The 48,345-nt window shown below is 39.4% G+C and carries 41 protein-coding genes, 1 tRNA gene and 3 pseudogenes (1 of these 45 running past the window's edge); 26 read left to right on the top strand and 19 right to left on the bottom strand.

The annotated features are described in order from the left end of the window. Nucleotides 1-210: 210 nt before the first annotated feature. Nucleotides 211-1,389 carry a hypothetical protein gene (locus AB5Z01_RS00735; RefSeq protein WP_195221166.1) on the top strand — a complete coding sequence of 393 codons (1,179 nt, stop codon included), beginning with the start codon at nt 211-213 and terminating at the stop codon, nt 1,387-1,389. Nucleotides 1,390-1,560: 171 nt separating this feature from the next. Here the strand turns inward: AB5Z01_RS00735 and AB5Z01_RS00730 are convergent, their stop codons facing one another. The 6 genes from AB5Z01_RS00730 to AB5Z01_RS00705 form a co-directional block, all read right to left on the bottom strand. Beyond that, nucleotides 1,561-2,328 (bottom strand): glycoside hydrolase family 16 protein, encoded by a 768-nt coding sequence (locus tag AB5Z01_RS00730; RefSeq protein ID WP_022288047.1) that lies wholly within the window; start codon nt 2,326-2,328, stop codon nt 1,561-1,563. A gap of 114 nt (nt 2,329-2,442) precedes the next feature. Next, nucleotides 2,443-3,204, bottom strand: a complete 762-nt coding sequence (locus AB5Z01_RS00725) for a helix-turn-helix domain-containing protein (RefSeq protein ID WP_332009038.1) — start codon at nt 3,202-3,204, stop codon at nt 2,443-2,445. 120 nt (nt 3,205-3,324) lie between these two features. Further along, nucleotides 3,325-4,749: an ABC transporter substrate-binding protein gene (locus tag AB5Z01_RS00720; protein ID WP_022288049.1), complete on the bottom strand. Its 1,425-nt coding sequence runs from the start codon at nt 4,747-4,749 to the stop codon at nt 3,325-3,327. Between the two features lie 17 nt (nt 4,750-4,766). Beyond that, a complete protein-coding gene (locus AB5Z01_RS00715; RefSeq protein ID WP_368365201.1) occupies nt 4,767-5,624 on the bottom strand; it encodes a hypothetical protein in 858 nt (285 codons plus the stop codon). A 422-nt stretch (nt 5,625-6,046) separates the two neighbouring features. After that, complete coding sequence (locus tag AB5Z01_RS00710; RefSeq protein ID WP_368365200.1) at nt 6,047-7,069, bottom strand: glycoside hydrolase family 5 protein; 1,023 nt, start codon at nt 7,067-7,069, stop codon at nt 6,047-6,049. A gap of 308 nt (nt 7,070-7,377) precedes the next feature. Continuing rightward, on the bottom strand, nt 7,378-8,847 hold the full coding sequence (locus AB5Z01_RS00705; RefSeq protein WP_368365199.1) for a M81 family metallopeptidase: 1,470 nt from the start codon (nt 8,845-8,847) through the stop codon (nt 7,378-7,380). 296 nt (nt 8,848-9,143) lie between these two features. Here AB5Z01_RS00705 and AB5Z01_RS00700 point away from each other — a divergent pair, with 296 nt between their 5' ends. The 18 genes and pseudogenes from AB5Z01_RS00700 to AB5Z01_RS00615 all read left to right on the top strand — a co-directional run bounded on the left by AB5Z01_RS00700 (nt 9,144) and on the right by AB5Z01_RS00615 (nt 25,471). Continuing rightward, nucleotides 9,144-9,482 carry a P-II family nitrogen regulator gene (locus AB5Z01_RS00700; RefSeq protein ID WP_022288052.1) on the top strand — a complete coding sequence of 113 codons (339 nt, stop codon included), beginning with the start codon at nt 9,144-9,146 and terminating at the stop codon, nt 9,480-9,482. An 18-nt stretch (nt 9,483-9,500) separates the two neighbouring features. Next, nucleotides 9,501-10,622 (top strand): ABC transporter ATP-binding protein, encoded by a 1,122-nt coding sequence (locus tag AB5Z01_RS00695; RefSeq protein ID WP_287216250.1) that lies wholly within the window; start codon nt 9,501-9,503, stop codon nt 10,620-10,622. Then, nucleotides 10,623-11,486, top strand: coding sequence for an ABC transporter permease (locus AB5Z01_RS00690; RefSeq protein ID WP_256322367.1), 864 nt, complete (start codon nt 10,623-10,625; stop codon nt 11,484-11,486). Further along, nucleotides 11,487-12,269 carry an ABC transporter permease gene (locus tag AB5Z01_RS00685; protein WP_287216251.1) on the top strand — a complete coding sequence of 261 codons (783 nt, stop codon included), beginning with the start codon at nt 11,487-11,489 and terminating at the stop codon, nt 12,267-12,269. Between the two features lies 1 nt (nt 12,270). Further along, the gene (locus AB5Z01_RS00680) at nt 12,271-13,344 is read left to right on the top strand and encodes a PotD/PotF family extracellular solute-binding protein (protein ID WP_138338266.1); all 1,074 of its coding nucleotides are present in this window, start codon (nt 12,271-12,273) and stop codon (nt 13,342-13,344) included. Between the two features lie 101 nt (nt 13,345-13,445). Further along, on the top strand, nt 13,446-14,681 hold the full coding sequence (locus AB5Z01_RS00675; protein WP_287216252.1) for a M28 family metallopeptidase: 1,236 nt from the start codon (nt 13,446-13,448) through the stop codon (nt 14,679-14,681). 15 nt (nt 14,682-14,696) lie between these two features. Continuing rightward, complete coding sequence (locus tag AB5Z01_RS00670) at nt 14,697-15,359, top strand: cyclase family protein (protein ID WP_287216253.1); 663 nt, start codon at nt 14,697-14,699, stop codon at nt 15,357-15,359. Between the two features lie 19 nt (nt 15,360-15,378). Continuing rightward, complete coding sequence (gene speB / locus AB5Z01_RS00665; protein ID WP_195221175.1) at nt 15,379-16,281, top strand: agmatinase; 903 nt, start codon at nt 15,379-15,381, stop codon at nt 16,279-16,281. Nucleotides 16,282-16,344: 63 nt separating this feature from the next. Then, on the top strand, nt 16,345-17,541 hold the full coding sequence (locus AB5Z01_RS00660; protein WP_332009028.1) for a PucR family transcriptional regulator ligand-binding domain-containing protein: 1,197 nt from the start codon (nt 16,345-16,347) through the stop codon (nt 17,539-17,541). A gap of 125 nt (nt 17,542-17,666) precedes the next feature. Further along, on the top strand, nt 17,667-19,031 hold the full coding sequence (locus AB5Z01_RS00655) for an aspartate aminotransferase family protein (RefSeq protein ID WP_138338275.1): 1,365 nt from the start codon (nt 17,667-17,669) through the stop codon (nt 19,029-19,031). A 28-nt stretch (nt 19,032-19,059) separates the two neighbouring features. Then, the gene (locus tag AB5Z01_RS00650; protein WP_118160273.1) at nt 19,060-20,190 is read left to right on the top strand and encodes an iron-containing alcohol dehydrogenase; all 1,131 of its coding nucleotides are present in this window, start codon (nt 19,060-19,062) and stop codon (nt 20,188-20,190) included. Nucleotides 20,191-20,213: 23 nt separating this feature from the next. Then, nucleotides 20,214-21,695, top strand: coding sequence for an aldehyde dehydrogenase family protein (locus AB5Z01_RS00645; RefSeq protein WP_195221177.1), 1,482 nt, complete (start codon nt 20,214-20,216; stop codon nt 21,693-21,695). A gap of 289 nt (nt 21,696-21,984) precedes the next feature. After that, nucleotides 21,985-22,572, top strand: a complete 588-nt coding sequence (locus AB5Z01_RS00640; protein WP_117878860.1) for a zinc ribbon domain-containing protein — start codon at nt 21,985-21,987, stop codon at nt 22,570-22,572. 16 nt (nt 22,573-22,588) lie between these two features. Beyond that, nucleotides 22,589-22,888: a zinc ribbon domain-containing protein gene (locus AB5Z01_RS00635; protein ID WP_287216254.1), complete on the top strand. Its 300-nt coding sequence runs from the start codon at nt 22,589-22,591 to the stop codon at nt 22,886-22,888. 101 nt (nt 22,889-22,989) lie between these two features. Further along, a complete protein-coding gene (locus AB5Z01_RS00630; protein ID WP_138338296.1) occupies nt 22,990-23,349 on the top strand; it encodes a zinc-ribbon domain-containing protein in 360 nt (119 codons plus the stop codon). A gap of 156 nt (nt 23,350-23,505) precedes the next feature. Beyond that, a pseudogene (locus AB5Z01_RS00625) lies at nt 23,506-23,610 on the top strand (AbrB/MazE/SpoVT family DNA-binding domain-containing protein); the annotation flags it as partial. Nucleotides 23,611-23,780: 170 nt separating this feature from the next. Continuing rightward, nucleotides 23,781-24,731, top strand: a complete 951-nt coding sequence (locus AB5Z01_RS00620; protein ID WP_117893587.1) for a MarR family transcriptional regulator — start codon at nt 23,781-23,783, stop codon at nt 24,729-24,731. Beyond that, nucleotides 24,725-25,471 (top strand): hypothetical protein, encoded by a 747-nt coding sequence (locus tag AB5Z01_RS00615; protein ID WP_332009027.1) that lies wholly within the window; start codon nt 24,725-24,727, stop codon nt 25,469-25,471. Before AB5Z01_RS00620 ends, AB5Z01_RS00615 begins: the two co-directional genes overlap by 7 nt. Nucleotides 25,472-25,867: 396 nt before the next feature. On the opposite strand, the pseudogene AB5Z01_RS00610 reads toward AB5Z01_RS00615, so the two are convergent. The 10 genes and pseudogenes from AB5Z01_RS00610 to AB5Z01_RS00565 form a co-directional block, all read right to left on the bottom strand. Beyond that, nucleotides 25,868-26,768, bottom strand: a pseudogene (locus AB5Z01_RS00610) (IS256 family transposase). A gap of 323 nt (nt 26,769-27,091) precedes the next feature. Continuing rightward, the gene (locus tag AB5Z01_RS00605; protein WP_147337891.1) at nt 27,092-27,553 is read right to left on the bottom strand and encodes a CFI-box-CTERM domain-containing protein; all 462 of its coding nucleotides are present in this window, start codon (nt 27,551-27,553) and stop codon (nt 27,092-27,094) included. Nucleotides 27,554-27,566: 13 nt separating this feature from the next. After that, nucleotides 27,567-28,739, bottom strand: a complete 1,173-nt coding sequence (locus AB5Z01_RS00600; RefSeq protein WP_332009025.1) for a hypothetical protein — start codon at nt 28,737-28,739, stop codon at nt 27,567-27,569. A gap of 39 nt (nt 28,740-28,778) precedes the next feature. After that, nucleotides 28,779-31,511 (bottom strand): hypothetical protein, encoded by a 2,733-nt coding sequence (locus AB5Z01_RS00595; RefSeq protein ID WP_368365198.1) that lies wholly within the window; start codon nt 31,509-31,511, stop codon nt 28,779-28,781. Nucleotides 31,512-31,854: 343 nt separating this feature from the next. Continuing rightward, nucleotides 31,855-33,753: a hypothetical protein gene (locus AB5Z01_RS00590; RefSeq protein ID WP_117864417.1), complete on the bottom strand. Its 1,899-nt coding sequence runs from the start codon at nt 33,751-33,753 to the stop codon at nt 31,855-31,857. Beyond that, on the bottom strand, nt 33,743-35,140 hold the full coding sequence (locus AB5Z01_RS00585; RefSeq protein ID WP_117858697.1) for a protein phosphatase 2C domain-containing protein: 1,398 nt from the start codon (nt 35,138-35,140) through the stop codon (nt 33,743-33,745). Before AB5Z01_RS00585 ends, AB5Z01_RS00590 begins: the two co-directional genes overlap by 11 nt. Before the next feature lie 74 nt (nt 35,141-35,214). Then, nucleotides 35,215-35,907, bottom strand: coding sequence for a VWA domain-containing protein (locus AB5Z01_RS00580; protein WP_041337448.1), 693 nt, complete (start codon nt 35,905-35,907; stop codon nt 35,215-35,217). 39 nt (nt 35,908-35,946) lie between these two features. Continuing rightward, a complete protein-coding gene (locus AB5Z01_RS00575) occupies nt 35,947-36,912 on the bottom strand; it encodes a zinc ribbon domain-containing protein (protein ID WP_041337447.1) in 966 nt (321 codons plus the stop codon). A gap of 2 nt (nt 36,913-36,914) precedes the next feature. Beyond that, on the bottom strand, nt 36,915-37,538 hold the full coding sequence (locus AB5Z01_RS00570) for a zinc-ribbon domain-containing protein (protein ID WP_117928300.1): 624 nt from the start codon (nt 37,536-37,538) through the stop codon (nt 36,915-36,917). Nucleotides 37,539-37,551: 13 nt separating this feature from the next. Continuing rightward, nucleotides 37,552-37,944: a hypothetical protein gene (locus AB5Z01_RS00565; RefSeq protein ID WP_242994584.1), complete on the bottom strand. Its 393-nt coding sequence runs from the start codon at nt 37,942-37,944 to the stop codon at nt 37,552-37,554. 44 nt (nt 37,945-37,988) lie between these two features. On the opposite strand from AB5Z01_RS00565, the gene AB5Z01_RS00560 reads away from it, so the two are divergent. Beyond that, on the top strand, nt 37,989-38,159 hold the full coding sequence (locus tag AB5Z01_RS00560; protein WP_242993199.1) for a hypothetical protein: 171 nt from the start codon (nt 37,989-37,991) through the stop codon (nt 38,157-38,159). 82 nt (nt 38,160-38,241) lie between these two features. Here AB5Z01_RS00560 and AB5Z01_RS00555 read toward each other — a convergent pair. Then, nucleotides 38,242-38,304, bottom strand: a pseudogene (locus AB5Z01_RS00555) (zinc-ribbon domain-containing protein); the annotation flags it as partial. A gap of 148 nt (nt 38,305-38,452) precedes the next feature. Continuing rightward, nucleotides 38,453-39,562, bottom strand: a complete 1,110-nt coding sequence (locus AB5Z01_RS00550; protein ID WP_041337443.1) for a site-specific integrase — start codon at nt 39,560-39,562, stop codon at nt 38,453-38,455. Between the two features lie 894 nt (nt 39,563-40,456). Here AB5Z01_RS00550 and AB5Z01_RS00545 point away from each other — a divergent pair. The 3 genes from AB5Z01_RS00545 to AB5Z01_RS00535 all read left to right on the top strand — a co-directional run bounded on the left by AB5Z01_RS00545 (nt 40,457) and on the right by AB5Z01_RS00535 (nt 44,198). Continuing rightward, complete coding sequence (locus AB5Z01_RS00545; protein ID WP_051706933.1) at nt 40,457-41,086, top strand: Bro-N domain-containing protein; 630 nt, start codon at nt 40,457-40,459, stop codon at nt 41,084-41,086. A 479-nt stretch (nt 41,087-41,565) separates the two neighbouring features. Beyond that, on the top strand, nt 41,566-41,772 hold the full coding sequence (locus tag AB5Z01_RS00540; protein WP_041337442.1) for a hypothetical protein: 207 nt from the start codon (nt 41,566-41,568) through the stop codon (nt 41,770-41,772). A gap of 230 nt (nt 41,773-42,002) precedes the next feature. After that, a complete protein-coding gene (locus tag AB5Z01_RS00535; RefSeq protein WP_368365197.1) occupies nt 42,003-44,198 on the top strand; it encodes a stage V sporulation T C-terminal domain-containing protein in 2,196 nt (731 codons plus the stop codon). 148 nt (nt 44,199-44,346) lie between these two features. Here the strand turns inward: AB5Z01_RS00535 and AB5Z01_RS00530 are convergent. Further along, nucleotides 44,347-44,422 (bottom strand) — tRNA-Thr (locus tag AB5Z01_RS00530). A gap of 728 nt (nt 44,423-45,150) precedes the next feature. Between AB5Z01_RS00530 and AB5Z01_RS00525 the strand changes: the two genes are divergently transcribed. From AB5Z01_RS00525 to AB5Z01_RS00515, 3 genes are all read left to right on the top strand, one after another. Then, a complete protein-coding gene (locus AB5Z01_RS00525) occupies nt 45,151-46,161 on the top strand; it encodes a LacI family DNA-binding transcriptional regulator (protein ID WP_022287525.1) in 1,011 nt (336 codons plus the stop codon). 78 nt (nt 46,162-46,239) lie between these two features. After that, nucleotides 46,240-47,754, top strand: a complete 1,515-nt coding sequence (locus tag AB5Z01_RS00520; protein WP_215649947.1) for a carbohydrate ABC transporter substrate-binding protein — start codon at nt 46,240-46,242, stop codon at nt 47,752-47,754. Nucleotides 47,755-47,848: 94 nt separating this feature from the next. Next, a protein-coding gene (locus AB5Z01_RS00515) for a carbohydrate ABC transporter permease (protein ID WP_368365196.1) crosses the window boundary here: on the top strand, nt 47,849-48,345 show its 5' portion. Its footprint extends 433 nt past the window's final position; 497 of the gene's 930 nt are visible here — the first part of the coding sequence; it begins with the start codon at nt 47,849-47,851; its stop codon lies off the right edge, out of view.

Below are 48,345 nucleotides of genomic sequence, written 5' to 3'. Positions count from 1 at the left end.
CATTTTTATCACCTCCTGTCCTTTGTTCTGTATACATTATACCACCTTATCATCGTCAACAAAAGTGTAATTTTCAAAAACTTTTTTGTCTATGTTTTTGCACATTTATCACGTCTTTACGGCATTTATATCACAATTTCAGCAAAATAATTTTCTATGATATTGACAAAAAGTACATTTGTGATATAATGGATACAAGAGGTGATAAAAATGAGCATGACCCCAAGCACATTTCTGCCCAAGCGTGAGGACGGCGTACCATATATCGCAGAGGTGCAATCCATACCCCTCTCACCCTCTGCATATTCCGTCATTATCAAGGACAAGTCCATATTTGAAACAAGCCTTTCCCCTAACGGCAGCGTATCAATGTCCTCATTTCTCACAAGTATATTTGATTCAGCATATATCGCATCATTAAAATACAAAAGTGACGATAACTATAAATATATTGGTATCCCACTTCTGAACGCATTCGTAGAATGGCAGATCGAGGAGATCGATGACGGCCTTGATGATAAAAGCAAGGAGATAATAAAAAGCTATCTTATCTCAAAACTCTCTGCAAAATACGAAAAGACCAAGACCGAAAATGCAGTGCGAGTAAGGCTCAGCATATGCCGTGACCTTTACGATACACTGAGCAGTGATGACCTTTATTATGAAAACAAAGTGTACAGCTCGACCCTAAGAAGATTTCTGAAAGCCGTGTATGAGGACTATGCCCTGCTGTCAGATTGCGAACGTGAAAGGCTCCTTTTCGCCGACAATATCATAAAAATAAATGAAGTCATCAAACAAAACGGCAGCAGATATTACAGCTTCATTTACGCATATTCTAATATGTACAGCCGTGAAAAGCGCCGCATAAGGCTTATCCCCTACCGTATCGTCAGCGACGAATATAAGATGTATAATTATCTTGTCTGCCTGTCCGACGAAAAAAGCACAGGCAAAGAGTTCAAAGCCGACAGCTATCGCATAAGCAGATTGAGCGGACTAAGCATTGCAGAAAAGCTCAGCCAAAAGGAATACTCCTCCGTCACCGAATACGAACGGCTGAAAGAGGGTCACGTCAAGTCCGTGAAGCACCTACTCAGCGACCCACGTTTTGGCAGTGATGAGAGCGATATCTCCAAAGTATACCTCACCGAAAAAGGCGTTGAAATGTTCGGCAAAATACTCTATCAGCGCCCCATACTGAAAGGCAATGAAAAGCCCAAGCCCAACGCTGTCAACGAGTTCATCTCCCCGCCTATCCAAGTCAAATACTATTTCAATAAGTTCGGCAAAGACGGCGTTATCCTATCCCCAAACGACTCGTTTGAAGAAATGAGAACACTGTATGTCGAGGGTGCTGAGGCGTATAACCGAGAAGTTGAGATGTGAGAATATAAATTGTCAAGCTCTGAGAAGAGTGAATATATGAAGTTTGTCTTTGTAAAATAAACCGACCCCATTCGCTAGACTTTTTGACCTAGCAAATGGGGTCGGTTCAAATATCAATATCATTAACTAAAAAAATCAAGACATAAACGCAAGCGTAATATGCGGATCACTTTACTTTTCTGCCGTAAACCTTGCCCACTCATATTCCGCTGTAAGCGGAACTGTGCCATCAAAGGCTTTCAGCCAGCTGTCAACGCCAATGCCGTTCCACGCATTCATCATTATTTTACCAGGCGTAACAGGCAGATTTTCAGTAGCCTTGTATGCCTCTTTTCCGTCAACATACCAAGTTATGCCGTCCTCTTTCCACTCAAATGCGTAAGTGTGAAAATCCTCAGAAGCGTCAAAACCAAGATCATACATGTATTCGTGCTTGCCAACACCATTGGTGTAGTAATTGAACTGCACCTTTGTTGTGTCCTTGCCAAGGACTTCAACGTCAATTTCGTCCCAAGGATTATCCTCCGACGGACCTGTGTATGTAAAGAACGATGATACAACGCCGTCATTCTTTATGGCTTTCATCGAAACCTCATAAAGTCCATAGCCATAGTTCTCCTTTGAACGATACTCGCCGCCTCTGTACGCTTCGGAATCGCCCATACTGTCAATGGTAAGCTGCATTTTTCCGTCATTGAAAGTCACGTTATCTTCGCTCCACGAACAGTTGAACGGATCACCATTTGACCAGCCTGCTGAAATGGAAAAATCATTTGACGCACCCTTGCTGAAATCTGCCTCAACCGTGTATGGAGAATTGCTTTCCGTTTCCGCCTTGCTGCTGACATCTTGCGAAGAACTGCTGTCAGATGAAGCACCGCAGCCACCCATAGACATAACTATCATTGTGAGAATCGACATAGCCAAAACTTTTTTCATTTTTCATTACCTCCGAATAAATATCAGAATTTTATCTTCTATAAGTATTATAAATCAACAAATGTGATATTTATATCAGAAAAGTAATGCAAATATCAGATTATTAACATCAACTTATATTTTCGATCTGCTTGTGCTATGCTTGTTCCAGTTTGCACGGAAAAACTGATCTCTATACTGTTTCGGCGTAAGTCCTGTCTGTTTCTTAAAGCAGGCAATAAAATGGCTGTGCGAGCTGAAAGCAAGATAATTGGCTATATCAAGCGGACTATATTCAGAATATCTCAGCATATTTTCAGCCGCTTGTATCCTTTTTGACATAATGAAATCAGAGATCTTTACGCCAACTTCCTCTCGGAAAAGCTTTGAAAGATACTGAGGCGTTATGTTCAGTTCATCAGCTATCTGATTGACGGTCACGCCCTTGTAAATATTATCGAAAATGCAGTCAAAGCACATAAGGATATGCTTTGAGTAAACGTTCTGTGACGCAGCCTTTTTCATTTGCTTTGTATAATAAACGATGACTTCTTTGTGTACAGCCATAACGCTTTCTTCATTGCGGCACTCATCACACTTATTAATGTATATATCGCTTATGGTATACGCAGTTTCCGGGTCAAGTCCACCCTCGATGCAAAACCTGCACAGCATAGCTATGGTTATGACAAGATGATACTTGATGTTTCTAAGGTCGTCTTTGCTGAGTCTGCCCTTTCCGTTTGTATCCAGCGGCGTATACAAACGTTTGACCGTTTCAAGGTCGCCCGCCCGCACCGCAGAGTAAAATTCCAGTTCCGTTTCATATGGTGAATGATGATAGTCATTTTCCTTTTGCATAAACTGCCGCTTAGACAATTCTCTGTTTATTTCCATAGCTTTCACCCCCTGCTTTTTAGCTTATTATATCATATTTACAGACACAAGTAAAGCCTCATATTTATAGAAAAAGGACGGCAAATCACCCTGCCGCCCTTTTTTTCTGATAATTAGATATTATTTAGCCTCTTTCATTGAAGTCATAGCCTCGTCGATAAGATAATCTATAGCCTTTTCATTTTCCTGAACGACCTGTGACCAGCTCTTTGACTCCTGCGGATTCATTGTTCCTCTTATTGCAGTATCACAAATAGAGTTAAGGTCGGCAGATACGCCCTGTTCAAAGTCAAATACAGGATTCTGTGCAGACAGATCATAGATAGTTTCTCTCATTTCAAGCATCTCATCTGTCCAGCCGTAATCGTCCTTGTACTGATCGAGGGTTATCTGATGTGCAGCCTCGTCAAGCTCTGCGTAACGGCAGCATTCAAGGAAAGCTGCCACGCCCTCAGGATTTTGAGCGTTTTTAACAATGCTAAAGCCATGTACTCTTGAAGGGATATACTGTTTATCGCTATCAGCTGAGCAAGGAACAGGAACGAACATTACCTCTCCCTTTGATACATCACCATAGTTTACAGTTGTTGACGGAGCATTCTCAAGTGCCCAAAGTCCGATAGGATAGAAAAGCGTCAGACCTGTTGCCATTCCGCTTCCCTCTGCGTCGCCTCTGAGTTTCCAGTTATTCTCGTGCTTTGGATAAACAACATTGTTCTTCTGCAGCTCATACATCATATTCTGAGCCTTTGCTATCATAGGGTCAGAAATATTGTTTACAAGCTTGCCGTCTGTGATACCGATGAGCGGCACACCTGAAGACTGCTGCAAAGCCTTTTCATAATACCAGCCGTCGAGAGCGTATTTATCGCTTTCAGCGTCAGTAAAATCAAGACACATTTCTGTGAATGTATCCCAGTTCCACTTGCCTTCTTTGAAAAGCTCAGCAGGATCGTCATATCCGTTATCTTCCATTGTCTGCTTGTTGTATACAAAAACATATGCAGGGTCTGTTCTGATAACGCTCACATAATGCTTATCGCCAAGCATAAACTGATCTGTCGCACCCTTTATGTCTGTCCAAAGAGGCTTTGAAAGATCGATATAATCGTCGATAGGCTCTATCATTGACTTTATAGCACCCTTAGGGAAAACGTCCATATCATCAGCACCGATGAAATCAGGTGAATCATTTGACATTACAAGTGCCGCAAGATCGTCAAACTTAGTTTCCCAAGTGGTCTGCACCCAGTTTATCTTACCATTATACTTTGTCTTGAACAAAGCAAGGTCAGCGCCTATCTCCTTGTCCTCTGCCTCAGTAGGGTTGATATCCCAATGTGAAAACCACTTTATTTCGTTGCTCTTGAGATCTCTCACATCTTTCATATCATCAGCAAGTCTTTGAACTATCTGCTGCTGATCTTCCTTAAGTTTTTTGTCAACGACCTTGCTTGATGAATCACTTGAACTTCCGCAAGATGCAAATGCTGAAAGCGAGCAAACCGCAAGGGCAAATGTCAAAACTCTTTTTGCATTATTCATAGCCATACCTCCAAATATTACTTTCTTCTCTTTGCAACGATCACTGCTGTGCCTGCAAGAGCGATAACTGCAAGTGCTCCGCCAACAGCCGCACCTGTTTCTGCTGCCTTAGATGTATCGTCAGATGCTTTTGAAGATGTAGCCGCTGTTGCAGAAGTCTTGCCTGCATCCGCCTTAGATGAAGAAGCGTCTTTCTTTGACGTATCAGCCTTTGAGCTTGAAGCATCAGACTTTGAATCTGCCTTTGAAGCATCTGTTTTTGAATCTCCGCCCTCGGCAGATGCAACACCGAAATCAAGCGTCATTGAAAGTGTGCCGCCGTTGAAAGCGCCTTCCTTCTCCCAGCCTGCGACCTCAGGACAAGCCTTCTTTGTTACCTCGCCTGTTTCATCATCGACCTCTTCAGTTGGTCTGATATGTATTCTTATTCCACCCTCTGGGTCCTCGTCCAATGAAGTGATAGAATTAATCGAATCAAAAACCGTTGTTGTGCCGTCCTCGGCAACGAACTTTGCGTCAGATATCTTAACGTCCACAGGATAAATACCATCAGGCAGATTTGCCACCATAACGCCCATATCTCCAAGAGTTCCCTTGCCTGACATTGTCTTGTCGGTGATAACTTTGCTTATCTTATATTCAACAGTTATCTTGCCAGCATCATCAATGCCTACCCAGTCACCCTGATTCCAGGTCCAGTCCTGACCCATATAAAAGCCCATTGCTCCGATAGAGTAATATGAGTCATTCATTTTTGAGTCCTCCTCTGACGGGTGAACAACATCGCCAAGCTTTGCTGCCGAAACAGAAACTGACATCATTGTTGCTGCGAGAACCGCTGCTGAAAGACCTGCTACAAATTTTTTGATTTTCATAACCTTTTTCCTCCTATTTTTCAATAAAATTTTTCGCTAAAAGCAATTTATTTTGTTGTTTCTGTATATATTATAACCATGTAAACGTTTTGTTTATATCAAAAACGTAACATAAATATCATAAAAGTGTTTAATATCAAATTTATGAAAGATTATAAATATATGAAAACAGACCCACTTGATATTCAAGCAGGTCTGTTTATTCGGAAGTTATTATAAGAAAGTGACTATGAATTATTATGTTTATATTATACGCTTTGTTTTAAAACTATTATATCAATATTCAATTATTTATATCAAATAATTATCGTAAATAGAATTTTATGAGCAAACATCAATTTATGAAACTAAGCATAAAAAAACAAGCTCGGCAAACGTGACCGAGCTTGTCCAAAAATGGAGTTATATTAAGAAATGAACTATTAAAGATACTTTACCAGTTCATCAAGAACGCTGTCAAGATGTCCGTCAATAAAGCCATAGTCAACACCCTTATATGACCAAGCCGCTCTTCCGATAGAACATTTCTCAAAGGCACTGCTTATATCCTTGTACCAGTTAAGAGTATTTTCAGCAGATGCAAGATTTATAACACCGTATTCGCCACAATACATAGGAACATTTCTTTCCTCTGCGACCCTTACAGCCTCAGCAAATCTTCCCATAAAATAATCAGGCGTAAATTTCTCTGTCTTGACTTCCTCGTATGTCTGCATATATTCAAGACCAAGACGCTTTACCTCACTTCTGTATTTTGGGACGCTTCCCGGATAATCGATCCTGAAATCTCTCGGCATCTCATCTACCCAATAGGCAGCCTGATGAGTGAAAAGAAATGGGTCATAGCAATGGAAAGTATAAACTATATGCTCGTCATAAGGCTTATCAAGGTCTTTCATTGAATCAATAGAGTTGTTCCAGTAGCTGCCCACAATAATATTTATATCAGCACTATATCTTCTAATAAGCTTTATGGCATTTTCAACGATAGCATTCCACTTTTTGCTGAACTTAGGATCAGTTACCTCATTGAGAAGTTCAAAAGAAATTCTGTCAGAATATTTGCTGAAACGCTTTGCAAACTCTTCCCAAAGGTCATAGAATTTCTGCTGAAGCTCAGCGTTATCAAAGAATCCGCTTTCAGCCTGAGCCTTGTCAAAGAAAAAGCCCATTGTCTTATGGAGGTCAAGTATCATATTGATACCGTTATTTCCGCACCAATCGATACACTTCTGAACATAGTCGAAGCCACTCTCTATAAAGCCGTTTTCGTCCTGAAAGATATTATAATCCACAGGCACTCTAACGTGGTCGCAGCCCCAGCCCTTTATACGCTTGATGTCCTCCTCTGTAATAAAATTATCAAGATGTTCCTTACTGTAATCGCATTGTGACAGCCAGCCTCCGATATCGATGCCGTGCATATAGCCATTAAATTTTCTCATATTTTTAACCGTCCTTTCTGATTCTAGTTTTGTTTGCAACTATATCGTATCACTATATGGCTGAAAATTATGTCATAATTTTAATATTCGTGTAAAAATCGTAATGTTATTATGACGTTTTAAACATATTTCTCTAAACTATTGACATGCATTACGTTGCACATATAAAATTGCACTCCTCAGATTGGCGGATAGACTGTACATAAAATAATGCAAGACCGCCGCAGGTCACGAATTAATACGACCTGCGACGGTGACTTCTTTTATAGTTATCTGTGATCTAATTACCTTGAAACATAGCTAACATACTATTTCATATCCAGCGGATAAACAGGTCTTCTTATCTTCTTAAATTCACCGATTTTTGTAACGTCAGGATTATTGACACCTATACTCTCTGCTGTAAAATATACATATTCCTTGTCGCTAAAATTTGCCTTGTATGAATGGCCGAAGCCTTTGAGAACGAGAACTGAATATTTGTTGCTGTCAATGTCAAGATGTCTAAAAATATTTATCATCTCCGTTGGAACTTTATTTTCAGTTACAACAATATCTGCTTGTTCCGTGCTAATAACAGCTATGCGACCATAATCAGTATATGTTTCCCCATAATCTGCAAATTCTTCACCATTAGCTTCGCACATTGGTATTGGTTTGCAAATGAGTTTAGTGACCACCGCCATTATCGGTAAAGGTCGTCCGTGCTTATTATCAGTTTTTCCACCAAGAAGTCCCTTTATAACAGCACCCTCTCCTGCTGCAAAAGCCATTTTCGTGATCTCTCTATCACAGATAGTTGATACCCCTATTTTATTTATACCGCCCTCAATAAGTTTATCAAGAATATAAGTACCATCAGCAGGACCGCCGCCGAGCGGGTCATCACATTCATCGATAACGGCATATTTCTTTGAAGGTGCACTCTTTATTGTGCTTATTATTTTGTCAAGTGGATCAAGGTGCACAAAGAAACTATCTTTTTTGTCTATAAACATATTTGATATGTCATTACATATCGCCTGTGCATCGGATACATCTGTTGTCACCGTACAAATAATAGACGGACCTGCATTATATTTGTCAGAGCCATAAAAGCCTGCAAATGGTGATACATTGATAACGCCTGCCTGTTTCTCATATTCAAAAGCTTGGGCTATAAATGGCGTCATAGCACCACCATTTGTATCTGTATTGATCGCAGGCAAAAGGAGCGGTGGCTGAGCATATGCCGTTTTCATTACAAAGCCTTCTTCAAGCTGTCTATGATATATCTCCACACATTCCGATTCACGTTTCCTTATATCAACGTGAGGTTCTGTATTATAACCCAGAAGAGGAGATACATTTGCGTGCAGGTCAAGTACAGCATATATCGGCGTACCTTCTCCAACAAGTGCCTTGATTGAGCTGAGCAAGTCCCCCTCACAATCATCAAAGCCTTCAACTACTGCTGCACCATGGAGATTGAGAAACACAACATCAGGCTTAGTAAAAGCGATCCTTTCAAGCATTCTCTCTTTTATAGCGACATATACATCTTTTTCAATAAGTCCCGACGGCGTAGCAAACGCAGCTGGCAGAGGTAATACATCATCATTATACTTTGCCAATGTCCTCAAAAAGCCCGTTATCTCACGAGCGTCGTTGAAATACTCCGTAAACTCCTTAACATCATCAGTATCAATGTAATCACGAGCTTTAAAGCTGTCAAGGTCTGTGCGTATAGCACAGAATGTATTTGTTTCGTGAAAAAAGCCGCCTACCGCCGCTCTCATAAAAATCATCTCCAATAGTCATTATTAAGGGTTTAACATTACCTTATAAAAATTATATTAAATTATAAAAGAGATTTCAAGGTCATAACACCACAATTGTCTCTGTGTTCTTTGCACAATTACTGATTATTGTGCACTCGCAACAACATTATTTGTAACTTGCACAACTTGATTAATCTTGTTTATTGTGATATACTTAGGTCATAGAAAGACAAAACAGAATATTTCAAAGAACAAAGACGTTATTTCCTTTTCAAAGGCAAATGGCGTCTTTTTTATTCAGGAGGTTGGATTACATGAAAAAAATCGAAATTATCACAAGAACGGAAAAGCTAGAGATTATCAAGAAGATCCTTGTCAATCACAATTGCCTTGGTCTCACCGTTTATTCAGTAATGGGTTGTGGACGTCAGAAAGGTCATATCAGCAAAGCTGAAAATGATGATGTTGCAACTAATCTTCTCCCTAAGATATATGTTATGACAGTTGTAAAAGACAGTGAGCTAAAGCTCATTATGAACGACATCTACAATGAGATTGGTACAGGAACACACGGCGATGGCAAGGTATTTGTATCTAACATAGAAGATGCCATGAGAATCCGTACAGGAGAATGTGGAGAAAATGCTTTGTAAGCAGTAAGAGAGGTAACTATGAAAGAGAAAAAAGTAATAGTGTCCTTAAAAGGCATATCAAAAACATATGACAATGATGTCAAGGTCGTCAAGAATATTGATCTGGATATTTATGAGGGCGAGTTTTTGACTATTCTTGGAGCTTCTGGCTGCGGCAAAACCACCACGCTGCGTATGATAGCTGGCTTTGAGGACGTTTCCTCCGGCGATATTTGTATCGACGGCAGCTCAGTGATAGGTGTTCCGCCTTATAAAAGGCAAGTAAATACGGCTTTTCAAAGTTATGCTTTGTTTCCTCATCTTAGCGTTTATGACAACATTGCATATGGTCTGAAAGTAAAAAAAGTTTCCAAAGCAGAGATACACGAACGTGTTTCACATATGCTTTCGCTTATCAGGTTAGACGGATATGAAAAAAGGAAGCCTGCTCAGCTTTCAGGCGGACAAAAACAGCGTGTATCTATTGCAAGAGCACTCATCAATAATCCAAAGGTATTGTTGCTTGACGAACCATTGGGGGCTCTTGACCTTAACCTCAGAAAGCAGATGCAGCTGGAATTGAAAACAATGCAGAAAAAGCTTGGCATAACATTTATATACATCACTCACGATCAGGAAGAGGCTCTGACAATGAGTGACAGGATTGCTGTAATGCACAAGGGCATACTTGAACAGGTCTGTTCCCCAAAGGAACTTTATATGAAGCCAAAAACAAAATATGTTGCAGAATTTATCGGTGAGTCAAATATCTTCGAGGGCGTAGTAAAGGACAGAAATAGCGACAACTGTACAGTTGCAATCGAAAGTGGAAACATCCTGTGCAGCGATGATGGTTATGTTGCAGGACAAATGGTATATGTTTGCATTCGTCCAGAAAAAGTACGGATCACAAGAAAAGCAGGAAGCGGCAATTCACTGCCAGCCGAGATAAAGGAGCAGATATTTACTGGCAATATGATGAAACATATTGCCGTGCTTTCTAACGGACACGAGATAAAAGTTGCAGACATTGCTTCCTACAACGATATAAATATCGGTGACAAGGTATATCTTGAATGGGACGCAAAGGACGCTGTAATGATCAAAAATCCGACAGGCCCTATAGCCGAAAATTTTGACACATTGCGGGGGGTGCAGTAAATGACAACATCACGCAGCAGGTTCAATTTCACGGCACTTGTATATATTCTCCCACTAACTTTGGCACTTCTGCTGCTGGTGGTACTTCCACTTTTATATGTTGGAGCAATGAGTTTTATGGGACGTGGCGCATACGGCGGCACTATCAGAAGATTTACAGTTGACGCTTATAAGTCTCTTGCAGATTTTACTTATCTCAAAGCCGTAGGAAGATCAATATGTATGGCTCTTAAAAGCTCTGTATTATGCATATTGCTTGGATATCCATTTACCTTTATTGTGGCAAGAAAGTGGAAAAAATCAGGCAAGCTGCTTATGTTTCTGCTCATGATACCTGTTTACACCAGTAGCCTTGCAAGACTATATAGCCTTGTTATAATGTTTAATTCATCTGGCTTGATAAATACTGCTCTTATGAAGCTTCATATCATAAGCTCACCTTTGCAGATACTTTATACAAACGGCTCGATCACAATTGGGCTTGTACAATATCTTCTGCCGTTTGCAGTAATGCCGTTATATTCATCTATAGAAAAACTTGACGAAGCAACTATCGAGGCGTCTTATGACCTTGGAGCAGGCAAGATAAAGACCTTCATAAAGGTAATTCTCCCTATGACTTTTCCGGGAATAATCGCAGCATTTATCATTCTTTTTGTTCCTGCTATAGGCACATATTTTATTACAGATGTTATCGGCGGTGGAACAGTATATATGATAGGTAACATTATATGCAACCAATTTCTCAGTGCAAGGAACTGGCCTCTCGGTGCAGCACTCTCAGTGTGCGTTGTAATATTCATTCTGCTTATGCTTTATCTTTACAGTAGGATAGGAAACCTTGATGATTTGGGGGCGATGTAAATGAAAAACAGCAAACTTATAAATAAAATAACGAATGCTTATGTGATGCTAATATATGTGTTTGTATTTATCCCTGTAATAGTTATGGTCGCATTTTCATTCAACAGCCTGCCTTCAAATCAGCATTGGGAAAGCTTCACGTTTGATTATTACAGCAAACTGTTTTCTGATAGTGAAATGATCCAAGTACTTATAAACTCACTTACACTGGCAGTAGTAAGTACGCTTGCCGCTATCTTTATCGGCACCCTTGGTGCATATGCGCTTTGCAGGCTTAAATTCAAGGGCCATTCGTTTCTGAATTTTATGGTTTTTGTACCTATGGTGATCCCAGAAATAGTTATAGCGGTAGCATTTCTTGGGCTTACAGGTGCAGCTGGCATATCAAAAGGCTTTTGGGTTATGGTATGTGCGCATACTATATTCATTCTTCCGTATATTATTGTTACGCTCAAGTCAAGATTTGCAGACTATGATGTTTCTATAGAAGAAGCTTCACTTGATCTTGGTGCAAACCAGATATATACATTCATACACATCATCTGTCCTATGATACTTCCAGGTATTTTTACTGGCGGACTTATGGCATTCTCGCTGTCATTTGACGATCTTATCGTATCAAATTTTCTCAGCAACACGGGATATACCACACTTCCTGTAAAAATATACTCAAATCTGAAGGTAGGTATCTCACCTGAATATAACGCATTGTTCACCATAATACTTGCGGTAATGCTTATAGCTACCGCGGCTATTGCAATAAAAAAGAAAAGAGGAAAGTAAAATGAAAAGAAGAAAATTTCTGGCGTTGACAGCAGCGTTGGTATTGGCGGCAACAACCGGACTGGCTTCCTGTGGAAACAATTCAGGCAGCAAAGGCGACACAAAAGAACTTAATATGATTCTCTACCCTGACTATGTCCCTCAATCTGTCATTGACAGCTTCGAAAAAGAAACAGGCATAAAGTGTAATATCGACTATGTTGACAATGATACTCTCATCTATACCAAGTGGTCAGAAGATCCCAAGGGTTATGATATTGGTCAGCCTGCTATTTCTACTCTGCACGCACTTATCGATGCAGATATGCTTCAAGAAATAAGCTATGAAGATATTCCAAACAGCAAATATATTTCCACAGATAAATGTGATATCTCACTGAATGACAATGACAAGAAGTACTCTATTCCATATAACACCACCGGCGGTTACACTTGGATATACAACACAAAGACCTGTCCTGTCACTATCACAAAAATGGATGATCTTCTTGATGAAAAGCTTCGTGGTCAGATCGTTACAATGCCTTATTCGTTCATGTGGTATCCGTCAGCACTTATGCACCTTGGATATTCAGACTCCTCTACAGACGAAAAAGAGATTGCTGAAGCAACAGAATGGGTCAAGAAGCTTACTGCGAACGTAAAGGTGTTCGACGGTGCAACACCAAGTTCTTCTGTGAAAAATGGCGAATGCAGTGTCGCTCTTACATTTGCAAGTGACGCTTCAAGGGCGCTTCTTGATGACCCTGATCTTGATTACCTCAAGGTAGAAGACCAGACATTTATGCAATGCACACAGTATTGGGTTATTGGAAAGCAATCGCCTAACAGTAAGAATGCTGAAAAGTTTATTGATTATATATGCGACCCTAAAATTTATGCAGAGTGTTTGAATACATACCCCGCTATATCAAATAATGAGGAAGCGCTGAATTATGTTTCCGATGATTATAAGAAAATAGAAGGTATGTTTGAGATCCCTGATGATAAAAAATCATACATTCTCAATTCGGACCTCCCTACTGACGCACTTTCCGCATATGATGAACAATGGAATAAGATCATGTCAAACTAAGGAGTGATCCTACAATTAGCAAAGATTATTCTGAGATAGCATACAAACATACACGTTTTTTTGTTGAAGAATGCGGAGAGCGTATCGCAGGCACTGCACAGATGAACAAGGCAGCAGAACACGCTGTCGAAGTGTTCAGATCTCTCGGCATGAAATATATCCAGCATCATTTTCAAGTACCTGTTTGCAGCACTGAAAAAAGCGTTGTTGAGTTGATCTCAAACAAGCAGATCACACCTCTGCCACATACTAATGTGTGCTTCTGCACAGATACACCAGAGGGTGGCTTAACAGCGGAAGCTGTACTTATACATTCAGACGTCAAGAAAATGGGTGTTATCGGCGAGATCTATCCTATCAGTGACAAGTGTATAAAAACAGATATCAAAGGAAAGATCGTAGTTATAGAGCGAAGCGTTCTTATGGATTACCCAGATATAGCCACCTACAAGGTACTTGAAAAATATAAGCCCGCTGCCGTAATATTCACAACAGACGAGTCACAGCAAGGCATACCATATGTGTATTCAAATTTTGAGTACAGAGAAGCACAGTATATGCTGCCGTCATTCATAATGAACAAAAATGATGTGAATAAACTGTTCAGCCAAAATGATAAGGTCATACTGCACGTTGAACTAAAAACTCAGGTTCAGAAAAAAGAAAGCACCAATACGATAGGCGTAATAGAGGGTACAGACAAGCAAGATGAAGTGATCTTGATCTCAGGTCATCTTGACTCGGCAGTCAGCAGCAAAGGTGCTGTTGATGATGCAGGTGCAATAGGCACTGTTATGGCATTAGCAGAAAAATACAAGGCTCTATCCGACAAGGGCGTCAGAACACATAGGACCTTATATTTTGCCTGCTGGTCGGGTCACGAACCTGGTCTGCACGGAAGCAAATACTTTTTGCAGCAAAACCAGGACATTTACAAACGTATAAAATATAATATCAATTACGATATCATTGGAATGACAACGCCTTATTCCATAACCTATGCAGGCGTAAAAGACTTTGAAGCGATATTTGAAAAAATATTTGAAAAGTGCGGCTCAACGTTGGACATTTTTTCCGGACCTGTTCCCTGTGACACACTAAATCTCACATCAAACAAAATCCCTAGTCTTACTATGTCAAACGGTGGATTCGTATGGGGACATACGCCTGCTGATGATATGAAAAACATTGACAAAAGGGGCTTTGATCAGCCTATTGATTTCTCAAGTGAGCTTATAAACTATCTTGACAGCCTTGAAAAAATACCTCAGGGATACACAGATGATATTGAAAAACAGCTTGATATATATGCCACACGATATGGCTGGGATTTCTGACAGGAGGCATATGTTATGAAAATAATTGATCTGAGCGGCGAATATACAGAAAAAATGTGGTATTATGGTGAGCCATACACGCCATACAGCGTAAAAGATCTTGCGTGTGTCGATAAAAATGGCTATATCGCAAGAGAATATACACTGACAGCCCACACAGGCACTCACATAGAAAACAGCGCTCATTGGAGCGAAAATGCACAGGGAATAAGCGAGACCCCTATTGAGAAATTCGCAGGTAACGCTCGGTTACTTTACCTGCCGTTCTCAGAAAGCAAAGAGATAACAGTGAAAAGACTAAAAGCAGCAGGTGCTGATGGTCTTGAAAAAGACGAGATATGTATTATCCGAACAAATTGGGATAGCTTTTGGAACAAAAAAGAATATGTATCTGAAAGCCCATATATTACAGTACCTGCGGCAGAATATCTTGTATCAAAGGAAATAAAACTCGTGGGAATGGACAGCCCTATGATAGGCGATCCTAATGACGGGATCTCATCAGTAGGAGCTGACCTCGTTCTTCCCGACTATAAGTTTTCAGAAGCAGGGATACCGATAATACTTGGTCTTGTAAATTTATCATCTCTGCCTGAAAAGTTCTTTTTTACAGCCTTTCCACTAAAACTGCATAACGGTGAAGGAAGTCCCTGCCGTGCAACCGCAATAACATTTTAAGATAAAGGAGCTATTTATTATGGAATATGAAATTCAGAAACATCTGCATTATGCAGGAATACCAAGTTTTAATCTTTATCCGTACACACAGGATACTGAATGTGCTGACATAACTATAATGGGTGTACCTTTCGATAGTGGTGTTACAAATCGTCCAGGTGCAAGACTTGGACCAAGAGCTATAAGAAATATGAGCCAGCTCACAAACTGCTTTGCCTACCCATGGAGCTACAAACTCAGCGATAAAGCAAAGATCGTTGATTACGGCGATGTAGGATACTATGTGGGTGCAAATACAACGAAGGTAATGCTTGAGGAAACGTATAATACTGCCAAAAAAGTTTTTGAATCTGGCAGCAAACTTCTTACCCTTGGCGGAGACCACACTATTCCATATGGTATGGTCAGAGCTGCAAGCGAAAAGTTTGGAAAACTTGCTCTGCTGCATTTTGACTCTCATCAGGACAGCACTCCGTCCACTGATGGAAATGTATCCCACGCAAACTTCGCATATGACTTACAGGCTGAGGGGTGTATCGACCCGTCACATTCGGCGCAGGTTTTTATAAGAACTGAAATGACTAAATGTGGATATAATATTTTCTATGCTATGGACGCTGTAAATATGGATATGAAAGAGCTAGCTAGACAGTTGAAAGCCATTGTGGGCGATATGCCTGTATACATAACCTTTGATATCGACGCTCTCGATCCCTCGGCTGCACCAGGTACAGGTACGCCTGTTATCGGCGGTCCTACCTCAGCTCAGGCAAGGCGACTACTTTACGAACTGCGTGGTATCAATGTTGTAGCAGCAGATCTTGTAGAGGTGCTTCCCGCATATGACCACAGCGAGATCACCGCACTTGCGGCGGCAACGATCGCACAGGACCTTATGTATCTTATGTATAATAAAGAATAAATCTCGCATCTCCAGCCCATAGTTTTACCTATGGGCTAAAGGTGTTTTTAGGAGTGATAACAAATGAACTGCGAAGATTTAATGAACATTCCCAAAATATATTCAGGAATGAAGCTTATAGCGGGTGGATCAGGAATGTACAGAAACATACGGTGGATATATTTTGCCGATTGTACACAATGTCTTTCAGATGATTTTAAAGTCTCACAGTTGATACACGGAGGAGAACTTGTTATTGTCACAAATGCAGCACTCACAGACAATGATGACAAAATGCTCAGTATGATTGTGGAAATGAACCAAAAGAATATAGCTGGGCTTGTTATAAATGTCGGACAGATATCACCTATGCTGACCGAATACTGCAATGACAACGAACTACCGCTGTTTGAACTGTCCTATGATCTGCACCTCATTGATCTTTCACAGATCGTATGCAAGGCATTGGTGGAAGAAGAAAGCAACACAAACTCGATAGATCAGCTTCTTGCTGCAATAATTTATTCCTCTAATATAAATGACGCTGATATAAAGATACGGGCAGGCTATCTAGGCACTAATATATCGGATAAAAATCATATAGTCGTGCTGAAGTTAAACAAAAACAACAAACTTCAGGACTCTTATGAAAATCTGCAAAGATATATCAGATATGAATTTAAAAACTATGGTTTGCAAAAAATGCTGATGCTCTGGCAAATAGATACAGGCATAATGCTTATCCCCTCGGAGTTATTTAGCCGCGATCTGCTCTCCAATATATTCACAAGGATAATAGACCACATTAGTTCTTACTACGGCGTTGACGCAAAGGCAGGGATAGGATCTGCATATGAATACATATCGGAATTAAAGAAAAGCTTTCAGGAAGCTCTGAACTCCATTAAAATATCACACTCTGAAAGTAAAAGTCAGAAAGTATTCTTTTACGATAATCTCGGTATCTACTCGCTTATCGCGCAGATAAAAAATGATAAGTTTCTTGATGAATATGTAAATAATCATATAGGCAAACTGATACAATCTGATGTTTTGCAGGAGGGCGACCTTTGCAAAACGCTTGAAGCCTATCTTGATCATAACTGCAACGCTGCCGCAGCAGCAGAGCACCTGTTTATCCACAGGAATACAATGCGCTATCGTATGGATAAGATCAAAAAGATACTTTGCTGCGAACTTGATGATCTTGACGTCTATCTTGAACTTAAAATGGCGTTTGAGATCAAAAACTATCGTGAAAGTCAAAAAGATCAGTCATAATTTATTGTGTGCATACACCACAATAAAGATTATAAAGACAACACATTGCTGTTATACTGTTTTTTTCTTATAATTATATCAAAGGAAAAAACTTTCCGTAATAAAAGAACAGGAGTGACTTTATAATGCTAAGAAATTCATTGCCAACTATAATTACAGATAAGGTTCCAGGACCAAATGCCTGTGTACTTTTGAAAAAAAGGGACAACGCACTGCCTAAAGCGCTCTGTGGCTATACATATCCTATATGTATCAAGCGTGGAGAGGGCGCAATGCTCGAAGATGTTGACGGAAACATCTTTCTTGATTTTATCGGAGGTGTCGGCGTTCTCAACATCGGCTACAGCAGACCTGAGGTCGTGAAAGCTGTTCAAGATCAGGCAGAAAAATATTTTCACTGCATTTTCAATGTGGTGGCACACAGTGGTTACATTGAACTTGCTGATAGGCTCAACAAACTTATGCCATGCAAAGGTGATAAACTGAAAACATTCTTTGCAAACAGCGGTGCAGAGGCAGATGAGAATGCAGTAAAGATAGCCAAAGCATATACAGGAAGAAAAGGCATCATCTGCTTCTCTGGTGCATTCCACGGAAGAACAAATCTTACAATGGCTCTTACAGCAAAAAAATCTTATGCAAAGGGAATGGGTCCTTTCCCGTCTGATATTTACAGAGCTGAGTTCCCTTACCTTTATCATGCACCAAAAGGATATTCTGAACAAGAAGCGATAGCATATTACCTAGACAAACTCAACACTCTTTTTGATGAAGCTGCACCTGCCAGTGATATTGCAGCAATGATAGTCGAACCTGTTCAAGGAGAGGGTGGTTTTGTCCCCGCACCTATCGAATGGGTAAAAGCCGTCAGAAAGATATGCGACGATAATGGTATTTTACTTATTGCTGATGAAGTACAGTGTGGAAACTGTCGAAGTGGCAGATACTATGCCTCAGAATATTGGAAGGAAGCAGGTGCTGCACCAGATATTATAGCAACAGCAAAATCTCTTGGCGGCGGCGTTCCAATAAGTGCAATAACCGCCCGTGAGGAAATTATGGATTCAGTACCTGTGGGAACTATTGGCGGAACATATTGCGGAAATCCTCTTGCCTGTGCTTCTGCACTCAAGGTAATGGATATAATGCTGGAAGAAGATTATGCAGGCAAGGCTGAAGAAATAGGTAAAAAGGCAACTATATTTTTCAGCGGTCTTAAAGAAAAATATGAAGAGGTAGGAGATGTAAGAGGTCTTGGCTCGATGCTTGGCGTGGAATTTGTAAAGACTAAAGCAGAAAAAGAACCAAACGGCGAACTCGTTTCTAAGGTGATACAGAACGCCCTTCAAATGGGACTTATGCTTGAAAATGCTGGCACACACGGAAACGTTATAAGATTTCTTGTCCCTCTGTGTGTAACAGACGAACAACTTGAAAAAGGCTTTGAGATATTTGAGACCGCTTTGGTAAAAGCAAAGTCTGATAAATAATACAAGAAAAGAGGTATTAAACGTGAGTATGGATTTTAATTACTACCTGCCTGTAAATATTGTTTTTGGAAGAGGAAAAGTCAGCTCTGTTGGAATCATCGCAAGCGATCACGGCAAAAAGGCACTTGTTGTCACAGGAAAAAGCAGCACAAAGCGCTCTGGGTTGCTTAACCGAATTTGTAGTCACTTAAAAAAATCAGGTATCGAATATACTGTTTTTGATAAAGTACCACAAAATCCTCTTACAACGACAGCTGAGCAAGCTGCACGAATAGCAAAAGACAACGGCTGCGATATGGTCATAGGCGTCGGCGGCGGAAGCGTTATGGATTGTGCAAAGGCAGCAGCATTTATCGCAGTAAATGACGGTGATATAAATGACTATATATTCAATCGTCTGAAAAGCGGCAAAGCTCTGCCGATAATACTTATCCCAACGACCTGCGGAACAGGCAGTGAGGGAAACGGATTTGCTGTATTAACAAACCCGGAAAACGGAGATAAAAAATCACTAAGATGCAATGCAATAGTTGCAAAGGCGTCTATCATTGATTCTGAATGTATGATGACTATGCCGAAAAATGTTTTGGCAAGTGTCGGTTTTGATGCCTTTTGTCACTGTATGGAAGCCTATATAAGCCGCATTGCTCAACCATTCACGGATATTATGTGCGAAAAGGCAATGAAGCTTATTGCAGATGATCTTCCAAAGCTTTTTAAGGGAGACAATAACCCAGAGTACTGGGACAAGATAAGTCTTGCAAGCACAATGGGGGGAATGGTCATAAATACCGCAGGTGTTACACTTGCACACGGTATGGAACACCCTGTCAGCGGTTTCAAGAATGCCGTACACGGCAAAGGTCTTGCAGCCATAACCCCTGCAGTAACAGAAGCAAGCATAAAAGGTGACCCACAGAAATTTGCATTTATTTCAAAAGTGTTAGGCGGCAATAATGAGAATGATTGTGCAGAACAGATAACAAAATTTATCGACTCACTTCGTCTTACCTGTACGTTATCAGATTTTGGAGTAAAAGAAAGTGATATCGATATGCTGACAGACAGCTGTATGAAAGTTTCAGCAGCAGGTATATCCTATCATCCCGTAAAATTTGACAGGTCACACATAAGAGATCTATATTTAAAGTCACTGTAAATCAAGCCAAAGGAGTTCTTTCTATGCGCAGATATAAAACATACATTAACGGAGAATGGTTTGAAGGCACTTCGGGAATTGTTCTGAGATCTGTTGATCCTTCAAATAACCAAGAGTTAGGCGAGATAGTGCAAAACAGCAAGGAAGATGTGGAATATGCAATAGAAAGTGCCTCACGTTCCTTTTACAAAACCAGAGAATGGCGTGATCTTGATGTTCAGCAACGAAGCGACAAGCTTCTAAAGATCGCTGATATGATAGAGAGCGAGATTGATGAAATAGCTAAGACAGAGTCAATGGACAACGGCAAGCCCTTGCGTGAAGCGCAGGCAGATGTTGACGATGCTGTGCATTGTTTCCGTTATTATGCAGGGCTTATCCGTACACCAAGCGGTCAAACTTACAATGTAAACAGCAATTTCGGCAATATGCACTCATACACATTGAAAGAACCAGTGGGTGTCTGCGCACTTATCACACCTTGGAATTTTCCATTTTTGATGAGCGTATGGAAAATAGCCCCTGCACTTGCGGCTGGCAACAGTATAATTTTCAAGCCAAGCTCTGAAACGGTACTTTCGGCATTGAAGCTTTTTGAGATACTTGATAAATGTGATCTACCAAAAGGCACTGCAAATCTGGTCATCGGTTCAGGAAGCACAGTTGGAAATCTTTTAGCCGAAAGCAAAAAGGTAGATATGATAACATTCACAGGCAGCACATCCGTTGGGCAAGGCATAATGCGGGCTGCTGCTGGCAACGTAAAGAAAATAGGGCTTGAACTCGGTGGAAAGTCACCTAATATCGTCTTTGCAGACACGGATATCGACAAGACCGTTGAATGGGTAATGATGGGTATATTTTTAAATCAAGGAGAAGTCTGCTGTGCAGGATCAAGACTGATAATAGAAAAATCGATAAAGGATAAATTTCTAAAAAAACTTGTCGAGAGAACTGATAAGCTTACCCTTGGAGCTCCTCTTGATAACCCTGATATGGGTCCGCTCATATCAAAAAAGCATATGCAGGACGTACTTGGATATATTGAAAAAGGAAAGGCAGAGGGAGCAAAACTTCTTTGCGGTGGATACAAATGTACAGATGGCGATCTTGTCAACGGAAATTTCATCAAGCCTGCCATATTTGACGATTGCACCTCTGATATGTCAATAGTTCGTGAAGAAATATTTGGTCCAGTACTTACTGTGCTGACTTTTGAAACAGAGGAAGAAGCAATAGAATTGGCAAATGATACAGATTATGGACTCGCAGGTGCTGTTTTCTGCAATGATACCGCAAAAGCTCTAAGGGTGATAAAAGAAGTTCGTGCAGGTATAACGTGGATAAACTGCTATAACCCAGCCTTTTCAGAAGCCCCGTGGGGTGGCTACAAAATGAGTGGCATTGGCAGAGAACTTGGTACAAGCGGTCTTGATGAATATCAGGAAACAAAGCAGATAAACATAAATATATCTGGTACACCTCTTGGGTGGTATAACCACTAGATTATACAAACCGCCGCAGGTCACGAATTAATGCGACCTGCGGCGGAATTTTTTATCCCCCTTATTTCAAAAACTCCCGACTTTTTGAAATAACACCCCTCGCTCCCCACTCCTTATTTCAAAAACACCCCCTATCAACGTTTACATCCGTAAAATTTACACTTTGTTTACAAAATGTAATCGTTATCCTAAGCAGCCAGCTTAACAAATCGTGGAAATAATGTGGTATAATGACAGTACAAAATAAGTAGTGCAAAAAGCACTATAGAAGAATATGGAGAAATGTCATATGGCATATTGTGGACATTGTGGAAAATACGTTAAAGACGGAACAGAAATCTGTCCTGAATGTGGGTGTTATACCTTGGCAAGAGCAGAAACAAAACAGAGCATATCGTTAGGAGCAAAGTCTTTGCTAACATCAGAACAGCCAAACTACAAAACAATACTTATTGGTAAGATTATTGTTTGTGCATTGGGAATAATACTGGGACTTATAGTCACAGCAACAAGTGGTAACATATCCGCACCATACAACACTGCAGATACAAACAATTACAACGAATATTATAATTCCGCAGATTATGCTGAATTTGGAACAGATTATTATACATACGTGTATAAGGCTCTTAAAATAACGACCGAAAATACTAAATCTACAGCTCAATATGCAGCTCAAACAGCTAAACAAATGCAAGATTTAGTAAAAATAGTTCCTAAATTTAAAATAATAGGAACTGGTTTTGGACTATTTATAATTCTCATATCAGCTTTTGCAGCCATAAAATCTATAGGCTCTTATAAAACTGCTATTTATAAATCGGCACAAATGGAGTTGATAATCGGAGCATTAAACAAAAAAGAAAATCAAAAATAATCGTAAGAAAAAAATTATGGCTTTTTGTAGAAAATGCGGAAAAGAAATTGATGACGACGCAGTAATGTGCGTACACTGCGGCTGTGCGACCGAAAAGGCAGCACTACCAAGCACAAACCAAAACCCTGACTATGACCCTTATTCAGGTGCAGACTTTGTGGAAGTACTTCTCAGTTTGCTGATACCTATTGCAGGTATCATATTGTATGTTGTCAAGAAAGATACACGACCAAAAGCGGCAAAGACTTGTCTTATAACAGGTGTTGTCACTTGGGCGAACTGCTTTATATTAATGACAATACTTGGTTCAATGTAGTCGAAAACCTATGAAAAAAAGCAAATGTTTCATGGTTAAGACAAATTTAAAATAATCAAAATTTGATAAACATTATAAATGTTTAAAAGGAGGATTTTTATATGGCATTTTGCGGAAAATGCGGAAAAGAAATAGACGATGAGGCAGTTGTATGTGTACATTGCGGCTGCCCTGTCACATCACAAAGCAGTCAGGAAGCCAAAGCAGAAACACAAGGTCTGAGCGACAAGCAGAAAAAAATAATCGCATTTGCTGTGGTTATTTTGGCTGGATTATTGGCAGCTTTTTGGTTTTTCGTCGAATCGTATGATCCCACAAGTGGTTATGAAGAAGAACAAAAATTAAAGCAAGAAGAGATAGAACGTCTTAGTCCATTAACTGATGATCTTAGCAAAAGTACAGAAGAGTTGGAAAAAAAGGCCGAAGAACTGTTGGCTGAAGCTGGAAGTATGGATTATTGATAATACCAAATGATACACATCACACTTTTTTCATAGAGGACTTCCCAGCCGATAAAAAAAAGCGAGCCACCCCAGCTCGCTTTTTCCCCTGCATAAATTCCCCACCTCTGCAAATAATATTACTGCAATTTTGAAAAAACAACGGAGGTCATAAATATGAAAGCAACAGGAATTGTCCGCAGGATCGACGATCTCGGCAGAGTTGTCATACCTAAAGAAATAAGGCGCACCATGCGTATCCGTGAGGGCGACCCGTTACAGACAACGTTGAAAAGCGAACTCGATTACCTGCTTGTGCTCCTCAGATTGGCGGATAGGCTGTACATAAAATAAATTAAAAGCAAAAACTATAAACAGCTTGACATTTTGATAAGAATGTGTTATTTTAAATCTGTAACTTAAATTACGTTATAGATTTAAAAGGTGAGCATATGAGAGAATACCTAAAAAAAACGTTAAGACAAAACGTTAAAATAAAAGAGAATAATGACCTATACGACCGATTGCCGCTTGCTTTCAAAGGGAGATATGATCTATTTGATGTTGAAATCAACGGAATAGACTGGCTTGCAATTCAACCAAAAGGCGATGTTGGTCTTATTGCGCTCCGAAAGGACAGAGCTAAAGTTCAGAATATTTCAGGACTTAACTGTGCAATATTTCTTAAATCGACCACCCCTTATATCAAGGAAAAACTTGTCGAGGACGGCATCCCATTTGTACTGAAAGGCAAGCAGGTTTATTTGCCGTTTATAGGCTGCCTGCTGTCTAATTCAGGTGAACGTGATATTGCACCTGTTGATATTATTTCGTACTTGACGCAAAAGCTAATACTTATGGCAATCTATGAAAGGTGGAACAAGGTAACAGTATCAGAAGCTGCCACAAAGCTGGGCGTATCCAAAACGTCTGCGAGCAGGTGCTTTGATGAAATAGAATATCTGAATGTCAATATCCTTGATACAAAGGGCAAAGCAAGAGCTGTTACCGTTCCGTCTGATATAAAGCAGCTGTGGGAACAGCTTCAGCACATTCTTAGAAGCCCTGTTATTAGAAGATACGAGTTTCCGAATGATATATATTTAGACAAAAAGGCAGGAATCACTGCTCTGTGCGAGTATTCATTGCTCTCTGATAATGCTTACACTACCTATGCGGTGACAAAAAAAGAGTTATCTGACACAGGGGTAAAAAAGCTGAAGCAAGTTCGAAAAGGAGAAGCTATTGGCTGTGCAGTTCTTGAAGTGGGCTATTTCATTGACTATAACCATAAGCCGATACAAGACCCACTAAGCGCATCCCTGTCATTGACCGATGAAGAATTGCAGGACGAAAGAGTAATGAAATCTATAAACGAGATGTTGGAGGAATATGTGTGGTAAAAGGATTAGATACTTTCAGAAACTATTTTGCCGACTACGAAGAACAATATGTGCTTATAGGCGGTGCAGCCTGTGATATTATATTTGAAAGCAATGACGCAACTTTCAGAGCAACAAGGGATCTGGATATGGTTTTGATAGTCGAGGCTCTTACGCCTGAGTTTGGAGAAAGATTCTGGAAATTTATTCAGAACGGGAGATACCGAAATAAGACAACAAGTGTACAAAAGCCGCAGTTTTACAGATTTGATAAACCTGAAGATGATACCTATCCTAAAATGATAGAACTGTTTTGTAGGAATAATTTTGAACTTCGTAAAATGACAGGGATCACACCAATACACATAGATGATTCTGTTTCAAGTCTGTCAGCAATTCTGCTTGATGATGAGTATTATAAAGCTTTGCTGGAAGGAAAAGTTGTAAGAAACGGCCTGTCTGTTCTTCGCCCTGAATATCTTATTCTGTTCAAGGCAAAGGCATATCTTGACTTGAAACAAATGAAAGAGAAAGGCGAAGCTGTTGATTCGAGCGATATAAAGAAGCACAAAAAGGACATTTTACGAATAACAGCTGAGCTAATGCTTGAAAGCGTATCTGAATTACCCGCAAAAGTTAAATTAGATATTGATACTTTTATTGACTTGTTGGGGCAAGACCCATTTGACAGCAATTCCTTGAAAAGCTATGGACTTAAAAATGATGATGTAGTAGAGGTATTACATAGGATCTTGGGATGATAAGCAGTGTTCTTAATTATTATGAAGTACAGCGGTTGTGTTTTTATGCTACAGCAAAAAAATTCAACTCCGTTTTGAAATTGGTGCGTTTTTATTATATTTTCTGCTTGCGTTTTTGAGATTGACGGATAGGTTGTGCATAAAGTAAAACGGAAACCGGACGGATAGTGCAGACACGCATTTTTTACCGTTTGTGAGCGAAGCTGGCTCTGCGAAAAAATCTCTGTAAATTAATCAACTGTGATAAAAACATTAGTTGGGAGTGGCATAAAATTTGCCACTCTAATTTTTTACAGTATACAATGGGTACTGTAATTTGTCAAGGTTCTTTTTGAAAATCAGCCTGATGGAGTGGAGCACAGCGCAATGGAATCAGGCTGATTTTCAGCGGCTCGCTCAGCCAAGCCTGTCGGGATACATGATTTCAAGCTCACCAAGAACTCTGCACCAGTTTCTCAGTGGCATAGTCCATTTTTTCGCTATTTTATGAGTTGCAAGATACAGAGCCTTCAACAGCGCCGTATCGCTCGGAAATACGCTTCTCTGTTTGTTCAGACGGCGGTATCCGCTGTTACGGCTCCTTTCATACCCGAAAGACCATCGGCACATATCACGAGGACGTCCTTTACGCCACGATTTTTTAGCTCGTTCAGAACGCCAAGCCAGTACTTTGCACTCTCGTTTTCACCGATATGTATGGACAATACCTGCTTATGTCCTGTAAGACTGACAGCAAGAACAACATACGCTGCAAGCTTTTTATCTGTCCGTTTTCTCGTACAGAAAGATGTACAGCATCAATAAATACAATGGGATAAACCTCATCAAGCGGACGTTTCTGCCAGTCCTCTATCTGCGGAAGGAGACGGTCTGTGATATCGGATACCATACCATCGCTGACCTCAAATCCGTAAATATCTTCGATGGTATCGCTTATCTGGCGTGTTGTCATGCCCTTTGCGTACAGCGATATTATCTTCTGTTCGATACCTGAAATATCCTTTTGACGCTTTTTTACGACCTTAGGCTCGAATGTTCCGTCTCGATCCTGTGGTACTTCGATCTCGGTTTCGCCTAAATTTCCACGTATCTTCTTTGTTTTCTTTCCATTACGGTAATTGGAGTTGTCCGAGCGTTCATATGAACTGTACCCTAAGTGTTCATCCAGCTCTGCCTCAAGCATTTCCTGTATAGTGCCGCCAAGAAGATCCTTCAGAGCATCTTCTATATCCCTTGCTGACCGGATATCATACTCCTTGAGCAGCATTCCGATGATGTTCTTTTTTCCTTCACTCATTGGTTCTCTTTTTCTTCTTCCCATAAAAAATCAGCCTCCTGTGTTATTTCTATTTTACCACAGTTGACTGACTTTTTACAGACTTTTTTTTCAGAGGGTCGAAAAGCAGCGACATTGCTGCCGCTGCTTTCCACCGTTTTATCTCGCAGCTTGCATAGGGTCGCTCCTCAGCGTTGCCCTATTTGGCTGCAAATATAGTATTGATTTTATTTTGGGTGTTATACGCATTTACACAGTTGTTTTTTCAGAACCGAAATAGGACCTAATGGATACGTCACTATATTGAAAATGTCTTTTAGTATACTATTTATTAATTTTACGAGTCATAATTTTTCTGCCCAAAACATCATACGTACATACTCACATACAGCATCGTCGTATTTTTTAGTTTCAATAAGATCTACGATATAAACGATTTTACTATAGATTTCATTGTAAATCTCATCTTTTCTATCTAATTTGTTGATCTTTTCTATAATTGCAGGTGCTGTTTCATAGTAAATTTTTATTAACCCATTTCCGAAAACAGACTGTTTCATATAATGATCTCTTAAAGATCTTAATGTTGTTAGCTCGTAGCAATCATCAGGTAAGCCTTTATGTTCGCAGCAAGCTGTTGTTAAAAAACATCCTCCGGTGCTTGATATGTTTCCCTCTTCCCAATGGCTACACGAGTCATCTGCATAGTAATAAGATTTATACCAACTGCAATAGCCTTTCTTATATTCCCCCTCATAAGTATAATACTTACAGGAACCGCATTTATTCATTTCTACATAATCCATAATTATCATTTCCCTATCTGAATTTTAATTTTCCGAAAATATCCCTTTTGAATCTGATCAAAAATTTTTTTGCATCTTCAAGCCCAAGTTTATATGCTGAATCAAAAGAATCATAAGCCATTGAAATCTCATTTATATTTAAACAAAAGATACCGTGTTTATAACATAATAAGCCTTCTAAATAAAATGTGATTTCAGCAATCTGAGGATAAGCGTCAGTCATTTTAGAAAGCTTTGATAAAAGACCATCTAATTTATCCGTATGGTTTTCATTTATATATAGATCACTTAATGAATCAATAATTGAATAATATAATTGATTTTTATCTTCAGAATCACTATTACATTCACCAATAATATATAAATAATCAGTACACAATTCAAGACCTTCAATATTTTTCGCTTTATCAAAAAAAAGAAACATTGCTTTTAAAATAAAAAATGAACTTTCATAATTATTATTGGTTTTTAAATATTTTTTTGCTACTGATATACCTTTTGGGACATTTGTCCACGATTCATTTATAGAACCATAATATAAATTTAAAAATGCATATTTTGCACAACAATCCATATTATCCGACATTCCGAGCTCATAATAATAGCTTGCTAATTTATAATTTGGCTCAATATTTTTTTCATCTGAAAATAAATCACCAAGTATTTTATAATTTTTTGAACGTTCAAGATAAAATACAGCTTTATTAATATCCTTCGGAAAGTCTGGTGTACCTGCAATATATAACTGACCAATAAGCGTATCTGATAATGGACATCCGCCTAATGCCTCACTTTTCTTTAGATACTCCGGAATTTTTTCATCTCTATTCGGCAAGTTTTCATTTTTCAGATATAAAAAAGCTGCGGCTGAGTATCCGGTTGGATCATGCGTTTCTTCAGAAAATGCACAATAATAATCTTCTGCTTTTTTTAGATCAACAGTTGTTCCAAGTCCTTCTTCATATATATTCCCCAAAATAAATCCCGATCCTGCACCTTCATATTCGTAAGCTATTTCAAGGAGCTGTCTTGCTTTCTCATAGTTTTGAGGTGCACCATTTTTTCCGTGACGAAAAAATACTCCTAATATCCATACAGCGTTCGGGTTGTGCTGATAATATGCTTCACGAACATATTCATAAGGCATTTGAGACAATTCTTGTTTTGTGCAATTCCTTAAGTCCATATATTACCGACCTCCTTTATATTTTTCAACCCGTATCAATCAAAATTTATTTCTTTCGGCATTTGATTTTAAATCATCAATAGTACAGCCATTACATTGCTCAATAGTTATTTCGTAAAAATTGTAATATGAATATTCATTCTCAGAAAATTCAAGTGCATCTCCTTTATAAATTTCCTCTGACGTTAATTTACCATTAGACAAGGAATACTTTGTAAGAAAGGTTATTATTCCACTGGGTGTATTTGCATTAACATCACAACCATGAGAATAATAATTTACAAGGCAATTGAGCGTTTTTGAATAATACAGATCATCCCAGCCAGTATCACTATCACCTGTAGATACTACCGATCCATCATCAGGGTCATATTCATATACATGAAACCTTGAGGCTGCTGCTGCTATATCATATATGTAAATCAATTCATCTGTACCATCTCTATTTATGTCAAATAAAGCGTAAGCGGGTTCTACGGAAGATTGTTGATTTAATTCCGATAATTTGTCAAGATATGCACTGTATATATCTTTAACATCAGTGTTCTTACCATCGTCGGGATTTTTATTTTTTTCTATGTTATCGGTGTCCTTTTTATCAGAACTGTCTCTAGGAATACTATCGATCATATCTTTAAGCGGAGGCCTAATGCTTTTATCTTCGGTATATTTAAAAGCATAATAAGATTCAGTCAATGCCTTTTTACGTTCTTCCTGAGTCATTTTTAGATAATCCAGCTTTTTTATAGTTTTAACTGACGCTTTTAAAGGAGTTTTATCTGCAAAATAATTGTTATATGCATTAATGACTTCACTTGATGTAGTTTCATCATTTCCTACTTTAAATGAAGAATACTTTTTATTTTCACCGTCATAATTAAAGTATATCTTCTCGGTACACCTTACTTTTTTATCGTTCTCTCCTAAAACAACTTCATTTAAGGTATATGCGCCTGCATCTTCAGGAAGATCTGTACCTGTGTATGCATAAAATTGTCCGTCTGCCAATATTATTTTTCCGTTTGAATCTTTATATGGAGTAAAGGTAAACGCATCATGTCCATAATCACTTCTGTTACTACTCCATACGGTATAGAGATCTTCTCCCGTTGCAATAATTCCATTATCTTTTTCATAAACAGTGAAGCATTTTTGCTCCTCCTGTCCGATCATAAGTCCATATCCGCCAATAATAAGTTCAGGTTCCCCATCTCCGGTTAGATCCTGGAACCACATTTCATCCTTTTCAGCATAATTATGACCAATATAACCTTTATACATTTCATATGAATCAAGCCAACCGGTACCGCTGTCCATAGGTTCATGTTCTTCCGACCAGCTTAATATTTCTTCAACGAATTCCGGCGTTTGTTGAGATGTGTTTTCATTTACTTCAACAAGCTTATTTTGACCTCCTATTGCAATTTTGGGAGTAGCAACTTCTGGCTTGATCTCATTATCGGTTAGATACATATCAGCCCATTCTATATCACTTTCACCCCAGATATCTGTTGCAAAATCAAGGGCTTCGTCTATGCTGTCTCCGCACATTAAGCTATAAACAAATGCGTCCTGAATATAGTAATTGTAATATGTATATACTGTTTCTGTATTTGCAATTACACTTAATGCTCCTGCGTCTTTGAATGCATTCACAAGCTTATCGTTTATGTATGCTTTACAGGAACCTAAAAATACTATTGATCCTTCAAGCTCGTTATTTTTATAGTGAGATGTAAAATAGGACGGCATAATACAGTAATAAGTATTTCCGGAGCTATCGTCATCATATGTCACTTGAATAATATTACCGTTAATTATATCATCAAAATATTCTCCGATATTTTGTTCAGTCACAACTTCCTTTGTACATATAATAGGAGTATCATTATAAAGTGTACCATGCTCTTCAATATCAATAAAATCATATCCAGCCAATTCCTCTGCAAAATCTGCAACAGTACAATCTGTGTCGATATCTGTTAAAAGCTTTTCGCTTGTCCACACATCTGAACGCTGATTTAACAATTCAAGCATATCATCGTATCCAAGACCATACATTACTTTTGCTTTCATATCAGTTTTGCTGTATGAATATTTTTCCGAATCAAAGGCTACTTTATTATCGATTGCTTTGATTTGACCGTTTTGATCTATATCGGCATAGTTTTTTGCTATTCCATTAACACTCTCGTCAAAAGGTTCCAGCATTACTCCGCCCAAAGAGCCATCGTTATAGACATATTCATAAATCATAGTATCTTCACTGTAGTCAATGTCGCTGATCATTGATTCCTCGACCATACAGTTTAATGCATTTTCGATTTTTTCTTTTTTGTCGTTCTCTGATCCATTCTTATAATCAGGATCGGATATTATATCTCTCAAAGTAGAGTTTACCTTTTCATAGCTTTCATAAGCGGTTTGGACTTGTTGAACAGTAGGTTTATTTGAGGATAGATATTTATATGCAAAAAAAGCTCCTATTCCCAGAACTGCAACAGAAAAAACACAAGCAGCTATTTTCCCAACACGATTTTTCTTCCGGGAAGAATTTATTTTAGACCTATTTTCCATGCAATTGGGGCATAATTTTCCTGGGTTAGAGCTGTGAATGGTAAATCCGGTGCCGCATTTGCTGCATTTCCTCATAACAATGGGATCGTAGTTGGGATCGTAGGGTATATTAATTTTAAATTTATATCCGCATATATTACAGCTTCTCGCATCTTCATTTAGCAGCTTCCCACATTTAGGGCATCTTTTATTCATTGTATGTCACTTCCTATGAATTACTTTGAAATTGTGGCTTTGTTGAGTATTTTTCCTTTTTTCCGTATATACTTCTATCGTTTTTGTCTTATAATCAATTTTTATAATATATTGCTCATCATTTTTTAATGTCAGAAGCGATCTCGTTCCGTCTTCGGGTTTGTCAAATGCCGTATAAACGAATTTTGCGCTTCCTTTCGGAATTTGACATGATAAAAAGGAATCTTCCGGCGGATAACAGTATGCTATAAAGGTACCATTTTTATTAAAAAAATAACCATTCATAATACATAAACTATCTCACTCCTGTATTAATCATCTATAATCAACGCCTTAATATGTATTAAATTACTTCAACTTCCTTTTCTGCTACAACATCATCACCATAAATATAAGAAATCGTTAACTTGCCTGTAGACTTTATTTCAAACTGTTCATCACCAAATGTTATAATATCTTCGTTACTTGAAACAAATTCACAGTCTTTCCACGCTATATCTATCGGGATTTTTTTTAAAACTTCACCATTTGATTTTTTTATAAATAGATTTCCTGAACATGGAGCTGCATAGAAAAGGCTTACGGTCGCATGACCGTTTTCTTTATCATAAAAGTCAATACCATTTTTAGAAAATGGATCTACATAAGCTTTATCGCAATCCGTTTCTGCGATAAGGTCATAAACCGTTGCGTCCGAATCAAAAGATATATCGATATCATAAATATTAACACTAAAACTGAGGGTAGGTGCAGGTATTGTAGACGACTCATACGAAGAGATAGTTTCGGGAACATCCCAAATTACCTCCTCGTCAAAGTCTATCTCAGCGTAAGCCGATATTTCATCAACATTAGTTTCTATATTTTCAATTGATATTTCTTGTTTATTTTCTGACAATTCATTTTTATCTATAGTTGACATCGGAGTAAAAATCGAATTTGTTTTATACAAACTGCTGTCGATAGTATCATCGTAATAATTATATGTATCAGTAACATTTTCAGCATAATTTGGGGAGGATTCATCTGAATAAATACCAATCAAAGCAAGTATTAAAAAAAATGATATTATGAGAATCGTAGCTATCAATGCTCTTGTCGCTTCCTTTTTCCTATTTATTTCATCTTTTGATGCTTTTTCTTTATTTTGCTTCCTGCGAAATTCCTCCCATCCGTCGTCAATTTTCAAATCTCCCGGATTTGGCTTTGATTTATTTCTTATTTCCATGTCAAGCTTACACCAAGGACAACTGCTTAGTCCTATAAAGTATTCATGCTTTGGATTGTCGGTACATTTGCACAATCTCTGACTTAAAGAATCAAGTGCGTAAAACCATTCGTCTGCTCTCGGTCTGGCGCTCTTGCTTTGTTGACCTTCAATAAATGCTCTTTCAAATAGCTTTTGAATATCTCTCGGAAGAATACCTATATTAGGTGAATAGCGCGTTTTTGCTATTTTCCCATTAATATTACTTTTTGTAAAATAAGGACAATATCCATTTTGTATGTTCTTTACAGGTTGGAAATTACTCATAGATTCTTTGGTGGTAACAACGCATGAAAAAGGATGAACGCCGTTCATTAAAAGCCTGAAAATAATAACTGCAAGAGCAAAATTGTCTGTGCTTTCGTTAAACATATTCCGTGCATTATTTTCATCAAAAGTTTTACCCTGAAGCTCAGGAGGAATAAACTCCGGAGTAACTACAGTACATGGAAAAATTTCTCCTGATTTACTTTTGATATGATATGAATCCGTATCTACAAGCATAACTCGACCAGTGTTCACATCTAACATGAAATTATTTGGGTTCAGATCTCCGATTATATGTCCGCTGTCGTGAACATTATTCACGGCGGCAGCAATATTTTCTGCCACTTTTACATATTGTGACCACAAATATTTTTTTCTGTTATCATAAACGTAAAAATCTATCAAGCTGCTTAACCCTGACACTTTTTGCATTACATATCCGCAAAAATTGTTATCCTGATACAGAATGGCGTGAGGCCATGCACATTCAGACAAGTCATTTGAATCTGTTTCAAGCATAGCCAGAAGTTTATTTTTCCTGTTTTCGGTACGATTCTTTTCATGATAGATCTTTGCAACCAAATCGGGCATACCTTCTATATTATAAATGCTGCCCTCGCCGCCGGAAGTAATGCTTTCTTCAAATAATACATATTTTTGTCCGCTATTCAAATCGTAATAAATTCTTCTATCATTATTAGAAGCCACTGCTGGAACCCCCCGTTATATTACTATAGTGCTCATCAACAGCTTCTGAATTAATATAAGTAAAATGAGTCGATGTTCCCACCTCTTGGAGAGCTTGTTTCATTCTTGGTAAAGCATCTTTTATAGCTTTATCTTTAGCTTTATCATTTTCAGAATTTGACGCCATACTATCGCTTTGTGTAGAATCATCTGCATGATCAGAAGTATCATCATCCGCAATAGCGCTTCCCTGCGTATGTTTGCCGTTGTAAGCGCTATCCTTACTTATACTGGAAGATTCCATACTCTTTTTCGATGTATCCTGAACGTTACCTTTGTTTAAAAAAACAATACAGATAGAACAAATAATAATAAGCACTAATATCACTATCAGCTGTATCAAAACGATTTTCCTTAGTTGGCGGTTGATTCTATACGAATTTTGTAATCTTTTCTTTAACTTTCTGGATTCATCATTAATTACTATGCTTTCACCAGTAGGAGTTACTTTGATTATATTTGTAGGCTTTTTTATATCAATAGGAGTAGGTCTGCGGCCTTCACGGAGTTTGCGTTTCATGTTTTCGTTTAACTTATCCCAATCAGGTTCCTTGTAATATTCCTCGTCTTTTAAATCTGCTAAAATATCAGTGTTTATCAATCCTACGATAGTTTTATCATCTGTTACATTAGGCAAGCCGTTTCCCGAAACAAATTTAGATATGCTTTTTTGCAGATTTTCAAAATCAGTTTTGTTATTTGCCCTAAGAATATTTCTGTCCATAAATCGGCGGATAAATGGAATATTTATTTTTTGAGCTTCATTTGCAAGCAGAGGATGACACACAATATCAAATATGCCGTCTGTCATAAGCGTTAATGCACAGACCTCGTCGGGATATTTTCCAAAGGACCAATTGTCGGGACCGCCCAAGAGCGGATATGTTTCATTGAATGCTTCTCCCTTTTTTACTTCTGTTGCACAATCATAATTACCGCTCGGCGTTAAAACGATAATACCGCCGTCACCGCATTGACCGTAATATAAGTTTTTACCATTATAAATCGCAGCAGTGAGGGTTGTATTATATTCCGAAAAATCTATTTTCATGTCTTCGGCAGTATTCATTACGTTGTTATATGCTTCTTGATATGCCTGTGATATAAGATCAATGTAAAACTTATCGCTTTTTTTGGTTTTAATATGCAAATTTATGTAAGCCAAGAATGAATTCACAGCCACTTTTGCACCTATATCCGATTTACTTGCACTGCCTAAACCGTCGGCAATTACAGCTATTGTATATCCGTTGTCAAGCTTTAGCACATCAGAATAATCCTGACATACACCGTCAGGATTTTCTAAATGTGCTGTTCCTATTGCCGAAATTTTAAAATATCCAATCATTCTTACAAACTTACTCCTTTATCAGCAGAGTGTATCTTCCGATCTATTTCATATCTTTAAAAATTTCCGCAGGCTCAATCAAGCGGAACCTTAAACATTGTATCAGGTGCAGGAATATTTAACGAACCGGATTCCTCAGTACTGTTTCTCAAAGCATCCAGACTGGATGAAACAAATTTAAACAGCCCAGTGAAATCACAATTTTTTAATCCGTATATATTATTTGGATCAAATATTTGTTTCATAATATCGGCTCTAAAACCGTCCACGCCAACACAGTATGCAATCGCCTTTCCGTTATTCTCCATCCACTTTAATCTCTCAGCTGACTCACGGTAATCATCATTTGGACCACCATCAGTTACGCAAAAGATCCAAGGTCTGAAATAAGGTGTTCCTGCGTAGTTGTATTTATTTTTTTGCATCGTGACCATATCCATTGCAGTTTCCAGGGCTTTGCCCATAGCAGTATTTCCATATGCTTTTAGTTCAGGTAATTCCATTTCTTCGACCGGAGCAAAATCCTGAATTACCTTGACATCACTGTCGAACGTAACAACAGCCACATCAATACAAGCCTTTGCATGGGTATCAAGACTTGATAGGGTCTGCTGCTTGAATACTCTGAGTCCCTCGTTAAGCTGTTTTATTGCTTCATTGCTGTTCATTGAACTTGACGTATCCAATAGAAAAACACAGGCAACGTGTTTTTCCGTAACGTATTTTACCGGTTCGTCATTGAAATCTCTTTGGTTTAATTTTGGCATAATAAGTCCTCCTAAATTTGTTATATATAATTAGAATATTTACTGGTTTGATTTTATAATCATACCTACATCATTAACTGAGAGAGGCACATCAATTACCAAATCAGTAATAATACATCCGTACATTTGAAATACTATCCCACCATATTCTGTATTGTCATCGTTTATAGTAGCGTTGTTTTTTAGATAAGATATGGCTTTTGCAGAAAGATTGAAAGAAACTGTCTCAGGCTTAAAGTCAAATAAACAGAAAAAACCGTCTGATTGTATAAATGTTCTTGTATTTTCAATAATGTCATTACTGATCTCATTTGGAAAAGTATATGATTCATTATTAATGCTGACTGCATCTGCTGCCGTAGGTACACCGGTTATGTAATTCCCGTCAAGCTTATAAAGAGCATTCCAATCTACAGCATCTTTGGGTGCAAATACATAATAATCAGTATTAAGATATTTTAAAGTAACAGTTATTGAACAACCTGTTTCTTCGAAATCAGAAAAGTATTTGTTATCGATATACTCTACTTCGTTTCCGTCAGTATCATAAAAATTTGCAGCTGACCAGTCGTCATAATTATCGATTCCAATGAATTCAATCGATTCATAGGTTTTATTATTTGAGTCTGTTTTTTCAGACTCTATTTCAACGTTTGTATTAGAATCTGTTATTGATTTGGCTGATTTGCTTTTAATAGCATTATCAGTAACACCAGATCCAATCTCTGTTTTTGATAAATCGTCATCCGTGACAATATTTTCTTGTTTATTATGTATTTTAATAATAACTGTTATCAAAACTATAGCAGTTAATACAGTTATAATAGAGGATAGTGATATTATAATATTTTTTTTCACTTGTTTAGACTTTATTGCAGAACTGTTTTCGGTTGGGGTATTTAAATACGCTTTCTGGCAAGATGATTCCGCAGATACTTTGTATCCGCAAAATTTGCAAAAAGTTGAGTTATCATCTATTTTATTGCCGCATTCTTTACAAATCATAGTTATAACCTCTTAAAAACATACGTTCTATCTGTATTTATTTTCCTCAAAATCAATTTGTTGGAGGAAAGTTTTTCAATTACATACCTTTTAGAATGTCCAAGTAACTTACTTACTCTATAATCATCATCATATATTTCAAGAGTATCACCATCGATTGAGTAGTAGCCTTCCTCGGAATAAGCACCGGAAATGAGTAACCTTCCATTGGTAAATTCCCAAGTCACTTGATCTTCTTTATCTACCAATTCGGTACCATCAGAATAAAGCAACCATTTTCCTTGAATCTTACTCTCGTTGCTCTCAAATATCCTGAATAAAATAAAAGCAATTATAACAATAAACAACATTAATATAATAGCAATAAGTATATTACGTTTTTTATTAGTTTTCATTATTGCTGCAAATCCTCCATCTTGAGGGTTGAAGTTATTTAAAACACATCCGCAATGTAGACAGAATTCCGCATTAGGTGCAACGGCATTACCGCATTTAGGACAATAACTCACCTGAGGGGCAGGAGCAGGCTGCGGCTGAGGGCGTGGCTGCTTTCCCGTAGGTTCTCCGCAAACGGGACAAATAACTGTGTTGTCTGATAATTTCTTTCCGCATTTTTTGCAAAACATAGCTGGTCACTTCCTAAAAATTATTTTGCATGGTTGAATACATTCTTTGAGAAATAATCTGATTTATCATCTCTTCAATGTTTTCACATTTTGTTTTTTCCATAATGTAAAATGGAATTTCTTCTACGTTTCCCGATGTCTTTTCTATGACAAGCATTGTTGTAAAAGAATCTATAATATACAATGCTGCCAGTAATAACAATATAATTCCCCATGCAGGAGATCCACCTAAGCATATAATGGCAGCAATTAAAGCAACAAGTCCGCAAATAAAGGATTTTGGATTCAATGAGAAATTTGAATTGACTGATGAAATTTGATTAATAGGAATACTTTTTCGTTTAGTGCCAAATGGTATGAATAAAATCGCATTCGGAAGTTTGGTTTTAATAAAATTCTGTTCCATTCTAATCTCACCTTTCATATAGAATAATAAGAGTGAGATCATAAATGTTATTACTTTCGGGTTTTGCCCGGTTAGTTGACCTGCTTGGCAATTGCTGCATAGAGTCTGCCCATAAGGCAAAGCAGCACCGCATTTACGGCAATAACTCACCTGAGTGGCAGGATCCGGATGAATGGGTGGCTGTGGTGGAGTGTAAGGCGGCATCATTCCCGTAGGTTTTGGTGGAGTGTAAGGCGGCGGCATCATTCCCGTAGGTTTTGGTTGAGGGAAAGGCGTCGGCTGCATTCCCGTAGGTTCTCCGCAAACGGGACAAATAACTGTGTTGTCTGATAATTTCTTTCCGCATTTTTTGCAAAACATAATAAAGCTCCTTCACTTGAATAAATCTAAGTGTCTATACCTATCTTATAATATACCACTATAAGAAAAAGAGCCCCGCAATCCCCGATAAATCAAGGCTTTGCGGAGCTTTCCAACCACAATTCTGACCAGAAATAAAAAAGAAAAGCTAAACATAAGCATACAGTTTTTCAAGCTGTTTACGCTTCATATCCATGTTGGAATGCACATATCTTTCAAGAGTAATTTTCACGCTTGCATGACCCAGCAGCTCACTGACCGTCTTTACATCAATCCCAAGCCGAATGCACTCCGTAGCAAAGGTATGCCGCAGAACATGAAAATTCTTATACGTTACACCAATGTGTTTCAGAAAAGTTTTGTACCTGTACTGATAAGTCCTCGGTTCGGTATAATTCAAAGAGCAAGTCAGGAAGTAGCAGTCAGGATTGACATTTCGTTTGATTTTAGCAATCTGCGACAGCATAAAAGTCGGAATAGGAATATCACGGATAGACTTTGCACTCTTAGGCTCATCGATTATTACAATAGTTTTAGGACTAATTCCGTTCGGATTTTTAATCCGCTGGAGCGTTTTCCATACATGAATTACCTGATTTACAAGGTCAATATCCTGCCATTTCAAAGCGCATATCTCGCCTATTCTCAGACCCGTATAAAGACACAGCAGAACGCCAAGTATTTGACAGTCATCACACAAAGCATTTTGACGGATTTTTGCCATTTCAACGCTTGTAAAAACCTCAATTTCCTTATGTTCCGATTTTGGCAGCGATACATTTTTAGCAGGGTCATCTAGCTTGTATTCAGTTTCTCCGTATGCGAATACAGATTTCATCATGATCAGAATTGCCTGCACGCTCCTTGATGAAAGCCCTTTTCCGTCATCTCCGCCGCATTCCAACAGTTCGGACACATAGCGATTGATTATAAATGAAGTCACTCTGCCAACACGCATATCTCCGAACGGCGCAGCGATGTAATTCTGATACATAGTGCGATAACTGACATAGGTTGATGATTTAATGCTATTTTTGCGACTTGCAAGCCATACCGAGAACAGTTCTGATACCGTTATCGGATCGTTTTTCGGCAACAAATCAACTTTAGCAAGCTGTAGTTTCTGCGAACATTCCACATAGCTGTAAGCGTAAACAGACGAATACTTTGCTCTACCGTTTTCCATGTAACTTGAAATATACCTGCCCTCCCAGCGACCGTCCTTGCGTTTGAATATGTTTTTTCCTCGTCTTGACATGGCGAAACCTCCTTAAAATATGTACTTTAAGTATACACCCGTTTTGACGAGATTTTTGACCAGAAATAGAAGAAAAAAGAGTTAAAAACAGCCTAAAATCCTTGATATTTTGCAATTAAATATACAGATTGTGAGATTTCGTTCGTTGAATTTGTACAAAACATACAGTAAATCTTGTCAGTTTTAGTCAATCCGTGGATTGATTTTTTTTTCTTATAGTGGTATATTATAAGATAATTTCGGCGTATACTGCACATTTTGTCGTATGTTAACTCTGTTTTAGGGAGAAGTCAAGTCCATTTTAAAGGTTTATTGCTTATGCTTTAAGTTGGTTACTGAAATTTGTAGCATTGTGTGATATACTTGTAGTTCAAAACAAAGCGCTCTCCGAGAATAAAAATATTTGAGTGCCAAAAAGTTTTTTATCAGCCCTTGACAAACGAGTGTTCTAATGCTATAATATCAAATAGAAACAACAGCATTTAACATAAAATTACAATTTAATAAATAAGTGCCTTTTACTTACATAAACATATTGGCAAATACATTTAGAGCATAATGCTCGTACATATTTAAGGCACGATTTTGATAGCAACGGGATAATTATATCCTTTTGCACTAATCGTGAACTTGAAATATGTGCGAGCTTTTTTGTTGTCTAAATAAATTCAATGTGGTATGTAACGAATTGGTAACGCGGTCAGAATTACATAAATTGCGATACCCTCCGTGTCACATAGACATACCTTTAATATAACATACTAATAATATTAATATAGCAGAAGAAAGAATGTATAGTAGAGATAAGTATTGGTAGGTGCGTAACGAAATGGAGGCGGAATATCAAATTGCGCATCTGCGATTTTCATTTTTCTGCTATGGAAAGGAATTTTTATGAAGTTGAAAAAATTAATGATAATTGATGGTAATCCTTTTGCGGACACAGAGTTCGGTCAGCTTGAGTGTGTTGAAGTTAACGGAAAGCTGTACTTCCCCGCATCGGAGTGTGCAAAGGTTCTCGGATATCACAATCCGAGAAAAGCTATCATAGACCATTGCGACGAGCCAATAAAGCTTACTGTTCCGCATCCGCAAAGTCCGTTAAAAACTATCGTGAAGAATTATATCAGCGAGGGAGATCTGTATTCGCTGATTTTCAATTCAAGGTTACCGATCGGCAGACAGTTTCGTGCTTGGATATGCGACGAGGTGCTCCCGACGATAAGGAAGTACGGATTTTATGTTACGCCGAAGGTTCTTGCGGAGTGCGACGGCAATCCCGAAAAGCTTAAGCGTAAGCTAATGGAAATACAATGTTATCAGTTCTGGAACTACTGTCTGGATCATCCTGATAAGGCGGCAGATTTGATATCGAAATTTTATGAAAAGGCTATGAAAGAAGATGATATTATAGACGCTGAATTCTGTGATGAGGTAAGTAACGAAACCAGTCGCTTGATTGAATGCTCTGCGGTGAGTAACGAACTGCGCACGGCAAGAAACGCCGAAATCTCGCCCGTGTGAGCCTGCCGATTCTCGGCGGTATCCTTGCCCCACCTATGTTGGTTAAAGCCCATACACGCCGAATGTGTGCGACGTCCGAGGCGGTTAACGGTGATTTCTGATGAGAGAATGAAAGTCCGGTAAAAATTGCTCCTGTCAGTATTGCACGATCACCGATATGCAGAGGTTAAAGCAAATCGAAATATTGTAAAGCAAGTTAAAGCATCGGGGTCGTAAGCCCCCGATGCAGTCACAGCGGACAGCAAAGCTGACCGCAAAAGTGCCGAAAATACGCAGTTTCAGCAAAATTGTTGTGCATAATTTTTATGGGGTCATAAATTCGAGGTTTGAAGAATTCAGGGGTCGTAAGTACTGAAAATCACGTAAAATCGGTGTGATTTCAGGAGTCGTAACAGAAAATCAAAGGACATTGCCGCATTTTTCAAAATTGAATAACTTAAATCCCAAAGTCAAAAATGAATCAAAAGGAGTGTTGCCTATTGGAAATTAACGTCAGTGAAAATAAGCGGATCGTAGAGATCTGGCTGACAAATCAGGAGCAGGAGGACGATAGTATCAGCGAATTCGTGCAGAATACTGCAGACAAGTACAGCGATAAAAAATACAAGGTTGCCGTATTTATGTCGGGGGACAACGACTTGTTTGACTGCACGGAGGGATTGATAGAGCACAACCTCTGCCTATGATTTGTGGTGCGCAATCAGGCGCACCGTACATAACTGACGTAAAAAAACATAAATTGCGGCAAAGTCATAAAATCTTCACTCGGATATTTATTGCCTTTGCCTATTGCAATTCTGAAAGATATATGATACAATATTGATATAAATTAAAACGAATATTTCTGACAACATTGTAAGTATTCGCAAAGGTAAAACCGAACCGAAAAAATAATCAACATTGAAAGGGTGAAACAATGAGCATAAAGTACAGCATAGCAGGCTATTGCCGAATTTCTGTCGACGAGGAAATGGACAGAGACAACACCTCGATAGAAAACCAAAAAGCTATCATAGCCGACTTTGTGAAACGCAAGTTTCCAGACAGCACGCTTGATTTCTATGAGGACCGTGACCGATCGGGCTATACGTTTGAACAGCGTGAGGGCTATCAGGAGCTGCGAAAGAAAATGCTTCGATCAGAGTACGATATTCTGATAGTCAAGGACTTCTCCAGATTTTCCCGACGAAACAGCAAGGGACTGGTGGAATTGGAAGATCTGCGTGACGCAGGAATGAGGATTATCTCGATTGGCGATAACATTGATTATCCTACCTATGACGACTGGACGGCAATTCAGTTCCGCTTTCTTATCAATGAAATGCCTGTTACCGATACGTCCAAAAAGGTCAAATCGGTCATCAAACGCCGTCAGGAGGAGGGCAAGTGGATATGCGCTGTGCCCTACGGCTACGTTATGATAAACAACAAGACCATGCAGTTCGAGGTTGACGAACCTGCGGCGGAGGTTGTCCGAGATATTTTTGACAGGTACAACAGCGGCTGGGGATACAAAAAAATTGCCAACTATCTTACGGACAAGCATATTCCCACGCCTAGAATGTGCGAAAAAATGCGCAGGGAGGCTAAAGGCGAGGAGTGCAAGCGTGAGGTAAAGCAGACGTGGAGTATCATCACCGTCAGCGAGATATTGCAGAACGATTTTTATATCGGCACGCTCCGTCAGGGCAAGTACAGGCGTAAGAAGATAAACGGCGGGGAGGTCAAGCAGGACGAAACAGACCACATAGTATTTGAAAATAATCACACTCCTATCGTCGATTACAAGGTGTTCGCTCTGGCTCAGGAGCAGCTGAAGAAGCGTACGACCTCTCACTATCGGGGAGTGAAAAAGTACGACAATGTGTACTCGGGCTATCTTTTCTGCGGAGACTGCGGCTCACCCATGTTCGCAATGAGCCGTAACGATCTTGCTCCTGCCTACACCTGCGGAACCTACCACAAGCGAGGAACAAAAGGCTGTACCTCGCACCATACCAGAGTTGATATGCTGGACGGTCTGCTGAAAAGCTATATCAAAAAGGTGCGTGACAACTCCGCAGAGATGATCGACCGTTTGCAGGAGTCCATTGCTAAAGAACAGCTTGAAACGAAAAGCAGTCAGTCCACCGTTGACGTGATAAAGGGGCAGATAGAGGACGCAAAGGCGGAAATGAAAATGCTCACCCGACAGCAGGCGAGGGATGTTATGAAACACCCCGACCGTGCGGAGATAATCGAGGAGACCTACACCGAGATGATAGACGAGCTTACTCTGCGTATCGAGGGACTGAAAAATCAGATGCAGCTTGCAGTCGACAAGCACAACACCGTTGTCAGAGTGAACCGCACCGCCAGAACCGTGCTGGAGATTTTCGATGACATCATTAACAAGCCCGCTCTTGACAAGAACGACCTGAATTTTATAATTGACAAGATAGTGGTCTTTGAAAACAGAATTGAAATTCATCTCAAAGCGGATATCGACTGTTTGCTGAAATACGGCACGCTTACAGAGCAGCAGCTTGTGACAGTCGGAGCAGATGGATCAGCCGAAAATTTTAATCAAGGCACTAAGATCGGAAAGTCAGCCGGACAGCTTGCAGCTGCTGTAACGGACAGCAGAGGCAGGAATCTTAGTGTCAACGTTATCAATAACGGCGACCCCCTCGAGATCTACACCAACCCCGACGGCGAGGTCATCTTCAAAAAGTATTCCGCCATAAACGAAATGTCCGAGGGCGCAGCCCAGGCAGCGGAAGTCATCTCAAAGCTTGGCGGAGCGCCTGCCGTGGTGTTCGATAAGGACCACGTCGTGGCTGTGTCAGGCGTGCCGAAAAAAGAGTATTCCCAGCGCCGCCTCTCCCCTGCCCTGGAGGAGCTTTTGGAAAACCGCAAAACCTTTGACTATACCGATACCACAGCCGAGCCGCTTAGAGCCGTCGAGGGTATCACCACACACGCCCTCACCATCGCCCCTATCCTCACAAACGGCGATATAACAGGCGCAGTGGCTTTCATGGCTACCGACGATACCGAGCTTTGTACCGATAAACAATCCATGCTCGCCAAAGCCGCCGCCATGTTCTTGGGCAAACAAATCGAAGAATAATACCAAAAAGGACCGCCGCCTGACCGCAGCAGTCCTTTTTTTCTGTACTATTACATCAGTCATTGCACCATGTCCTACGCTGCCAACATAACAAAACCCTCCGACCCATACAAATGGATCGGAGGGCAAACTGCAGACCACACTGCGATGGAGCTGATAGTCGGACTCGAACCGACGACCTGCTCATTACGAATGAGCTGCTCTACCAACTGAGCCATATCAGCACATCAGACCTAAGTATTATACACCAAAACCACACATTTGTCAACATCAATTCAAGATTTTTTTCAAAGCTTTGCAAAATCCCTATCAAATAGTCATATCATATGTAACTTGTAAGTATAATGTATGAAATAAATACGTTTTCTTTCCACATCGTTATTTTGCACAATAAAAAAACGCTGAAATATGCTTAAACGTTTCAGAAATATCTTCGCAAACACCGAATATTCCAACTTTTCCGATCAAATGACTATCATATTTTTATATCAAGACAATATTTTAACAATATCATATGTTACAACACACTTTTCAACAATTATTATCCGAAAACGTTTAATGAATAAAGTTCTTTAATGGTTTTTGTAATTTCACATAACATAATTGTATACAAAAGAAATGTTTATATACATTTTTCACATACCACACAGCCTGGTTTCATATACCCCTCAGAAAACGCAGTGCATTTTCGCAGCTTTTTGATTAGCCTGTCAGTTCCTTTGTAACAAATCGATTACAATTGTCCAAATAGCATTGTTAAAATGCACAAAAGTAAAGTTGAAAAATTGGCTAAACCTCCATAATTTATTACAGAGGGCATAAAAATGTGAAAAAAGACTTGAAATTATGCCGAGAATATTGTATATTTTTATTAACGGAAACGTTTGAAATAAGTTTTCACGGAAAACATCAAGCGTAAACGTTTAAAATCTACGGAAAGGCGGAAATATCATTGGTTTCTTTAAAAGACATTTCCGTTCGCTGCGGAGTATCCGTCGCAACCGTAAGCAAAGCCCTCAACGGCCATAAGGACGTAAGCGAGGCAACAAGAGAAAGACTTATGAAAGCCGCCAAAGAAATGGGTTACTTCCCAAATTCTCAGGCAAGAGCTTTGAAGACCAACAGGACCTATAATCTCGGGGTCATGTATCTCGACGAAGCAGGAAGCGGTCTTACCCATGAGTTTTTCGCAAAGGTGCTTGACAGCTTTAAGACTACGGCTGAAGCAGCAGGATATGATATAACCTTTATAAATAGAGATGTGGGCAAGCAGAAAATGTCTACATACGAACATTGCAAATACCGCAATGTTGACGGTGTTATCATTGCCTGTACGGATTTTACGTCGCAGGACGTGTACGAGGTGATAAACGGAGATATACCAGTGGTCACGATCGACCACATCTTCGATTGCAGAACAGCGATCATGTCCAATAATGAAAAAGGTATGGAAGAGCTTATCAACTATGTGACGAAGATGGGGCATAGGAAGATCGCTTTTATCCAGGGCAACAGATCGGCAGTAGCCGAAAGACGTCTGGCAGGCTTCTATAAAGCTTGTATGACAAGAGGAATTTCAGTTGATCCCGATTGGATACTTAACGGTGATTATCACAACCCTGATCTGACTTATAAGCTGACAAAAGAACTTCTTAGCAGAGAGAACAAACCGACCTGCGTTTTCATGCCCGATGATTATTCAGCAATGGGAGCTTTCAATGCAGTCAAGGAAATGGGTCTTTCAGTACCGGAGGATATCTCGATAGTGGGCTACGACGGAATAGCTTATTCACAGCTTCTCTCTCCAAAGCTTACGACTTATCTTCAGGACACAGACCTTATCGGTGTAACAGCCGCAAAACAGCTGGTATCACTGATAGAAAACCCACAGACCACCTTTAAAGAGGTGATAACAGTCGACGGAAAGCTGCTGGAAGGCGGTTCGGTAAGCGACATCAATTAATTCAAGGCATTAATTTTCCGCAGAAATGCTGCGGAGCAAATCAAATAAACTAATGCGATTTTAAGGAGGAAAATTATTATGGCAAATCTTAAGAAAGTACTTGCAGGTTCATTGAGCCTCTGTCTGGCAGCTTCAATGTTCACAGCTTGCGGCAACACAGATTCATCTTCAACATCTGACAAGAATGGCGGCAGCACATCAAAGGCTGGCAACAACACAGGCATCAACAACAGCTCTGACAGAGTAAACACAGCTGAGCTTCACGGTGTGGATTCATCAGAGGATTCAAAGAAGACTCTTACAATTTACTGCTGGAACACAGAGTTCAAGTCAAGACTTGATAAGTACTATCCACAGGGCACATCAAACGAGCTTACATACAACGAGCTTGCTGATGGTTCTAAGGAGATCGCAACGATCAACGGCGTTAAGCTGAACTGGGTACAGGTTGAAAACGAAGGTAACGCTTACCAGACAAAGCTGGACGAGGCTCTTAAGGGTCAGCAGGACAGCACAGAGAAGGTAGATATGTTCCTTATGGAAGCTGACTACGCTCTGAAGTATGCTAACGGCGACGTTGCACTTTCTATTCAGGACCTCGGCATCACAGACGACGATATGTCACAGATGTATCAGTACACAAAGGACGTTGCAACAGATACAAAGACAGGCGAGCTGAAGGGTGTATCATGGCAGGCAACTCCAGGTCTGTTCCTCTACAACACAAAGATCGCTGAGGACGTTCTCGGCACAAGCGATCCAGAGAAGGTTCAGGAAGCTGTTAAGGATTGGGATACATTCACAGCAACAGCTCAGAAGATGGCTGACAAGGGCTACAAGATGGTATCTGGTTTCGATGATACATACAGATGCTTCTCAAACAATATGTCTAGCCCATGGGTAACAGACAACAAGATCACAGTTGACCCACAGATCAAGGCTTGGGCTGACCAGACTAAGGAATACACAGACAAGGGCTACAACAACAAGACTTCCCTTTGGGACGATGCTTGGGCTGCTGGCCAGAAGATCGACGGCGGCGTATTCGGCTACTTCTTCTCAACATGGGGCATTCCTTTCACACTTCTTCCAAACACAGTTGACGAAGAGATCAAGGCTGATGGTTCAAACGCTAAGGAAGGCAACGGCGGTTATGGTCTCTGGAAGGCTTGCTCAGGCCCACAGGCTTACTACTGGGGCGGTACATGGATCTGCGGCGCTATCGACTCCGATAACCAGGATATCGTTGCTGATATCATGAAGGTAATGACTTGCAACAAGGACGTAGCTAAGGCTATCACTGAGGGCGAGCAGGACTACACAAACAACAAGGCTGCTATCAAGGAGCTTATCGACGGCGGTTATACAAACGCATTCCTCGGCGGACAGGATCACCTTGCACTTCTTACAGAGGCTGCTGACAAGATCTCCCTCGAGAACAAGCTTTCTGCTTATGACCAGGGCTGCAACGAGAAATTCCAGGGTGCTATGAAGGACTACTTCCTTGGCACAGTTGATTCATATGAGGCTGCTCTTGAGAACTTCAAGAAGAACATCACAGACCTCTATGGTAACCTTACTTGCGATTTCTAATCGTATAAAAAAACAGTATCTAATTAAATATAGGGGGTGGAGGTTATCCCCCCCTATTATTTATTAATCTCACGAAAGGAATAGGTATACTTATATGAAGAGAAAAAGCATAAGCTATGCCAAGTGGGGATATGTTTTCCTTATCCCATTCTTTGTAGTTTACATCATCTTCTCACTATATCCTCTGTTCCAGACTTTCTATTACAGCTTTACAGACTATGTTAAGGATCAGGGCTCTATCGGCGGTGGTTGGACAAGACAAGCTGTCGAAGTAACACCGACATTCTGCGGTTTCGATAACTATTCAACTATATTCACATCAGGAAGTGATCTTCTCCAGTCTTTCTGGAATACGATCATCATGTGGATCGTAGGATTTATCCCACAGATCGTTATCTCTCTTATCCTTGCAGTATGGTTCACTGACCTTCGTCTGAAGATAAAGGCTCAGGGATTCTTCAAGGCTGTTATCTATCTTCCAAACGTAATCATGGCATCTGCTTTTGCATTTCTGTTCTACAGCTTGTTCAGCAGAGGCGGCGCTATCTATGATCTTATCAAGGTACCACTCCTTGAAAGCGTTTGGGGATC

It is taken from the genome of Ruminococcus sp. RTP21359st1_H3_RTP21359_211015, from assembly GCF_040909065.1.
In the GTDB taxonomy this organism is placed as follows: Bacteria; Bacillota; Clostridia; order Oscillospirales; family Ruminococcaceae; genus Hominimerdicola; species Hominimerdicola aceti.
This window is presented reverse-complemented; position numbering and strand designations above follow the sequence as displayed.

Excerpts from the sequence above, each read along its gene's own strand:
- AB5Z01_RS00640 (WP_117878860.1), top strand. The coding sequence starts at position 21,985 with ATGGCATATTGTGGACATTGTGGAAAATACGTTAAAGACGGAACAGAA.
- AB5Z01_RS00650 (WP_118160273.1), top strand. The coding sequence starts at position 19,060 with ATGGATTTTAATTACTACCTGCCTGTAAATATTGTTTTTGGAAGAGGA.
- AB5Z01_RS00635 (WP_287216254.1), top strand. The coding sequence starts at position 22,589 with ATGGCTTTTTGTAGAAAATGCGGAAAAGAAATTGATGACGACGCAGTA.
- AB5Z01_RS00675 (WP_287216252.1), top strand. The coding sequence starts at position 13,446 with ATGAACAAGGCAGCAGAACACGCTGTCGAAGTGTTCAGATCTCTCGGC.
- AB5Z01_RS00575 (WP_041337447.1), bottom strand. The coding sequence starts at position 36,912 with ATGATTTGTAAAGAATGCGGCAATAAAATAGATGATAACTCAACTTTT.
- AB5Z01_RS00620 (WP_117893587.1), top strand. The coding sequence starts at position 23,781 with ATGAGAGAATACCTAAAAAAAACGTTAAGACAAAACGTTAAAATAAAA.
- AB5Z01_RS00595 (WP_368365198.1), bottom strand. The coding sequence starts at position 31,511 with ATGAATAAAAGATGCCCTAAATGTGGGAAGCTGCTAAATGAAGATGCG.
- AB5Z01_RS00655 (WP_138338275.1), top strand. The coding sequence starts at position 17,667 with ATGCTAAGAAATTCATTGCCAACTATAATTACAGATAAGGTTCCAGGA.
- AB5Z01_RS00710 (WP_368365200.1), bottom strand. The coding sequence starts at position 7,069 with ATGAGAAAATTTAATGGCTATATGCACGGCATCGATATCGGAGGCTGG.
- AB5Z01_RS00560 (WP_242993199.1), top strand. The coding sequence starts at position 37,989 with ATGTTATTACTTTCGGGTTTTGCCCGGTTAGTTGACCTGCTTGGCAAT.
- AB5Z01_RS00565 (WP_242994584.1), bottom strand. The coding sequence starts at position 37,944 with ATGGAACAGAATTTTATTAAAACCAAACTTCCGAATGCGATTTTATTC.
- AB5Z01_RS00630 (WP_138338296.1), top strand. The coding sequence starts at position 22,990 with ATGGCATTTTGCGGAAAATGCGGAAAAGAAATAGACGATGAGGCAGTT.
- AB5Z01_RS00570 (WP_117928300.1), bottom strand. The coding sequence starts at position 37,538 with ATGTTTTGCAAAAAATGCGGAAAGAAATTATCAGACAACACAGTTATT.
- speB (WP_195221175.1), top strand. The coding sequence starts at position 15,379 with ATGGAATATGAAATTCAGAAACATCTGCATTATGCAGGAATACCAAGT.
- AB5Z01_RS00580 (WP_041337448.1), bottom strand. The coding sequence starts at position 35,907 with ATGCCAAAATTAAACCAAAGAGATTTCAATGACGAACCGGTAAAATAC.
- AB5Z01_RS00705 (WP_368365199.1), bottom strand. The coding sequence starts at position 8,847 with ATGAGAGCGGCGGTAGGCGGCTTTTTTCACGAAACAAATACATTCTGT.
- AB5Z01_RS00605 (WP_147337891.1), bottom strand. The coding sequence starts at position 27,553 with ATGGATTATGTAGAAATGAATAAATGCGGTTCCTGTAAGTATTATACT.
- AB5Z01_RS00645 (WP_195221177.1), top strand. The coding sequence starts at position 20,214 with ATGCGCAGATATAAAACATACATTAACGGAGAATGGTTTGAAGGCACT.
- AB5Z01_RS00715 (WP_368365201.1), bottom strand. The coding sequence starts at position 5,624 with ATGAAAATCAAAAAATTTGTAGCAGGTCTTTCAGCAGCGGTTCTCGCA.
- AB5Z01_RS00695 (WP_287216250.1), top strand. The coding sequence starts at position 9,501 with ATGAAAGAGAAAAAAGTAATAGTGTCCTTAAAAGGCATATCAAAAACA.
- AB5Z01_RS00535 (WP_368365197.1), top strand. The coding sequence starts at position 42,003 with ATGAGCATAAAGTACAGCATAGCAGGCTATTGCCGAATTTCTGTCGAC.
- AB5Z01_RS00725 (WP_332009038.1), bottom strand. The coding sequence starts at position 3,204 with ATGGAAATAAACAGAGAATTGTCTAAGCGGCAGTTTATGCAAAAGGAA.
- AB5Z01_RS00660 (WP_332009028.1), top strand. The coding sequence starts at position 16,345 with ATGAACTGCGAAGATTTAATGAACATTCCCAAAATATATTCAGGAATG.
- AB5Z01_RS00670 (WP_287216253.1), top strand. The coding sequence starts at position 14,697 with ATGAAAATAATTGATCTGAGCGGCGAATATACAGAAAAAATGTGGTAT.
- AB5Z01_RS00690 (WP_256322367.1), top strand. The coding sequence starts at position 10,623 with ATGACAACATCACGCAGCAGGTTCAATTTCACGGCACTTGTATATATT.
- AB5Z01_RS00700 (WP_022288052.1), top strand. The coding sequence starts at position 9,144 with ATGAAAAAAATCGAAATTATCACAAGAACGGAAAAGCTAGAGATTATC.
- AB5Z01_RS00520 (WP_215649947.1), top strand. The coding sequence starts at position 46,240 with ATGGCAAATCTTAAGAAAGTACTTGCAGGTTCATTGAGCCTCTGTCTG.
- AB5Z01_RS00735 (WP_195221166.1), top strand. The coding sequence starts at position 211 with ATGAGCATGACCCCAAGCACATTTCTGCCCAAGCGTGAGGACGGCGTA.
- AB5Z01_RS00730 (WP_022288047.1), bottom strand. The coding sequence starts at position 2,328 with ATGAAAAAAGTTTTGGCTATGTCGATTCTCACAATGATAGTTATGTCT.
- AB5Z01_RS00685 (WP_287216251.1), top strand. The coding sequence starts at position 11,487 with ATGAAAAACAGCAAACTTATAAATAAAATAACGAATGCTTATGTGATG.
- AB5Z01_RS00600 (WP_332009025.1), bottom strand. The coding sequence starts at position 28,739 with ATGGACTTAAGGAATTGCACAAAACAAGAATTGTCTCAAATGCCTTAT.
- AB5Z01_RS00585 (WP_117858697.1), bottom strand. The coding sequence starts at position 35,140 with ATGATTGGATATTTTAAAATTTCGGCAATAGGAACAGCACATTTAGAA.
- AB5Z01_RS00720 (WP_022288049.1), bottom strand. The coding sequence starts at position 4,749 with ATGAATAATGCAAAAAGAGTTTTGACATTTGCCCTTGCGGTTTGCTCG.
- AB5Z01_RS00545 (WP_051706933.1), top strand. The coding sequence starts at position 40,457 with ATGAAGTTGAAAAAATTAATGATAATTGATGGTAATCCTTTTGCGGAC.
- AB5Z01_RS00550 (WP_041337443.1), bottom strand. The coding sequence starts at position 39,562 with ATGTCAAGACGAGGAAAAAACATATTCAAACGCAAGGACGGTCGCTGG.
- AB5Z01_RS00680 (WP_138338266.1), top strand. The coding sequence starts at position 12,271 with ATGAAAAGAAGAAAATTTCTGGCGTTGACAGCAGCGTTGGTATTGGCG.